This is a genomic window from Rhodoferax sp., from assembly GCF_018063565.1.
Classification (GTDB): Bacteria; Pseudomonadota; Gammaproteobacteria; order Burkholderiales; family Burkholderiaceae_C; genus Rhodoferax.
In genome coordinates, this window is record NZ_JAGPBB010000001.1 from 1 (window position 1) to 57671 (window position 57671).

At 61.2% G+C, this 57671-nt stretch carries 53 protein-coding genes (1 of these 53 running past the window's edge); 28 read left to right on the plus strand and 25 right to left on the minus strand.

Going from position 1 to position 57671, the window contains the following annotated elements:
- The 3 genes from KBF66_RS00005 to KBF66_RS00015 form a co-directional block, all read left to right on the plus strand.
- On the plus strand, positions 1-691 hold a 691-nt coding region (locus tag KBF66_RS00005), incomplete at its 5' end, for a DMT family transporter (RefSeq protein WP_296649825.1).
- Positions 692-707: 16 nt separating this feature from the next.
- Positions 708-1910 (plus strand): threonine ammonia-lyase, encoded by a 1203-nt coding sequence (locus tag KBF66_RS00010; protein ID WP_296649828.1) that lies wholly within the window; start codon positions 708-710, stop codon positions 1908-1910.
- Between the two features lie 73 nt (positions 1911-1983).
- Positions 1984-2403 (plus strand): universal stress protein, encoded by a 420-nt coding sequence (locus KBF66_RS00015; protein ID WP_296649831.1) that lies wholly within the window; start codon positions 1984-1986, stop codon positions 2401-2403.
- A 57-nt stretch (positions 2404-2460) separates the two neighbouring features.
- On the opposite strand, the gene KBF66_RS00020 is transcribed toward KBF66_RS00015, so the two are convergent.
- Positions 2461-3078 carry a TetR/AcrR family transcriptional regulator gene (locus KBF66_RS00020; RefSeq protein WP_296649836.1) on the minus strand — a complete coding sequence of 206 codons (618 nt, stop codon included), beginning with the start codon at positions 3076-3078 and terminating at the stop codon, positions 2461-2463.
- Positions 3079-3128: 50 nt separating this feature from the next.
- Positions 3129-4067, minus strand: a complete 939-nt coding sequence (locus tag KBF66_RS00025; protein ID WP_296649841.1) for a LysR family transcriptional regulator ArgP — start codon at positions 4065-4067, stop codon at positions 3129-3131.
- 210 nt (positions 4068-4277) lie between these two features.
- On the opposite strand from KBF66_RS00025, the gene KBF66_RS00030 reads away from it, so the two are divergent.
- On the plus strand, positions 4278-4670 hold the full coding sequence (locus KBF66_RS00030) for a hypothetical protein (protein WP_296649846.1): 393 nt from the start codon (positions 4278-4280) through the stop codon (positions 4668-4670).
- A 32-nt stretch (positions 4671-4702) separates the two neighbouring features.
- Here the strand turns inward: KBF66_RS00030 and KBF66_RS00035 are convergent, their stop codons facing one another.
- On the minus strand, positions 4703-5968 hold the full coding sequence (locus KBF66_RS00035; protein ID WP_296649849.1) for an anion transporter: 1266 nt from the start codon (positions 5966-5968) through the stop codon (positions 4703-4705).
- Positions 5965-6996 (minus strand): LysR family transcriptional regulator, encoded by a 1032-nt coding sequence (locus KBF66_RS00040; protein WP_296649852.1) that lies wholly within the window; start codon positions 6994-6996, stop codon positions 5965-5967. The genes KBF66_RS00035 and KBF66_RS00040 overlap by 4 nt, the downstream gene beginning before the upstream one ends.
- 90 nt (positions 6997-7086) lie before the next feature.
- Between KBF66_RS00040 and KBF66_RS00045 the strand changes: the two genes are divergently transcribed.
- Complete coding sequence (locus KBF66_RS00045) at positions 7087-8436, plus strand: aspartate aminotransferase family protein (RefSeq protein ID WP_296649855.1); 1350 nt, start codon at positions 7087-7089, stop codon at positions 8434-8436.
- A gap of 194 nt (positions 8437-8630) precedes the next feature.
- Entirely contained in the window at positions 8631-10130 is a 1500-nt protein-coding gene (locus KBF66_RS00050; RefSeq protein WP_296649858.1) for a CoA-acylating methylmalonate-semialdehyde dehydrogenase, read from the plus strand.
- 3 nt (positions 10131-10133) lie between these two features.
- On the opposite strand, the gene KBF66_RS00055 is transcribed toward KBF66_RS00050, so the two are convergent.
- The 7 genes from KBF66_RS00055 to KBF66_RS00085 all read right to left on the minus strand — a co-directional run bounded on the left by KBF66_RS00055 (position 10134) and on the right by KBF66_RS00085 (position 19561).
- On the minus strand, positions 10134-11600 hold the full coding sequence (locus tag KBF66_RS00055) for a hypothetical protein (protein WP_296649863.1): 1467 nt from the start codon (positions 11598-11600) through the stop codon (positions 10134-10136).
- Positions 11597-13672: an acyltransferase family protein gene (locus tag KBF66_RS00060; protein ID WP_296649866.1), complete on the minus strand. Its 2076-nt coding sequence runs from the start codon at positions 13670-13672 to the stop codon at positions 11597-11599. The genes KBF66_RS00055 and KBF66_RS00060 overlap by 4 nt, the downstream gene beginning before the upstream one ends.
- Positions 13673-13689: 17 nt before the next feature.
- Positions 13690-14910: a GDSL-type esterase/lipase family protein gene (locus KBF66_RS00065; protein WP_296649870.1), complete on the minus strand. Its 1221-nt coding sequence runs from the start codon at positions 14908-14910 to the stop codon at positions 13690-13692.
- Between the two features lie 180 nt (positions 14911-15090).
- Positions 15091-16158, minus strand: coding sequence for an ABC transporter ATP-binding protein (locus KBF66_RS00070; protein ID WP_296649876.1), 1068 nt, complete (start codon positions 16156-16158; stop codon positions 15091-15093).
- Entirely contained in the window at positions 16151-17815 is a 1665-nt protein-coding gene (locus KBF66_RS00075; protein WP_296649881.1) for an iron ABC transporter permease, read from the minus strand. Before KBF66_RS00075 ends, KBF66_RS00070 begins: the two co-directional genes overlap by 8 nt.
- 81 nt (positions 17816-17896) lie before the next feature.
- Positions 17897-18904, minus strand: coding sequence for an extracellular solute-binding protein (locus tag KBF66_RS00080; protein WP_296649885.1), 1008 nt, complete (start codon positions 18902-18904; stop codon positions 17897-17899).
- A 345-nt stretch (positions 18905-19249) separates the two neighbouring features.
- On the minus strand, positions 19250-19561 hold the full coding sequence (locus tag KBF66_RS00085) for a hypothetical protein (RefSeq protein WP_296649889.1): 312 nt from the start codon (positions 19559-19561) through the stop codon (positions 19250-19252).
- A 148-nt stretch (positions 19562-19709) separates the two neighbouring features.
- Here KBF66_RS00085 and KBF66_RS00090 point away from each other — a divergent pair, with 148 nt between their 5' ends.
- The 10 genes from KBF66_RS00090 to KBF66_RS00135 all read left to right on the plus strand — a co-directional run bounded on the left by KBF66_RS00090 (position 19710) and on the right by KBF66_RS00135 (position 32162).
- A complete protein-coding gene (locus KBF66_RS00090; RefSeq protein WP_296649892.1) occupies positions 19710-20423 on the plus strand; it encodes a class I SAM-dependent methyltransferase in 714 nt (237 codons plus the stop codon).
- Positions 20424-20538: 115 nt separating this feature from the next.
- Positions 20539-21654 (plus strand): alanine dehydrogenase, encoded by a 1116-nt coding sequence (gene ald, locus KBF66_RS00095; protein ID WP_296649895.1) that lies wholly within the window; start codon positions 20539-20541, stop codon positions 21652-21654.
- Between the two features lie 68 nt (positions 21655-21722).
- Positions 21723-22895, plus strand: coding sequence for a GGDEF domain-containing protein (locus KBF66_RS00100; protein WP_296649900.1), 1173 nt, complete (start codon positions 21723-21725; stop codon positions 22893-22895).
- A gap of 418 nt (positions 22896-23313) precedes the next feature.
- Positions 23314-24660 (plus strand): DUF1800 domain-containing protein, encoded by a 1347-nt coding sequence (locus KBF66_RS00105; RefSeq protein WP_296649903.1) that lies wholly within the window; start codon positions 23314-23316, stop codon positions 24658-24660.
- A 3-nt stretch (positions 24661-24663) separates the two neighbouring features.
- The gene (locus KBF66_RS00110) at positions 24664-25836 is read left to right on the plus strand and encodes a DUF1501 domain-containing protein (protein ID WP_296649906.1); all 1173 of its coding nucleotides are present in this window, start codon (positions 24664-24666) and stop codon (positions 25834-25836) included.
- 44 nt (positions 25837-25880) lie between these two features.
- Positions 25881-26315, plus strand: coding sequence for a DUF3106 domain-containing protein (locus KBF66_RS00115; protein WP_296649910.1), 435 nt, complete (start codon positions 25881-25883; stop codon positions 26313-26315).
- A gap of 4 nt (positions 26316-26319) precedes the next feature.
- A complete protein-coding gene (locus KBF66_RS00120; protein ID WP_296649914.1) occupies positions 26320-26964 on the plus strand; it encodes a sigma-70 family RNA polymerase sigma factor in 645 nt (214 codons plus the stop codon).
- The gene (locus tag KBF66_RS00125; RefSeq protein WP_296649917.1) at positions 26961-27311 is read left to right on the plus strand and encodes a hypothetical protein; all 351 of its coding nucleotides are present in this window, start codon (positions 26961-26963) and stop codon (positions 27309-27311) included. Before KBF66_RS00120 ends, KBF66_RS00125 begins: the two co-directional genes overlap by 4 nt.
- Positions 27312-27349: 38 nt before the next feature.
- Positions 27350-29329: an ATP-binding cassette domain-containing protein gene (locus KBF66_RS00130; protein ID WP_296649920.1), complete on the plus strand. Its 1980-nt coding sequence runs from the start codon at positions 27350-27352 to the stop codon at positions 29327-29329.
- A gap of 52 nt (positions 29330-29381) precedes the next feature.
- Positions 29382-32162 (plus strand): EAL domain-containing protein, encoded by a 2781-nt coding sequence (locus KBF66_RS00135; RefSeq protein WP_296649925.1) that lies wholly within the window; start codon positions 29382-29384, stop codon positions 32160-32162.
- A gap of 6 nt (positions 32163-32168) precedes the next feature.
- Here KBF66_RS00135 and KBF66_RS00140 read toward each other — a convergent pair whose 3' ends face one another.
- A complete protein-coding gene (locus tag KBF66_RS00140; protein ID WP_296649928.1) occupies positions 32169-32657 on the minus strand; it encodes a MarR family transcriptional regulator in 489 nt (162 codons plus the stop codon).
- Positions 32658-32791: 134 nt separating this feature from the next.
- Here KBF66_RS00140 and KBF66_RS00145 point away from each other — a divergent pair, with 134 nt between their 5' ends.
- The 4 genes from KBF66_RS00145 (at position 32792) to maiA (ending at position 36586) form a co-directional block, all read left to right on the plus strand.
- Complete coding sequence (locus tag KBF66_RS00145) at positions 32792-33994, plus strand: 3-hydroxybenzoate 6-monooxygenase (protein ID WP_296649930.1); 1203 nt, start codon at positions 32792-32794, stop codon at positions 33992-33994.
- 112 nt (positions 33995-34106) lie between these two features.
- On the plus strand, positions 34107-35141 hold the full coding sequence (locus KBF66_RS00150; protein WP_296649935.1) for a cupin domain-containing protein: 1035 nt from the start codon (positions 34107-34109) through the stop codon (positions 35139-35141).
- 52 nt (positions 35142-35193) lie between these two features.
- On the plus strand, positions 35194-35895 hold the full coding sequence (locus KBF66_RS00155) for a fumarylacetoacetate hydrolase family protein (protein ID WP_296649939.1): 702 nt from the start codon (positions 35194-35196) through the stop codon (positions 35893-35895).
- Positions 35896-35944: 49 nt separating this feature from the next.
- Positions 35945-36586 (plus strand): maleylacetoacetate isomerase, encoded by a 642-nt coding sequence (gene maiA / locus KBF66_RS00160; protein WP_296649942.1) that lies wholly within the window; start codon positions 35945-35947, stop codon positions 36584-36586.
- Between the two features lie 28 nt (positions 36587-36614).
- Here the strand turns inward: maiA and KBF66_RS00165 are convergent, their stop codons facing one another.
- On the minus strand, positions 36615-37298 hold the full coding sequence (locus KBF66_RS00165; protein WP_296649943.1) for a M14 family zinc carboxypeptidase: 684 nt from the start codon (positions 37296-37298) through the stop codon (positions 36615-36617).
- Positions 37299-37542: 244 nt separating this feature from the next.
- On the opposite strand from KBF66_RS00165, the gene KBF66_RS00170 reads away from it, so the two are divergent.
- Positions 37543-38061 (plus strand): flavin reductase family protein, encoded by a 519-nt coding sequence (locus tag KBF66_RS00170; RefSeq protein WP_296649946.1) that lies wholly within the window; start codon positions 37543-37545, stop codon positions 38059-38061.
- 30 nt (positions 38062-38091) lie between these two features.
- Here KBF66_RS00170 and KBF66_RS00175 read toward each other — a convergent pair whose 3' ends face one another.
- The 5 genes from KBF66_RS00175 to KBF66_RS00195 all read right to left on the minus strand — a co-directional run bounded on the left by KBF66_RS00175 (position 38092) and on the right by KBF66_RS00195 (position 41482).
- Positions 38092-39423, minus strand: coding sequence for an ATP-binding protein (locus tag KBF66_RS00175; RefSeq protein WP_296649951.1), 1332 nt, complete (start codon positions 39421-39423; stop codon positions 38092-38094).
- A complete protein-coding gene (locus tag KBF66_RS00180; protein ID WP_296649956.1) occupies positions 39420-40091 on the minus strand; it encodes a response regulator transcription factor in 672 nt (223 codons plus the stop codon). Before KBF66_RS00180 ends, KBF66_RS00175 begins: the two co-directional genes overlap by 4 nt.
- 17 nt (positions 40092-40108) lie before the next feature.
- Entirely contained in the window at positions 40109-40345 is a 237-nt protein-coding gene (locus tag KBF66_RS00185) for a PepSY domain-containing protein (RefSeq protein WP_296649960.1), read from the minus strand.
- A gap of 62 nt (positions 40346-40407) precedes the next feature.
- Positions 40408-40956, minus strand: a complete 549-nt coding sequence (locus tag KBF66_RS00190) for a glycine zipper 2TM domain-containing protein (protein ID WP_296649963.1) — start codon at positions 40954-40956, stop codon at positions 40408-40410.
- A 127-nt stretch (positions 40957-41083) separates the two neighbouring features.
- Positions 41084-41482, minus strand: a complete 399-nt coding sequence (locus KBF66_RS00195; protein ID WP_296649969.1) for a carboxymuconolactone decarboxylase family protein — start codon at positions 41480-41482, stop codon at positions 41084-41086.
- 124 nt (positions 41483-41606) lie between these two features.
- Between KBF66_RS00195 and KBF66_RS00200 the strand changes: the two genes are divergently transcribed.
- Positions 41607-42536, plus strand: coding sequence for a DMT family transporter (locus tag KBF66_RS00200; protein WP_296649973.1), 930 nt, complete (start codon positions 41607-41609; stop codon positions 42534-42536).
- A 46-nt stretch (positions 42537-42582) separates the two neighbouring features.
- On the opposite strand, the gene KBF66_RS00205 is transcribed toward KBF66_RS00200, so the two are convergent.
- Positions 42583-43347 (minus strand): TSUP family transporter, encoded by a 765-nt coding sequence (locus KBF66_RS00205; RefSeq protein WP_296649976.1) that lies wholly within the window; start codon positions 43345-43347, stop codon positions 42583-42585.
- 122 nt (positions 43348-43469) lie between these two features.
- Between KBF66_RS00205 and KBF66_RS00210 the strand changes: the two genes are divergently transcribed.
- A complete protein-coding gene (locus tag KBF66_RS00210; protein WP_296649981.1) occupies positions 43470-45599 on the plus strand; it encodes a transglutaminase family protein in 2130 nt (709 codons plus the stop codon).
- 293 nt (positions 45600-45892) lie between these two features.
- Entirely contained in the window at positions 45893-48583 is a 2691-nt protein-coding gene (locus tag KBF66_RS00215) for a methyl-accepting chemotaxis protein (RefSeq protein WP_296649984.1), read from the plus strand.
- Between the two features lie 75 nt (positions 48584-48658).
- Here KBF66_RS00215 and KBF66_RS00220 read toward each other — a convergent pair whose 3' ends face one another.
- Positions 48659-49957, minus strand: coding sequence for a sigma 54-interacting transcriptional regulator (locus tag KBF66_RS00220; protein WP_365732521.1), 1299 nt, complete (start codon positions 49955-49957; stop codon positions 48659-48661).
- A gap of 211 nt (positions 49958-50168) precedes the next feature.
- On the opposite strand from KBF66_RS00220, the gene KBF66_RS00225 reads away from it, so the two are divergent.
- The 3 genes from KBF66_RS00225 to hemG all read left to right on the plus strand — a co-directional run bounded on the left by KBF66_RS00225 (position 50169) and on the right by hemG (position 53279).
- On the plus strand, positions 50169-50378 hold the full coding sequence (locus KBF66_RS00225; RefSeq protein WP_296649992.1) for a hypothetical protein: 210 nt from the start codon (positions 50169-50171) through the stop codon (positions 50376-50378).
- Between the two features lie 228 nt (positions 50379-50606).
- Positions 50607-52661, plus strand: coding sequence for an elongation factor G (gene fusA, locus KBF66_RS00230; RefSeq protein WP_296649996.1), 2055 nt, complete (start codon positions 50607-50609; stop codon positions 52659-52661).
- A 54-nt stretch (positions 52662-52715) separates the two neighbouring features.
- Positions 52716-53279: a menaquinone-dependent protoporphyrinogen IX dehydrogenase gene (hemG, locus tag KBF66_RS00235; protein WP_296650001.1), complete on the plus strand. Its 564-nt coding sequence runs from the start codon at positions 52716-52718 to the stop codon at positions 53277-53279.
- Positions 53280-53395: 116 nt separating this feature from the next.
- On the opposite strand, the gene KBF66_RS00240 is transcribed toward hemG, so the two are convergent.
- Genes KBF66_RS00240 through KBF66_RS00250 form a run of 3 tightly spaced genes read right to left on the minus strand, consistent with a single transcriptional unit; the run spans position 53396 to position 55209 of the window.
- Positions 53396-53968 carry a YceI family protein gene (locus tag KBF66_RS00240; RefSeq protein WP_296650006.1) on the minus strand — a complete coding sequence of 191 codons (573 nt, stop codon included), beginning with the start codon at positions 53966-53968 and terminating at the stop codon, positions 53396-53398.
- A gap of 52 nt (positions 53969-54020) precedes the next feature.
- Complete coding sequence (locus tag KBF66_RS00245; RefSeq protein WP_296650011.1) at positions 54021-54593, minus strand: YceI family protein; 573 nt, start codon at positions 54591-54593, stop codon at positions 54021-54023.
- Between the two features lie 40 nt (positions 54594-54633).
- Positions 54634-55209, minus strand: a complete 576-nt coding sequence (locus tag KBF66_RS00250) for a cytochrome b (protein ID WP_296650068.1) — start codon at positions 55207-55209, stop codon at positions 54634-54636.
- A gap of 198 nt (positions 55210-55407) precedes the next feature.
- On the opposite strand from KBF66_RS00250, the gene KBF66_RS00255 reads away from it, so the two are divergent.
- Positions 55408-57144, plus strand: coding sequence for a diguanylate cyclase (locus KBF66_RS00255; RefSeq protein ID WP_296650073.1), 1737 nt, complete (start codon positions 55408-55410; stop codon positions 57142-57144).
- A 14-nt stretch (positions 57145-57158) separates the two neighbouring features.
- Here the strand turns inward: KBF66_RS00255 and KBF66_RS00260 are convergent, their stop codons facing one another.
- Together KBF66_RS00260 and glnE are read right to left on the minus strand one after the other, a co-directional pair.
- The gene (locus KBF66_RS00260) at positions 57159-57623 is read right to left on the minus strand and encodes a cytochrome c (protein ID WP_296650078.1); all 465 of its coding nucleotides are present in this window, start codon (positions 57621-57623) and stop codon (positions 57159-57161) included.
- Between the two features lie 7 nt (positions 57624-57630).
- Positions 57631-57671, minus strand: partial view of a bifunctional [glutamate--ammonia ligase]-adenylyl-L-tyrosine phosphorylase/[glutamate--ammonia-ligase] adenylyltransferase gene (gene glnE, locus KBF66_RS00265; protein WP_296650083.1) — the end only. The gene runs 2671 nt beyond the window's last position; only the last 41 of its 2712 coding nucleotides appear in the window; the start codon falls outside the window, past its right edge; the stop codon is at positions 57631-57633.

Here is a 57671-nt window from a genome sequence, read left to right on the forward strand (position 1 = left end):
CTGGCGCGTGCCGTGGACCACGTTGCTGATGGGCATCTATGGTTTGTTTTGTTACCACTTTCTGCTGTTCATGGCGTTGCGGCTGGCACCGCCGGTGTCGGCCAATCTGGTCAACTACCTGTGGCCGTTGCTGATGGTGGTGCTGGCACCGGTGATTCTGCCGGGTGTGCGCCTGCGCACCGTGCATGTGCTGGCCGCCTTGCTGGGTTTTGCTGGCGCAGCAGTGGTCATTCTGGGCAGCGGGCCGTCGGTGGGGGTTGGCCACACCGGGGGAAGCGCGTGGGGTTACCTGCTGGCCGTGGCGGCGGCATTGATCTGGTCGAGCTACTCGTTGTTGACCAAACGGGTGGCAGCATTTCCAACGGCAGCCATTGGCAGCTTTGCGCTGGCCTCAGGCGTGTTGTCTCTTCTGTGTCATGCGCTGCTGGAGCCCGCCATCACCTTAAACACGCGGGACTGGCTGCTTATCGGGGTCATCGGTTTGGGGCCGATGGGTGCTGCCTTCTTCTTGTGGGACAAGGCGCTCAAGACCGGTGACGCCAGCCAGATCGGTATCCTGAGCTACCTCACGCCTCTGTTGTCGACCGCCATGCTGGTGCTGACCGGCGGGCGGGCGCTGACCTGGAACGTGGTGGTGGCTGCGGTGATGATCGTCACGGCCGCCTGGCTGGGTAGCCGTGCCCGCGCCTGATTTGTAAAGGACTTTCATGCTGACTCTGTCTGACATTGAACACGCCGCGCAACGCCTGCAGGGCCAGGTGTTGCGCACCCCCTGTGTGGCATCGCGGACCTTGTCCGAGATCACCGGCGCGCAGGTGTTCCTGAAGTTTGAGAACCTTCAGTTCACCGCCTCGTTCAAGGAGCGCGGCGCTTGCAACAAGCTGGTGCAGCTTAAGCCCGAGGAGCGTGCCTGCGGTGTGATCGCCATGAGCGCCGGCAACCACGCCCAGGGCGTGGCCTACCATGCCCAGCGTCTGGGGGTGCGGGCAGTGATCGTCATGCCGGTGTTCACACCAGGGGTCAAAGTGGAGCGTACCCGGGGTTTTGGCGCCGAGGTGCTGCTGCATGGCAGCACCCTGGAGGAGGCGCGCGGTCATGCGATGGCGCTGGCGCAGCAACAGGGGCTGGTGTTTGTGCACCCCTACGACGACCCGGACATCGTGGCCGGCCAGGGTACGGTGGCGCTGGAGATGCTGGCCGATGTGCCCGAGCTCGATACGCTGGTGGTGGCCATTGGCGGCGGCGGGTTGATTGGCGGCATGGCGACGGCGGCCAAGGCGCTGCGCCCTGACATCGAGATCGTCGGGGTGCAGACCCAGCGTTTTCCGGCGATGTTCAACGCCATCAAGGGCACGCAGCACCCGCAAGGCACCAGCAGCATCGCCGAGGGCATTGCGGTGGGCACGCCGGGTCGGTTGACACAAGCCATCATTCGCGACAAGGTCAATGACCTGTTACTGGTGGACGAGGGAGATATCGAGCAGGCCATCGTGATGCTGCTGGAAGTCGAAAAAACTCTGGTCGAAGGCGCCGGGGCGGCGGGCCTGGCAGCGCTGCTGAAGCATCCGGCGCAGTTTCAGCGCAAGCGGGTCGGGCTGGTGTTGTGTGGCGGCAATATCGACCCGCTGCTGCTGGCCGCCATCATTGAGCGCGGCATGGTGCGCGCCGGACGACTGGCGCGCCTGCGGGTCAGCGCGCGGGATGTGCCGGGCACGCTGGCAGCCATCACCGCCACCGTGGCACAGGCGGGCGCCAACATCAACGAAGTCCACCACCAGCGCGCCTTCACCACATTGGCGGCACAGAATGTCGAGGTGGAGCTGGTGATCCAGACGCGCGGGCCGCAACATGTGGACGATGTGGTGCGTGCTTTGCTGAGTGCCGGGCTGTCGGCCGAACTGGTGCGCTGAAGGTCAGGATTTCATTGGGCTGACATTTGTGCAGGCGTTGGGTAAACTCAACTCACCTTAAAGGAGTTCTTCGATGAAAGTTCTGTTGGCCGTTGATGGCAGTTCGTATACCAAGAAGATGCTGGCTTATCTGGCAGCCCACGACATGTATTCAACCAAAAATGAATACACCGCGTTCACAGCCCAGTTGGTATTGCCGACACAGGCTCGCACCGCATTGGGCAAGGAACTGGTGGCCAAATATTACGAAGACGAAGGTCTGCGGGTGATGAATCCGGTGAAGAAGTACCTGGAACGCCACAAAATTGTGCCCCAATGTATCTGGAAGACCGGCAAGCCCGGTGAGCTGATCAGCAAAATCGCCACCGAAGGCAAGTATGACCTGATCGTGATGGGCTCCCATGGGCACGGTGCGCTGGTCAATCTGGTGGTGGGCTCGGTCGCGACGGAAGTGCTGGCGGGCTGCAAGACGCCCGTGTTGATCGTGCGCTGAGGTGAAGCTTGCCAGAGGATTTAACTTAAATAGCTTAAAACCGTTTGCCAGCATGCGCTAGCGGCAATTTAGACCATCAAAACAGGTGGTCAGAACCAGTTCGATGATCTGCTCGTCGCTGAATAGTCCGCCCATCTGCAGAAACTCGACCACCGAGTCGCAGGCGCGGGCAAAGAAGGTGTACAAGATCGCGATCGCTGGCAAGCCGGGGTTCAGGCTGCCATCGGCCTGCGCCGCTTCGATCCAGCCGCCCAGACGCTCGCTGATTTCCATCAGGCCATCCATGTAATCACGATTGGCAATCAGCGCGGCACGCAGGCTCGAATTCTGGCTTGGCAGGGTCGGCATGTCACCCGCGAGCTTGACCTTCAGCACCCAGTGCACCACCGCCCGCAAGTTGTCCAGCGGTGCTGCGTCTGGCGGCAAGGCGGCAATCATGTCTTGCGCCTGGCGCATCACCCGCACCATGGCGGCGGCAGCCAGGTCTTCCTTGCTGGGGAAGTGTTTATACAGGCTGGCCTTGGCAATGCCCACCTGCGCGGCCACCTCGTCCACGGTCATGGCATCGAAACCCTTTTCCGCCAACAACCGGTTGACCGTCTGGACAATCGTGTCTTCTCGCACTTGCAGCATCCGCTGTTTGAACGAAACTTTGGTAGGGGCTGCGGTATTCATGCTGTCATCTTAGCCCAGTCCTTCAAAATCTGGGCCATCCGTGCAAATAGCTACTGTCCGGTCTTGTGGCGAACTTCGCCGTGCGAAAGAGCCGTCAGTGCGGCGCTCTTGAGGGCGTGCGTGAGGGCGTCCAGAACCACTGAGTTGAGGTTCCAGCAATGCCAGAACAGCGCCACCGGCAGGGTGTGCCCCGGCATCAAATTGACCAATCTGCCCTGCGTCAACGGCGCGCTGACCATCAGCTCGGGCAGCACACTCACCCCCCAACCCGCCAGCACCGCCTGCAACTGGCCCTCGGAGCTGGGCACATACAGATGCCGCAGCGCCACATGTTTGAGCCCACAGGCATCGGCCACAAACTCCGCCTGCAAGTCGTCCTTGCGGTTGAAGGCGATAAAGGGCAAGCTGCTGAAGTTATGCGGGTTCAAGCCATTTGGGCAGTGTGCCTGCGCGAACGCGGCCTGCGCCACGGCGACATAACGCATGGAACCCAGTGGCTCGATCTTGCAGCTGCGCAATGCCGAGCGCAGGGTCGTCACACAGCCCAGCACCCGGCCCTCACGCAGCCACTCGAAGGTGAAGTCCTGATCGTCGGTGATGATTTCGAGTCCCAGGCCCTGATGCGCCAACGGGCTCAGTGCCGGCAGCGCCCAGGTGGCGATGCTGTCGGCATTGACGGCGATCGAGATGCGCTCGGCCTCACCGGCGGCACCGGCCACACCGGGAGCCAGTTCTCGCAGGTCACGATCCAGGTCGGCACGCAGCAAACGCATTTGCATCGCGTGTTTGAGCAGCAGGCGCCCCGCTGTGGTCGCTTTGAGTGGGCGACTGCGCACAATCAGCACTGTGCCCATCTGGACTTCCAGCGAGCGCAGGCGCAGTGACACCGCTGACTGGGTGATCGACAAGCGCACGGCGGCGCGTTCAAAACCGCCCTCTTCCACGATGGCGGCCAGGCATTCCAGAGCGTCGGGGTCAAAGGTGCTCATGTATTCACCATCAGAATCGCTAATCAAAGATGCGGCAGTTTAATCGTGCATCGTGTGCGCTGTCCGGCGTGGCAGCGGGAGTCGGCATTCTTGCGGCAAAAATGCATCCGGATTTACCCTGAAAATAGCGCAAAAGAGGGTTTATCCAGGTTTTTTTGGCTTTAGCCGGGGTGTCTGTCCTGCAAAATCGCCGCATCGTTAGGAGGCTCCATGACATTGCAATACCGGCTCAAAGAAGGTCACTACCATTTGTATGATATGAGCACACCGGCCAGCCGGGTCACCGGTGAGCATCGGCTGCGTCTGCGCACCGACACTGTCGCCATTGCCTTTGAGGCCAGTACCGGTGCCCTGCGCGAACATGGCAGCCCCTTGCGCATCCACTCATGGGCCAACAACACGCGCCGACGTCTGCGCGCCAGTGGGGCACTCGATCGCGCCAATGACATTGTGGTGGTGTCAGGGCCGCTACCGGTTGACGAGATCAACAAATGCCTGGAGATTGACGGCTATTGCCGCGACATGTTGACCCGGCTGGCCAGTCTGCCACACGGAAAGATGAGTGGTCAACGTGCCCAGTCGGGTGGGCGCACCACCCATTGAATCCAAACATGGGTCGGTGCGTGGCAGCGCCATCAGCCCAGCCACAAGCCGACAATGCCAAGTGTCATCAGGGTGACCGGTGCCCCGATGCGCAGATGGGCACGCCAGTCAATGGTGACACCGTTTTTTTGCGCCAGATCCACCACAATCAGGTTGGCGATGGAGCCCACCAGCAGCAAATTGCCGGCAAAAGTGCTGACCAGCGCCAGCGTCACACCGGCCTGCATTCCTTGTAGGTGGGGAGTCAGCAGCATGACGGCGGGCACGTTGGAGACCAGGTTGGACAACACCACCGTGGCGGTTAACAGCGGCAGTGTGTCGGCCAGATGAAAACCTTGCGCGGCCAGCCACCCTACCGCCTGCAGGGCCAGCCCGGTAGATGCGAAGGCGTGGTTCACCACAAACAGCCCCATGAACAGCACCAGCAGTTCCCAGTCGACGAAACCCATGACGTGGGACGAATGAAAACGCCGGCTCAGTAGCAATACCCCCGCACCCACCAGCGCTGCCACGTCACGCGGCCAGTCGGTCAGCAGGAACACCGCCATCAACGCCCCCGCCACCAGCAAACCCTTGCCTGTTTGCCAGCCGTCAAAGCGCGGGCTGGGCAAGGGTGCGTCGCCCTCGGTGCGGGGAGTCAAAGCGGCGCAATCGGCGTCGGTGGCTGGGCCAGTGTTCGCCATGTGGCGATGCGGCACCCACACCAGCCAAGCCCACAAGACCAGCAGACTCAGTGCTACCGGTGGCAAGGCAGCGCGGGCATAGCCCCCAAAAGGCAGTTGCATCATCGAACCAATCAGCATGTTTTGCGGGTTGCCGATCAGCGTGGCGGCCGAGCCGATGTTGGCCGCGCAGGCCAGCCCAACCAGGAAGGGCACCGGGTCCAGCCGGCGCCGCAGGCTCAGCTGCGCCACCACCGGCGTCATGGCCAGACAGATGATGTCATTGGAGAACACCGCCGAGAGCGTTGCGGCGGTCACGATCAGCGCTGCCAGCAAGCCTGCCCGCCCCAAGGGCAGGCTCGCCACCCGCTCGGTGACCGCCACATAAAACCCGCCCAGGCGCATTTGCGCCGAGACCACCATGAAGGAAAACAATAGCAGGATGGTGGGCAGGTCAATCGCCCGGGCGGCTTCGTCGGTGCTGCTGGCGCCGAGGCCGATCATCGCAATCGCGCCCAACAAGGCCACACCCGAACGATCCAGCTTGAGGCTGGGCAGGCCACCCAGGATCATGCCCACATACACCAAGGTGAACACCAGGGTGATTTCCAGGTGCTGGACGGCGGTGCCCGTCACGGTTGCACCCAGGCATCTGGTTGTTCATGGTATTCGTAGCTGTCAAGGCTTATGAGACATGCGCTGACGTGCATTTGATCAATAGATGAGGTGGCATTTTGCGGGTGTGCCTGACGCAGGCAATCCTGAAACGCCCGCGTCACCCGGGCACTTTGCGGTGATGCACGTACGATGCCAAAGAAGCTGCACCGATAACTGAAAACGCCAGGTTGCAGCGCCTGCATCCGGCCTTGACGAACAAACTCCTGCGCGTAATGGTCGGGCAGAAAACCCAGGAAGCGGCCCGACAGGATCAAGGTGGCAATCGACTCCTGGTCATAGCCGGTGGCGGCGCGGGTCAGGCGCACCTGCTGCGTCAGCGCCATGTTCGGCGAGTGGTAGCCCAGCCCGGCAAAGCGGTGCTGGCGCAGCGCGTCCCAGTCGGCAGGTTGCTGGGCGGCGTTGAGCTCAAACAGCGGATGACCGGGGGCGCAATACAAAAACATGGTTTCATCAAACAAGCGCTGGTAAACCAGGGTGTCGGTGCTGCGGTGACCGGGCACCACGCCAATCTGAAACTGCCCGCTGAGCACGCCACGTTCAATCACGTTGAGCGGCGCCACGTGCAAGTGAAGGCTCACATCTGGCGCCTGAACCTGAAACAGAGCAATCGCCTCGCCCATATGGGACGCCGGGTTGCTGGCGGTTTTATCAAACACCGCCACATGCAACTCGCCCCCCATGCGTTGATGGATCTCGTCCACCCGGGCGCGAAAGGCGTCCACTCCGGCCAGCAGTTGCAAGGTTTCGGCATAAATCTGTTCACCCTCGGGGGTCAGGGCAAAGCCGGCTCGCCCCCTGCGGCACAAAGTGAGTCCGATCCGGGTTTCCAGGTCTTTGATGTGGCGGCTCACTGTGCTGGTGCCAATGTTGAGCTCCAGCTCGGCGGCGCTCATGCCACCGCAATCGACCACACTTTTGAACACACGCAGCAGGCGGATGTCCATGTCGCTCAACTGGCCCAGGGCAGCGCGGGTTTTTACTTGCATTGATTCGCAACCAAAGAGTGATACTTCAACATTCATAAGAGTAACAGAGACCTGCACAATCGCGCTTTTGCCCCTACCCGAGACCACGCCATGAACCTGACCGATGCCACAATCCTGTCCCAGCCCCGCACCGATGCGGCCTGGCTGGAGCCGCACTGGATGCCGTTTACCGGTAACCGCAACTTCAAGGCCAAGCCGCGCCTGATTGTGCAGGCCGAGGGTTGCTACTACACAGATAGCGAGGGACGCAAGATTTTCGACGGCCTGTCGGGCCTTTGGACCTGTGGGCTGGGGCATGGTCGGCCGGAACTGGTAGAGGCCGTGCGCAAGCAGATGGCCACGCTTGACTATTCGCCCGCCTTCCAGTTTGGCCATCCGCAGTCGTTTGCGCTGGCCAACAAGCTCAAGCAGCTCACGCCTGAGGGGCTCGACTACACTTTCTTCACCGGCTCAGGGTCTGAATCTGCCGATACCTCGCTGAAAATGGCGCGAGCGTACTGGCGTGCCAAAGGGCAAGGCAGCAAAACCCTGCTGATCGGGCGCGAGAAGGGCTACCACGGTGTCAACTTCGGTGGCATCTCGGTGGGCGGCATTTTGGGCAACCGAAAGACCTATGGTCAGGGCATACAGGCCGACCATCTGCCGCACACCCAGCCACCGGCGGGCTCGTTCATCAAGGGCATGCCCGAGCACGGGGTCGAACTGGCCGACGACTTGTTGCGCCTGATCAACCTGCACGACGCCAGCAACATTGCGGCGGTGATTGTGGAGCCGATGGCAGGGTCGGCCGGTGTCATCATCCCGCCCAAAGGGTATTTGCAGCGGCTGCGTGACATTTGCACGGCGCACAACATCCTGCTGATTTTTGACGAGGTCATCACCGGCTTTGGCCGCATGGGCGCCTGGACTGGTGCCGAGGCGTTTGGCGTCAAGCCCGACATCCTCAACGCCGCCAAGCAGATCACCAATGGCGCACAGCCGCTGGGGGTGGTGATGGCCACCAAAGAGATTTATGACACCTTCATGGCCTGCGGCGGGCCTGACTACATGCTGGAATTTGCCCACGGTTACACCTACTCGGCGCACCCGGTGCCCTGCGCGGTGGGCCTGGCCACGCTGGAACTTCTGGAGCGTGAACACATGATTGAGCGTGTGCGAGAGCTCAGCCCGGTGCTGGAACGCGCCGTGCACAGCCTGCGTGGCACGCCTCACGTGGCCGACATCCGCAACTACGGTCTGGCCGCGGGTCTGACGATTGCGGCCATGCCCGGAGAGCCGGCCCGGCGCCCGTACGAGATCGCCATGGCGATGTGGGACAAGGGTTTTTATGTCCGTTATGGCGGCGATACGATCCAGATGGCACCGCCCTTTGTCAGCACACCGGAACAGATCGATGCCATGATCAACGCGCTGGGCGAGACGCTGCAGCGCCAGCCCTGAGGCAACGCGAGGCAGGGGCCATCGACTTCCAGCCGCGATGGCGCGTGCGGCAGCCGCAGGCTGGCATGATGTCGGCTTGAATCCGTCACCGCGAACTGCCCATGGTCTGGTTGCCCCACCCCATCATGGCAGTAATTGAAGCTTTTTAACCCTTCAGCCCATATCCAACGGGCATAACCAGCTATTGAATTGATATGAACAAGACTATTGCCCACCTCATCAACGGCCAGCTCGTTTCCGGCGGTAGCCGCACTGCAGCGGTTTTTGACCCAGCCACAGGCGAGGTCTCAGCCCAGGTGCTGCTGGCTGACAAGCTCACGGTGGAACAGGCCATCAGCAACGCCCAAGCCGCTTACCCGGCTTGGCGTGCCACACCGCCGCTCAAGCGCGCGCGCGTCATGAGCAACCTGAAAGTCTTGCTGGAACAACACGCCGACGAGTTGTGCGCGCTGGTTACCGCGGAGCATGGCAAGGTACTGGCTGACAGTCTGGGCGAGTTGCAGCGCGGCATCGAGAACGTGGAGTACGCGTCTTACGCCCCCGAACTGCTCAAAGGCGAGCACAGCAAGAATGTAGGCCCCGCAATTGACTCGTGGAGTGAGTTCCAGGCGTTGGGGGTGACCGCTGGCATCACCCCGTTCAACTTTCCCATCATGGTGCCGTTGTGGATGTGGCCCATGGCGGTGGCATGCGGCAACACCTTTATCCTGAAGCCCTCGGAGCGCGACCCCAGCAGCGCGCTGCGCGTGGCGGAACTGGCCCTGCAGGCCGGCTTGCCGCCGGGTGTGCTCAACGTGGTCAATGGCGACAAGGAGGCGGTCGACACCTTGCTGACCGATCCACGCGTCAAAGCCATCAGTTTTGTTGGTTCAACCCCCATCGCTGAGTATATTTATAGCACCGGATGCAGCCACGGCAAGCGTGTGCAGGCTTTGGGTGGCGCCAAGAATCATGCGGTGGTGATGCCCGATGCCGACATCCCCAACGCCGTCAGCGCCTTGATGGGCGCGGCCTATGGTTCCTGTGGCGAGCGCTGCATGGCGATCCCCTTGGTGGTGGCGGTCGGTGATGCCACGGCGGATGCGGTGGTGGCCGGTCTGAAGGTCGAGATTGCCAAGATGAAGGTTGGCCCCGGCACCCAGGCCAGTTGCGACATGGGGCCACTGGTGACCAAGGCGCATTTTGATAAGGTCAAAGGTTACGTCGATCAGGGTATAAAAGAAGGCGCCACGCTGGTGGTCGATGGCCGTGGCATCCAGATCGCGGGTTTTGAGGGCGGCTATTACCTGGGGCCGTGCCTGTTTGACAACGTCAAGCCCGGCATGGTGACCTACCAGGAAGAAATCTTTGGCCCGGTGCTGGGCGTCGTGCGCGTCAAGACACTGCAAGAAGCCATGGACATGATCGACGCGCATGAATATGGCAACGGCACCTGCATCTTCACCCGCGACGGCGAGGCGGCGCGTTATTTCAGCGACAACATTCTGGTCGGCATGGTGGGTGTGAACGTGCCGCTGCCGGTGCCCGTGGCATATCACAGCTTTGGCGGCTGGAAGCGCTCGCTGTTTGGCGACCTGCATGGCTACGGGCCAGACGCTGTGCGCTTCTACACCAAACGCAAGACCATCACCCAGCGCTGGCCGTCGGCTGGAGTGCGCGAAGGGGCGGTATTCAGCTTTCCCAGTAGTCGCTGAAGCTCAGGGCGCCAGCCACAGCGCCTGCGGCTTCCAGCCCATGTCCTCGGCGAAACTTTGAGCCAGGCGTTGGTAGCCGGGCACGGTGAAGTGGATCAGATCATTTGCCATCAGCTGCGGCCTCTGGCGTACCCAGGTGTAGGCGCTGGCCCTGCCACCCATCGCCTGCATCATGCTCCAGACCTGGCATCCCGTTTCTGCCCCCACGGTTTGCTGGATGCGCGTGATCTGCGCGTGGACCGTTGAGTACTTCAGCAGGTTGACAACCTCTTTTGGCTTTCTTGCAGTTGTCGCAAGCGTGCTTGACTTCTTGGTCGACCCTTTGGCCTGACGCGATCGCGGCACGAGAATGCCACGGTCGCCTGGTCCAATCAGCATACAGGCGGCTTGCGGAAACATCTGTCGCAGTTGGGTCACACTTTGGCGCAGGGTCTGGGCATACGCTTCAGCCTCAAAAGGTTTTTCATTGCCCTCGTTGGTACCATAGGCCAGCGCTACCAGCTGGTAGGTTGGCATGTCGGCAAACCAGCTGCGCAGGTAGTTCAGATTCGCATGCTGCCAGCCCCTGACGGTGGCGCCCGGCAGGGCGAACAAATCCAGTTGCAACCGTGTTGCCGCGGGTACAGGCAATGCCAGGCCATGGCTGCGCAGACTGCCAGCAAGCAGTCTCAGCTGCAGGGTTGAGAGGGGGGCTTCACCCAGCAACTCGAGTGCTGCCGGGCCAGACGCGCCTTCCAGCAGCAACTCCTGTTCTGCACCCCCGTCAACCCGGATGGCAACCCGGATGGGCGCTTCGGTCTGTTGAAACAACAGCCGAAGGCTGCGGTGCACGGGCATGCGCTGAGCATTGCGCAGATCCCACGCCAAGCTGGCGTCTGGTTTGGCAGTGAACTGGTTGACCAGTGCCGGGCCGGGTGCCTGCGCGGCGGCGGGCACGGCATGGGCTGATTCATGGCGCCAGTCGGCCGATGCGCAGGCTTTGCGCACGGGCAAACGCACGCCAGGTCGGGTCAAGGTGGCCGCAATGAAGGCGCTATGCACCTGTTCAGTCTCCAAGCCGGCGCGGCGGACCAGCTCTTGGGTAAAAAAGCCGGCCGCCAGATGGCTGTCACCCCAAAATGCCACCCGAAAGGTCTGGCTTGCACCCACTGCAGACCAGGCGGAACCCGCCTGACCGGATGTGGACGCAGGTTTGAGAGGCGCAATCTCTGGTGAATCAGGGTCGGCCAGAGCGGCCTGCACCTCCTGAGGTTCAGGGATTTCGAGCGGAAGTTCTGGCGTGTCTGTTGGCGGCGACGGTGTCGGTTTTTTTCGTTTGCCGGGTGGTGCCGGGCAAACCAGATCGGGGGCGTTGGCAAGCGTCTGGACGCTGATCTGACGGATGCCGGGTTCGGCGGCCTGCACCAGCATCGCTGCGCTACAGGTCAGCGCCAGCAGACCGCGGACGCTGTAGGTTTGCGTGGATCTCATGGGGTGTCCTTGGGTGGTTGTAGCTCGACTTCTGGCGCAGCGCCGGCGGGGGATGGCTCTTGCAACGGTGCGGCGGTGTCTGGGCCGACTGACGGCAATACCGGGGCAGGATCGGGCTGGGATGGCATTGCGGCAGGCGGCAAGGTTGATGTTAGGGTAGCAGCGCCGGCGGGCGCCGGGACAGGCGCGAGGACTGTGGAGGTTTTGACCGGATCTGGTGCCGCACGGGACAGCAAGGGACGATTCGGCGGCAGTTCGACTGGTTCCATGCCCAGACTGCTGGCGATGCCACGTATGAATGCGGTGATGCCCTCGCTGGAGAGGTGGACACCGTCCTGTACGAAGTAGTGCCGATTGCCTTGCGCCAGTTTGTGCCAGTCCATGATCCGCACGTTGCTGAACTCGGGGGCGATCTGTGCCAAGGTCTGGTTATTGGCGTCACTCCAGCGTCGATCGGCAAAGTTGTTGATCAGCACCACCTGCTGCGCCTCCTGAAGCGCTGTAAGCAGGCGCCGCAAGTCAGATTTCAGGATGTAGCCATTGGTGCCAACATGAACTACGGCGTGTTTGAGTTCAGGCTTTTGTTCGAGATAGCGCTGAACCAGGGTCACACTCTGGCGGGGCTGGCGGCCAACCTCTGCATCAACCGTGATGCCGGGCAGGGTACGCAGCATACGGTGGCGCGCGCCCAGCATCACCGAGTCGCCGATGGCCAGAATGTGGGAATCCGGTGCCATCACCGCCTTGGCAATCTCTGGCGCGCTGGCTCCGGTTTGTGCTGGATCTGGCGGCCCTGATGGATCCGTCTGAATGGGTGGCGTTGCGCCCTTTGTCACGGCAACCGGCGCAGTGGTGCTCTGGCAGGGGAAAATACTCACGGCAGAAAACCCGCCAAGCAACAGCGCACCGAACATGGCGTACCCGGCCCGGCGCTGGATCACAGCAGACCAGCGCCGGGTGGTGAATGCCAGCGAACTCTCCACCCAGCGGTAAGAGATCTCGGAGGCCAACGCGGTCCAGATCAGGCACTTAGCCACCGTCGCCAAGTCTGGCGTGTTGTCACCTTTGAGGTAAATGAAAATTGGCCAATGCCAAAGGTATATCGAATAGGAACGTGTGCCCACCCATTGCACCAGCGGCCCGGTCAGCCGCCATAACCAGGGTGAACGATTGCTTAGCCCCAAGTCAGCGCAACAGACCAGCAGAAATATACTGGCCAGTGATGTCGCCAGAAATCCTCCATGGTAGAGCAGCGGCTGGGCTTCGTTGCTGAACCACATCAAGGCACCCAGCGAGATCAGGGCTGCGCTGCCCAGCGCCAGTCGCAGCCATCCAGCCATTGACCGTCGGATCAGCGCAGCCGGGTGCAGGGGGCTCCACAGGCAGGCCATCGCTGAACCCAGGAACAGTCCAACGCTGTGGCTGTCGGCACCCAGGTAGGCACGGCTGGGGTTATCGGGGTACAGCGCAAACAGGCTACCCATCCAGCCAGTGCTGGCCAGTGCCAGCAGCAGGCTGGTCCAGCCTACTGCGGCGACACCGCGTAACCGTAGCAGCCCAAGCAGCAGCCAGGGCCACAGCAGGTAAAACTGCATCTCAACGCCCAGCGACCACAAGTGACGCAACAACGGCGGGTGGCCAAAGTTCTCAAAGTATGATTGCGCAGAGCAAATTTGCCACCAATTGGCCAGGTAGGCCGCTGCCCAGGGCAGGTCGGATATCAGGCGTCGCACCGCGCCTGGCAGCAGCAGCGGCACCAGCGCATAAGTCACCAGCAGCAGCGCCACCACGGCAGGCATCAGCCGTACAAAACGACGCCAGAAATAGCGTCCGACATCCACCTGGCCGTGGCTGAAATACTCGCGCAGCAAGAGCGAGGTAATCAAGAATCCCGACAGGTTGAAAAACACGTCCACACCCAGAAATCCGGCGTTGAATAGGCCGGGTACATTGAGGTGGTAAGCCAGCACGGCCGCAATGGCCAGCGCACGCACGGCGTCCAAGCCGAGCAGGCGCATGGCATCGGCGCCGGGTGCTGGCGTTTGGGCGACAGGTGTGGTTGGGGCAGTCACTTTTCTGGCAAGAAGCGTCAGGGTTTTCTGGGTGCCGGCCAGGGCATGGCTGCCGCAAACAAGCGCGCACTTTGTGCGTAGCCAGTACCCGTCAGGTGTGTCAGATCCGCTTGCGCCAGCGCCGGGTTGGCGCTGGCCCAGCGCTGGATGTTGTTGCCCATGGCGGTCTGCCAGTTCCAGAACTGGCATTTGAACTCGCGACTCAGGCTGTCCTGAATGCGGTTGATGACCAGGTGGCGTAAACCGTAAGGTGGAATCACGGCGGGTTGGCTGACCCGGTCGGGTGGGCCGATGAGGATACAACGGGTGTGGCCCAGCACCGCGCGAAAACGCGTCAGACTTTGTCGCAGACTTTGGGTGTAAGCCTCGGGGTCAAACACGGTGCCCATGGCGTCGTTGGTGCCATACTGAAAAATCACCAGGTCATACCGTGCACCTGGCAGGGCGTGAATGCCCGGTTGGTTCCAGCCGCTGGTAAGTGCCCCCGGCGTGCTGAACACATCGACCAGCACATCGGGCGGATTCTGGTAGACCAGATCGAGCGCGTGCAAAGTGACTTGCCCGGTTACCAGACGCAGGCGCACGCTGGTCAGTGGCCCGGTGGGTGGGCGAACCTGCAGCATGCTGTGCGCCGGGTCGGTCAGGCTGACCAGGGTCTCGGGGGCGTGATTGACCGACAGGCCCAGCACCAGAGCACGGCGTGAGTCGGCCTTGCCAAAGCGCAGCGTCAGCGCCTGCAGGCGATGCGGCGCAGCCCAATCGCCAAAGTCCAGCCACAGCGCCTCACCGGGCGCGCTGGCCGACAGGTGCATCAGGCTGGTGCTAAAGCCGCCCTGGTTGGGACTGGCGCGGTGCGCGGTTTGCTGTTTCCAGCCGGCGCTTTGACAATGGTCGCGCAAGGGCAGTCGCAGGCCGGCAATGCCAAAGGCTGGCGCCATTGTGGCGGGCAGCGCCCTGGCACTGGCAAAACCCCAGGCCGACAACAGGGCATCGACAAAATGGCCCGAAGCGGTATGGCTGTCGCCCCAAACGCCGATGCGTGGTGTCCCTGGATTCGGGGCGGGTACGACCGTGGCGGGCAAGGGCGAAGATGCGACCGACGCATAAACCTGGCTTTGTGGGCAACTGGCCAGAAAGGCGTCAAACCCGTCAGCCGGTGGCTCGTTCTGGGTGTGGCCAAGTGGCGCGCCGACGACGCTGCTTGCGATGCACAGCCACAGGACGCGAACCAAAGCCAAAGTCTGTCCTGCCAAGATCACACGCAGGATAGGTTGGAGTGTCGCGGGAATTGCTTCAGGACTGCTTGCTCGCTTGAATGGGGGTGCAAAGCTGGACGAGGGTGCAAAATCATGGGCTCAAGTATCGCAGCCCGAAAGAGGAAAACCGCCGCTGAGCGATCAGGTCGCCAAGCTCAACCGCTAGCCGCGTCGAAACGCCACGACATGGTCCGCTGCCAGCTTGATGCCGATCTTTTCGCCAATGGCATGGTTGTGGTGCGAGGGCACCAGGGAGAGCGCGCGCTGGCCGCTGGCAAGCTTGAGGGTGTAGAGAAAGTCGGCGCCGCGAAAGGCTTTGTTTTCCACTTCGGCCTGCAGCGCGCTGTGGTCGTCGTGCACGATGTCATCCGGGCGCAGCAGTACATCGACATGGCAGTTGCGTGCGCAGCCCTGGCAACCCCCAGAATTGCAGTCCAGCGGAATCTGGCCATCGAGCACGCCGAGCTCGGTACGCACCTGTTGGCTGCTGAGCACGTCGCCGGTCAGCATCGCGCCCTGGCCAACAAAATCCGCCACAAAGCGGTTGGCGGGCTGGTGATACAGGTTGTAAGGCGTGTCCCACTGCTGAATGCGGCCCTGGTGCATCACACCCACCCAGTCCGCCAGCGAAAACGCTTCGTTCTGGTCGTGCGTGACGATCAGCGCGGTGGTGGCTTCGCGTTTGAGGATGTCGCGCACCTCGATCGACAGGCGCTCGCGCAGTTCCACGTCCAGGTTGGAAAACGGCTCGTCCATCAGGATCAGCCGTGGGCGCGGGGCCAAAGCGCGGGCCAGCGCCACCCGTTGCTGTTGCCCGCCCGAGAGCTGGTGCGGGTACTTGTGCGCGTGCAGCGCCAGCCCCACCAGTGCCAGCAGTTCATCAACGCGCGCTTTGCCCGCGGGCTGGTTGCGGTCGGCCAGGCCAAAACCCACGTTGCCGGCCACCGTCAGGTGTGCAAACAGGGCGTAATCCTGAAACACCATGCCAATGCGCCGCTTTTCCGCGGCCAGCAGGGTGCCAGGGCGGCTGACCACGTCGTCGGCGATGCTGATCTCGCCGCTTTGCACCGGCTCAAAACCGGCAATGCATCGCAGCGCGGTGGTTTTGCCGCAACCAGAGGGCCCAAGGAGGCAGCCAATGTCGCCCTTTGCCAGCCGAAAACTCAAGTCGCTGATGATCTGACGTGCACCATACGCCTGTGAAACCGCATCCAGAACCAGTTCATCCATTTGGGTGTGCCTCAGATCGCGCCGGGCGATGGCCCCAGGTCAACAAAAGGATGGGGATGATACCGGTCAGCACAATTGCCAGTGCCGGCAGCGCGGCGCGTTCCCACTCGCCCTCAGAGGTCATCTCAAACACCCGTACCGCCAACGTGTCCCAACCAAAGGGGCGCGTCATCAGGGTGATGGGCATTTCTTTCATGATGTCAACAAAGGTCAATGCGGCGGCGGTTTGCAGGCTGGCGCGCAGCAGGGGCAGGTGCACACGGGCCAGCAACTGGCCACCGGCCGAACCCAGGCTGCGCGCGGCCTCATCCACATTGCGGGTGATGCGCTGCAGGCCACTGTCGATCGGACCGAACCCCACCGCCAAAAAGCGCACCAGATAGGCCAGCAGCATCACCAGCAACGTGCCTTTGAAGACCTCGGTGCCGGCAAAGCCAAACCAGCGCTGTCCCAGGTCAAGCAGCAGGTTGTCCAGCGCGGCCACGGGAATGAACAGCCCAACGGCCAGCACCGCGCCCGGAAATGCATAACCCAGCGTGGCCAAGCGCTGCGTCCACAACATGCCGCTGCCCGGCTGCTTGCGCCCGGCGTAGGCCAACAACAGCGCCAACGCTACAATCAAGATAGCTCCCAGCGCAGACAACATCAGCGAGTGAAGGGTAAAAGACCAATAACGCGCATCCAGATCACGCGCTGCGGTGTCCCAGGTCCACAACAGCAGTTGCGTTACCGGAATCGCAAAGGCCAGCAGCAACACGCCTGCCGCGTAGCCAAACGCGATCCAGCGCTGCGGGCCAAACAGCCGGATGCGTCGCGACGCTGCACCGCGTCCGACCGCGCCGAACCGCATCTGCGCGCGCGAACGCTGCTCGATTACCACCGCGATCAGCACAAACACGATCAACACGCTGGCCAGCTGCGCAGCGGCTGGCAGCGAAAACAGGCTGTACCAGGCTTTGTAAATGGCGGTGGTGAAAGTGTCGTAGTTAAAAACCGCCACCGTGCCAAAGTCAGCCAGCGTTTCCATCAGCGCCAGCATCAGCCCGGCGGCAATCCATGGGCGCGCCATGGGCAGCGCCACCCGCAAAAACCCAAGCGAGCGCGACAAACCCAGCGACTGTGCCGCTTCAAGCGCCATTGCGCCCTGGGTGGCAAAGGCGTTTTTGGTGATCAGATACACATAGGGGTAAAGTGCCAGCGACATGACCCCAATCACCCCGGCGCGGGAGCGGATTTCGGGCAGGCCGGTGATGCCCCAGCCGTTGCGCAGCCAGTTTTGCAACGGGCCACTGAAGTCCAGCAGGTCAATGGCCACAAAGGCGGTCACATAGGCCGGCAAGGCCAGCGGCAGCAGCAAGGCCCATTCCAGCACCTTTCTACCCGGAAACTCGCACATCGCCACCAGCCAGGCCAGGGACACACCCAGCAGCGTGACGCCCAGGCCCACGCCCAGCAGGAGCCAGAAGGTGTTGGCCAGCAGCTCGGGCAGAACAAACTCGCCCAGATGCGCCAGCGTGCCGCGGTCGATTTGTCCAAAGGATGAGAAGCTGACGACCACCGGCACCAGCACCAGTGCGGCGATAGCCCAGGCAAACAACCGCCAGCCATCAGGTTGCCACCAGCGGGTGCGGTCCAGGCCGGGTTGGGAGCGATTCAAAGCGAGTGCGCTGTTGGGTTTCACGCCATCGCCCCCTGAAAGAGTGTGGAGGTGAGGGCGTGCAAGATGTTGCCGTTCAACTTATTTGTAGCCTGCGCGGTCCATCAGCTTGACAGCTTGGGCTTGCAGGCTACCCGCGTCTTTCACGTTGATCTGGTTGGGTTTGAAAGTGCCCCAGGCCGCCACCGTGGCATCGGGTTTGACGCGCGGATTGACCGGGTACTCCAGGTTGCTGTCGGCATACAGGTTTTGCGCTTTTTCTGAGGACAGCCACTCGATCAGCCTCTGCGCGCCGGCGGCATTCTTGGCGTGGTGTGTGACACCCGCCCCCGACACATTCACATGCACGCCGGCGTCTTTGCCACTGAGGTTCTGGTTGGGCCAGTAGATGGCCAAGGGCAGTTTGGGGTTTTTTTCCATCAGTCGGCCAAAGTAATAGGTGTTGACCACTGTCACGTCACACTGGCGATTGGCCACGGCTTCCATCGCCTTGGTGTCGTCGGGGAACGGCGCGGTGGCCAGATTATTGACCCAGCCTTTGACGATGGCCTCGGTCTTGGGCTCGCCATGCTCGGTGATCATCATCGCAACCAGACTCTGGTTATAGACCTTCTTGGAGGTGCGCAGGCACAGGCGGCCCTTCCATTTGGGGTCGGCCAGGTCTTCGTAAGTGCTCAGGTCGGTGGATTTGACTTTGGTGGTGTTGTAGACCAGGGTGCGTGCCCGCACCGACAGGCCAAACCAGCTGTTGCCGGGGTCGCGCAAGTGAACCGGCACGTTGTCGCTCAGGGTTTTGGAGCTGATCGGGCGCAACAACTCCTGCTGGCCGGCCTGCCACAGGTTGCCGGCATCGACGGTCAGAAGAATATCCGCTGGCGTGTTCCGGCCCTCGGCCTTGAGACGCTCCATCAGCGGGCCTTCGCCGCCGGTGATGAACTTGACCTGCACACCGGTTTCTTGGGTGTAGGCGTCAAACAATGGTTTGATCAGTTGCTCGTTGCGGGCGGAATACACCACCACTTCTTCGGCCATCGCCGTCAGGCCGCACGCCAGCAGCGCGGCACAGGTCAACAGTTGGATTGGTTTCATTGGATTGAGGTCTTTCAAGGTAACGGGGTTCAACACGACACGATTTCCGGTCTCGGCTTAGGCAGTTTGCGTCTGCTTCGGTTGACTGGGATCAGATTGTATCAAATGCGAATAAGTCGCATAACAAAATTTAGATAACTGATGCAAGTTATAGGAACTTATTGGAGAAAACAAGAAAAATCGGACGAAGCCATATGTTTTGTTGAGAGTAGTTATCACTGATGTCAATCCAGATGCTAAAACTCTTGCCAGAAAAACGGCCGTGGTGTCCTTTGCAAACTGCTACACGACCGCATTGGCCGCCAAGACGTTGGCAAAGGTCACGCCGCACGGCCACGCCAGCCATCACCACCAGCGCACCCAGTGCAGTCGTGGCGAAACCAGCCACGCACTCTGCACCAACAACAAGGCAAAAGCCACCACGCCAACGGCCAAGCTGGTGAACGCAAGCGTGTGCGTCTGGGCGTGCAAACGCGCAGTGGCCTGCCATGACGGATTGCACAAAGAGCGTTGCCCACGAATCATGACCTCAGGCGCGGCTGGCACCGCTTCGGACGCTGGGGCCAGGCTGGTAGTGCAGGGTAAATCTCCTGACTGCGAGTAAAGTGGCAGATCAGCCGCAACTTTGGTGTTGTCCTGACGGTTTGGACAGCTCATCACTCGTATGCCGCTGATAGCAAATAGCAATGCATCGAGTAAACAAGTGAGCGCGTCGCCATCAGAATGCCATCGTGCACTTGATTGCATGCGCGCACCTCCGGGCCTGTAGGATGGGTTCCTTTTATTCGACTACTTGCAGACTTTGATGACCAATATTTCTCCACCATCATTGCCGTTGATTGACGATGAACTCGACCTTCTTGCCGGTATGGTTCCTTTGCCTGGGGCGCACTTGATCGAGTTGGGCTGCGGTGCCGCCCGCCTGGCCACCGCGCTGGTGGAGCGGTTTCCTGGCACCCGCGTGACGGGTCTGGAGGTCGATGAGCGCCAGATGGCCAAGAACCTGGCTGCACCCGCTGCACCAGGGTTGGACTTTGTCAAAGCCGGCGCGCAGTCCATTCCCTTTGCCAGTGCCCGCTTTGACGGCGCGCTGATGCTCAAATCGCTGCATCATGTGCCGATGGCGCTCATGGCGCAGGCACTCGTTGATGTAGCGAGGGTGCTCAAGCCCGGCGGCTGGCTGTATGTGTCCGAGCCGGTGTATGCCGGCCCGCTCAACGACATCATGCGTTTGTTCAATGACGAGGGTGTGGTGCGTGCCGCCGCCCAGCAGGCGCTCGATACCGCCCTGCAAACTGGCCAGTGGCAGACAGCGGATGAACGCCGCTTTGAGATGCCAGTGCACTTTGCCGACTTCGAAACCTTCGAGCAGCGCATGATGCGTCCTACCTATGCCGATCATCAAATCGACGATACGCTGCACGCAGCCATTCGCCAACGCTTCGAATCCCATCTCGGACCACAAGGGGTGTCGCTGACACGACCCATGCATGTACGCCTGCTGCACAAAGCACCCTGAGGGTACCGGACAGGTTCATTAGCGCGCCGAATGACGCGCTGTAAACACTGATCTTTGTTTCTTTGGCAATCGACTTGTCTCACACTTCGCGCTTTCCCAACCCACGGAGCGCAACATGCTGATCGGACTACCCAAGGAAATCAAGAACCATGAATACCGCGTCGGCCTGACGCCTGCCAGCGTACGCGAACTCACACACCACGGCCATGCGGTGCTGGTGCAGCGCGGCGCAGGTGCATCCATCGGTCTGCTGGATGAGCACTACGTTGCTGCCGGCGCCACCCTTGCCAACGATGCGGCCAGCGTGTTTGCCCAGGCGGAGATGATCGTCAAGGTCAAGGAGCCACAGCCGCAGGAATGTCTCATGTTGCGGCCGGGTCAGATTCTCTACACTTATTTGCACCTGGCGCCGGACCCAGAGCAAACCGCTGCCCTGGTCAAGTCGGGTGCGGTGTGTATTGCGTATGAAACCATCACCGGCCCGGGTGGCGGGCTGCCGCTATTGGCTCCCATGAGCGAGGTGGCGGGGCGCATGGCGATACAAGCCGGTGCGGCACACCTCGAAAAATCCAAAGGTGGCATGGGCATCCTGCTGGGAGGTGTACCCGGTGTGCCTGCCGCCCATGTGGCGATTCTGGGTGCTGGTGTGGTGGGTACCCATGCCTTGCAAATGGCAGTAGGCATGGGTGCACGTGTCAGTGTGCTGGACAAGAATGTCGATCGCCTGCGCCAGCTCGACCTGATCTTTGGCAACCGTATCCACACCGTGTTCTCCAATGCGCAAACGGTTGAAGACGCGGTGCTTGACGCCGATCTGGTGGTGGGTGGCGTGCTGATTCCCGGCGCTGCGGCGCCCAAGCTGGTGACCCGCGCCATGATCAAGCGCATGAAACAGGGTGCCGTGGTGGTTGACGTGGCGATCGACCAAGGCGGTTGTTTTGAGACCAGCCATGCCACCACCCATGCTGAACCCACCTACCTGGTGGACGGTGTGGTGCACTATTGCGTGGCCAACATGCCCGGTGCAGTAGCGCGGACCAGCACCTTTGCGCTCAATAACGCCACCATTGGTCACGCAGTAGCCTTGGCGGACAAGGGCTGGAAGCAGGCGCTCAAAGACAATGTGCATTTGAAGAATGGTCTGAACGTCTGCCAGGGTCAGGTCACCTACGAGGCGGTGGCGCAAGATCTGGGATACAGTTACGTCAGCGCCGACAGCCTGCTGAGCTGATGCCCCGGGCCAGCTGAGGCCCGCTGCACCTCGGTCTGTCAAACGCGGTGATACAGTGCCGGGCAGTCATGCACGCATTGATCACCGACATCCGCCGCCGCGCCGCACTGTGGCGTCTTGAGCACACCCAGGTGGCGCTGAGTGCCCAACGGGCGAATTTGCAGCGCGCAAGCCTGGTTGCTCCGCTGATTGCTTCTTTTAACCTGGTGTTTGTCATCTGGTTGGGCGCTGAGTTGTTGCTGCAGCAAGACAGCGAGATCGTCACCCAATGGAAGCTGGGATTGTTCTTGACCCATCTGACGATGGGTCTGAGTTTTGCCCTGCTGGGTTGGCTGGCACGCGGGGTGGGTGATGCAGTGAACAGTCTTTGGGCGCGCAGCTTGCCGGTGCTCGTGGCGGCGCTGGCGTTGTTCTTCGTGATTGGTTTTTGTACCTTCGACCAGTGGGTCACGCCCAACATGACGCCGTTTGTCATCGGTGCCATGTCCATCGGGCTGGTGGTGTACTTGCGGCCGGTAACGGCGGCGTGGCTGTTTGTTCTTGCCTACGTGCTGTTTTTTGTCGCTATCGGCAGCACGCAGGCCAATGCACAACAACTTCTCTCGAATCGCATCAACGGTTTCGCCGCTGCGGGTTTGGGGTGGGCGCTATCGCTGATTCTTTGGCGCAAGTTCACCACCATTGTTTTGCAGCAGGCGCAACTGGAAAATGCCAATGCCGAATTGCAATTGAAACAGCGTGAGCTTCAGCGTATGACCCGCCTGGACGGTTTGACTGGCCTGTACAACCGAAGCACGTTTGCCGAGTTGGCACGCCAGGAGCTTGCCCGCGCACAGCGCCAAAGTTCATCCACCACCATCCTTCTGCTGGATCTGGATTATTTCAAGCGGGTCAATGACACCTGGGGCCACCCGGCGGGTGACGCCGTCCTGAAAAATGTCGCCGTCGTGGCCAACAACACGGTTCGGGCAACCGATCTGGTGGGGCGCTTGGGGGGTGAAGAGTTCATCATCCTGTTGCCCAACACGTCACTGGAGGCAGCCCGGCGTTTGGCAGAGAAGCTGCGGGCCAATTTGGAGCACAGTTCTGTCGTATGGGAAAAATCGGCCATTCATACCACTGTCAGCATTGGCGTAGCCAGCACCAGCGCCGCTGAAAATCTCGATTTCGACCATCTTTACACCGTCGCCGACAAGGCACTCTACATCGCCAAAGAGAAAGGTCGAAACCGGGTGATCTAAGCCTGCGCCTTACTGCGGCCGCCTCTGCCGATCATGTTTGGGCGTGCGCAATGGGCCGACTGGCTTTCGTTTGGCACGCGGAGCTTGGTTTTCTCGCGCCGTGTCAACACGCCATCGGAAGCGGCGTGGGTCTCGGCGATGGCGATGTGCGTCTGCTGCACGTCAGGCGGTTTTGGTCGGCCCGGGTCAATTCGCCAGAACTGACACCTGCCACGATGCGCTGGTGTGGGGCAAACCTTGCCGAGACGCAGCGGTCTGGATCAATGAAAAACCCTATTCTTTTGGTCGGGTAGCGTAAGAGTTCCAACAATCTCGGGTTTAACGGTGATCCAAGGGAGAAATCCATGCAAGCGCCCCTCGATTCATTCGATGATTGCAGCAGCCCCTGGCCGCCACGAATCACACCCCGGAGCCTTTGATGAACGTCGCCACGATCGCCTCGCACCGCTTTGGCTACTCTGAAACCAGTCTGCGCGCCATTCAATCCGACCCGCGCGGTTGGGTGTTGGCGCAGTTTGCGCGCCCCGCACCCTTCGATGCCAGCGGCTTGATTGACAGCGCCGAAGCGCTCAGGCTGACGCGCGAAGTGCTCAAGGCCGCGCGGCAGACGCCGCCCGTCAGGGCCAACCCGGCGCCAATGGACGAACTCGGCGCCATGACACCCAGCCGTCAGACCCTGCGCCAAACCAATCTGCGCGGGTTGCAGCGGCGCTGGCAACATGTGGTGAGCACCGACACCCCGGTGGCCGAGCGCTGGCTACAGTTCTGGGCCAACCATTTTTGTGTCGCAGCCACCAAGGGCACCACGCTGGCGCTGGTCTGGCCCCATGAATATGAAGCGATCCGCCCGCACGCGTTTGGACACTTCAAGGATCTGCTGCGCGCGGCCATCCTGCACCCTGCCATGCTGCTGTATCTGGACAATGCCCAATCCATCGGACCGGAATCGCCCGCGGGGCGCCGACGCGACAAAGGGCTCAATGAAAACCTGGCGCGCGAGTTGCTCGAACTGCATACGCTGGGCGTCAATGCGGGTTACACCCAGCAAGATGTGACGCAAACCGCACGGCTGCTCACCGGCTGGACCCTGCCGCCGCAAACGGGTGGGCAGGCGGGCTTTGTGGCGCGACTGCATCAGCCCGGCAGCAAAGTGATTCTGGGCAAGACCTACCCTGAGGGGCCGCATGCACTCGACACTCTGCTGCTTGATTTGAGCCAGCACCCGGCTTGTGCCAAGCACCTGGCCACCAAGCTGGTGCGGCACTTTGTTGCCGATGACCCGCCCGCCGATCTGGTTGCGGCGCTGGCACGGCGCTTTCTTGAGAGCAACGGCCACTTGCCTGCGCTGGCCCAGGCGCTGTTCACGCACCCGTTGGCCTGGTCGGACGCCACCCCCGCGAAGTTCAAACGCCCCGAAGAGCTGTTGCTATCGGCCCACCGACTGCTCAAACTGCCCGTTGGCGGTGTCGGCGGCGCGGTGCAGGCGCTGGCAACGATGGGGCAAGCCGTAGGGCGCGCGCCGTCGCCACAAGGCTGGCCCGACCGCAGTGAAGACTGGTTGTCGCCCGACGCGCTGCTCAAGCGGGTGCAGTGGGCTGAGCAGTTTGCGCAAGCCCACCCGGGTGCAGCCGATGCGCGGGCGCTGGCACCTCTGGCCTGGGGTGAAAACTTAAGCGCCAATACGGCCCAGCAGATCGAGCGCGCCGAGAGCGGCGCACAGGCCCTGGCCCTGCTGCTGGCCAGTCCCGAATTTCAAAGGAGATAAGTCATGCCTTTGCATCTGAACCGGCGCGCGGCACTCGGTTGGCTGAGCGCTGCTGCGACCGTGGGCACCCTTTTGCCGGCGCATCTGAGCCTGGCCGCGCCTGACACCGGGCTTAACCCCAACGCACACCGGTTGGTGGTCGTGATGCTGCGCGGTGCGCTCGATGGACTGGCGGCGGTGCCGGCGTTGCACGACCCGGCCTGGGACAGTTTGCGCCGCGAGTCGACCTTGGTGCAAGGACCCTATCTGCCGCTGGATGGCCTGTTTGCGCTGCACCCGTCCCTGCCGCAGTTGCACCGCTGGTACCAGCAAAAAGAGCTGCTGCTGGTGCACGCCACGGCCAGCCCGTACCGCGAACGTTCGCACTTTGACGCCCAGCAGTTGCTGGAGAGCGGCGGTCAACGCCCCTTTGAGCTGAGCACCGGCTGGTTGGGCCGGGCATTGCAAGCGCTGGGCCAGCCCGCGCTGGCGTTGACCGCCAGCATGCCTCTGGCATTGCGTGGGGCCAAGACGGCCAGCACCTGGACACCCGAGCGTCAACACAGCGCCGACGCCGACCTGCTGGAGCGGGTGCGCCAACTCTATGCCGGCGACCCGGCGTTGCACGCGGCGCTGGATCAGGCCATCGGCCAGCAGGCAATGGCGATGGATGGGCCAGCAGCGGGTGGCGCAAGTGCCGCCAGCCTGGCGCGACAGGCTGGCCGGTTTCTGGCAGAGCCCAAGGGGCCTCGCGTAGCCTGGCTCGAATTGGCCGGGTGGGACACCCACACTAATCAGAGCGCCCGGCTGGCGCGTCAGCTCAAAGTCCTCGACGACAGCCTGACGGCGCTGCGCGAAGGTCTGGGCGCGCACTGGCAACAGACCACGGTGCTGGTGATGACCGAGTTTGGCCGATCCGCCGCCATGAACGGGTCGGGCGGCACTGACCACGGCACCGGCGGTGTGGCCTTGGTTGCTGGAGGCGCAGTGGCGGGCGGGCGGGTGCTGGCCGACTGGCCGGGCCTGAGAAGCAGCGACCTGCTCGATGGGCGTGACCTGCGGCCGACACAGGATGTACGCGCGCTGCTGGCTGCGCTGGTGCAGCACCAGTTTGGGCTGGGTTCAAGCCAGTTGCAAACCCATATCCTGCCGGGGTTTGTCGGCAAGCCGCTGCCGGTTTGGCAGGGCAGCGCTTAGGGGTTCGCCAAGCCTTGTCGCCACTCACGTTGAAAATGCACACCATGAACTTCAAATCCTGGCTGGTCATCGCCATCCTGAGCGCGGCGGGCGCCAGCCTGGCCGCCCCTATCGTCGTGCCCGACCCCAAAGCCTGGGCGGCGCTGAGCCCGGCGCAGCAGCAGCAAAAGCGCGAGGAAATCCGTCGTCAGTTGCAAACCGCCAGCCCGCAGGAACGCGAAGCCTTCCGCCGTGACCTGCGTATCACGTTGCAGGGCATGAGCCCACAGGACCGCCGCGCCCTGATCGACCGCGCCAAAGACCGCTGGGCCACCATGACCCCCCAGGAGCGTGAGGCGTTCAAGCGTGAGCGTGCGCAAAAACTGCAGCAGTTGCCCGCCGATGAACGGGCGCGTCTGTTGGAACAACGCCGCGCCATGCTCGACAAACTCAGCCCCGAAGAGCGCGCCGCCCTGCGCGAGAAACTTCCCGAACGCTAAGCGCATGCCAGACACCCCGCAAACCCGCTCACCCCTTGCCAGTTTTGGTCAATGGGGTGGCCTGTTCGCCCGCGTCTGGCGAGTGGGCGATGCCATGCGCCCATCCGGCACGGACTGGGACTTGTGGAAACAGGCGGGCGCCGGCCACCAGGCCAGCGCCAGCCTGTTGGTGCATCGTCTCACCACGGGCGCGTACCGGCTGGCTTTGCAGATGCTGGGTACGCCCGAAGACGCGCAGGACATGGTGCAGGAGTCATTTCTGCGGCTGTGGCGCAGCCTGCCCAGCGATGTCCATGGTGCGCAACTGTCCACTTACTTCAACACCATCGTCATCAACCGCTGCAAGTCGCACCTGGTCAGGCAGCGCGAGCTCAGTCTGGACGGCGACGACCTCACCGCGCTGGCCGATGACCTGCAGCAATGCCAAGCCAGCGACCCCAGCGTCGGCGCTGTCAGCAGCGCGCAATTGCAGCAAGCCCTGGCCAGCTTGCCTGCCCGGCAACGCCTGGCGCTGGCGATGTGGGCGTACGGTGACGCCGAGGTGGCCGAGATTGCCCACACGCTGCGGATCGACACCAATGCCGCGCACCAGTTGTTGCACCGCGCCAAACGTACGCTGCGCAGCAAGTTTTCCGGAGCCGTGCCATGAAGAACGAAGTACACGAGGCGGTGCGGCCGCCTGCTGCATCTGACGCCGCCCTGCGCGAGCGCCTGCGCGCCAGTCTGTCTGAACCGCCGGAGACAGAACTTCAAGCGCTTGAAGAGCGGGTGATGGCCCAGTGGCAACTACGCGTTGGTGCCGCAGGACCGGTGCCGCAGGGGCGCGGCGGCGTTTTGGCGCTCGGTGAGCGCGCCCGTGCGGTGCTGGTCGGCTTGATCATCTTGGCCGTGGTGGCAGCGCTGGGCTTGCAGCAGATGCAGAAAAATAGCAGGGCGGCCATCGATGACCTGGCCGAGCCCGACGTGCTGTCGCTGATTTCTCTGGGGGAACTGTAGGGAAGCACGGCACTCCGGCCGGGGATAATCGCGCCCCTATGGCACTTATCACCCTTCTTGACGCCCAGCTGGCATTCGGGCACGTCGCCCTGCTCGACCATGCTGATTTTTCCCTTGAGACGCAAGAGCGTGTGGGGCTGATCGGACGCAATGGCGCGGGCAAATCGTCGATGCTCAGAATCCTCGGCGGATTGGAAAAACCCGACGACGGCGCGCTGCAAGTGCAGAGCCATACCCGCATCGCTTACGTGGCCCAAGAGCCGCAGCTTGATGCTGATGCAACTGTTTTTGTAGCTGTAAGTGCAGGTATGGCAAGGGCTAGGGCGTTAATAGACGAGTATTCCCAGGGTCATGGCGACCTTGATGCGATGCAAAGCGAGATCGAGGCACTGGACGGCTGGAACTGGGAACAGCGGGTGGCTGAAACCCTGCACCGTTTGCACCTGAACCCGGATGCGGTGCTGAGCACCCTGTCGGGCGGCACTAAAAAACGGGTTGCCCTGGCACAGGCGCTGGTGGCGCAGCCCGACGTCCTGCTGCTCGATGAACCCACCAACCACCTCGATCTTGACAGCATCGAGTGGCTGGAAGGCCTGCTGGTTGACTTCAGGGGCAGCATCATCACGGTCACCCATGACCGCACGTTTCTGGACAACGTGGCCACCCGGATCGTGGAGCTTGATCGTGGCAAGCTGCTCAGTTATCCCGGCAACTTCGGCGCCTATGTCTTGCAAAAGGAGGAGCAGATGGCGCAGGAGGCGGTGATCAACGCGCGCGCCGATAAACTGCTGGCGCAGGAAGAGGTGTGGATTCGCAAAGGCGTGGAGGCCCGGCGCACCCGTGCGCAGGGGCGCATCACCCGGCTGGAACGTCTGCGTGCCAGTCGGGCGGCACGACGCGACGCGGTGGGCAGTGTCAACATGGACGTGGTGACTGGCGCCCTGAGCGGCAAACTGGTGGCGGAGCTGACCCACGTGTCCAAGAGTTTCGCTGACAAGAAAATTGTGCATGACTTCTCAGCCACCATCTTGCGTGGCGACAAGATCGGTCTGCTCGGTGCCAATGGTGCGGGCAAAACCACCTTGCTCAAGTTGATCCTGGGTGAATTGCAGGCCGACCCGGCCCCGGCCCATGCACCGGCACCCGAGCCAGGGCACAGCCCCTGGGGCACGGTGCGCCAAGGCGCCAACATCACCGTGGCGTATTTCGACCAGATGCGCAATGCCCTGGATCTGGACGCCACGCTGGAAGACTTCATCAGCCCGGGCAGTGAGTGGATCGAGATCGGTAACCAGAAAAAACACGTCAAGAGTTATCTGGGCGATTTTTTGTTTTCACCGGCGCGCGCCAATTCGCCGGTGCGCTCCCTCAGTGGTGGTGAGCGCAATCGCCTGCTGTTGGCGCGCCTGTTTGCCCGGCCGGCCAACGTGCTGGTACTCGACGAGCCGACCAACGATCTCGACATCGACACGCTGGAATTGCTGGAGGATTTGCTGCAGAACTTTGAGGGCACGGTGTTTCTGGTCAGCCACGACCGCACCTTTCTCGACAATGTCGTGACCAGCACCATCGCCTTTGAGGGCGACGCACAGTGGCGCGAATACGAAGGCGGTGTGACCGACTGGTTGCTACAGAGCCGGCGCAGCGCCGAGTTGCGCAAAAATAGTGGCCAAAAAGGCTCTCAACCCAATAAAGACAGTCGCATACAGCTATTAAAAGCAGTGGATTCAACACTCCCTGTGACGGCCGAAGGTGCCGCGCCGGTGGCGGCAGCGCCAGCCGCCGTGACCCGTGCGCGCAAGCTCAGCTTCAAGGAGCAGCGCGAGCTCGATGGCCTGCCCGAGCTGATTGCGCGGCTGGAGTCCGAACAGGCCGACATCAATGCCTTGCTCGCCGATGGCAGCCTGTATGCCATTGATAACGCACGCGCGCTCAAACTGGCCACACGCAGCGCGCAAATCGACGACGAGTTGCTGGCGGCTCTTGAGCGCTGGGAACTGCTGGGCAGCCCTGCCTAGACGGCACCGGGTTCTCCTGACATCAGGATTTGCCCATGGTTTAATGCCGATCATGTTGCGCGTCATTCGGCTTCTTGTTGCCTGCTGCTGCCTGTTGGCGGCTGGCTCGGCGCTGGCTGCCTCAAGCGTGCGTATCGGGGTTCTGGCGTTCCAGGCCAAATCCGAGACCCTGGCGCAATGGACGTCTACGGCCCAATGGCTGAGTCAGCAGTTGCCGCAATACCGGTTTGAAGTGATTCCCTTGGGTTATGAGGAGCTGGATGCGGCGGTTGATGCGGGCAGCATTGATTTTGTATTCACCAACCCGGAGCATTACATCGTCCTGCGCAACCGACACCAGTTGCGCCCGATGGTGACGCTCAACATGCTCTTGGACGGGCGTGTTGTGGATCAGTTTGGCAGTGTCATCTTCACCCGCGCCGACAGTGGCATCAGCACATTGGAGGCGGTTCGTGGCAAGCGGGTGGCTGCCGTCAGTGTGAATTCGTTGGGTGGTTTTCTGATGGCAGCGGATATTTTTCTGCACGCCGGGTTGAAGCTGCTGGACAGTGCTGAGGTGGAGATGCTCTACCTCGGTCTGCCGCAAACGCAGATCGTCCAAGCGGTTATCGAGGGCAAAGCCGACGTTGGCATTGTGCGCACCGGCGTCGTCGAGAGTCTGCGAGCGCAGGGAAAAATCGACTTGAACCAGTTGCGTGTGCTCAACGCGCAGACGACTGCAGACTTTCCGCAACTGTTGTCCACCGATCTGTATCCCGAGTGGCCGTGGACCGCCTTGCGCCATACCTCCAAGGCGCTGGTGAAGGCCACCACGCTGGCGTTGTTGCAGATTCCGGTGGATTCCGAAGCGGCGCGAAGCGGACGTTATCAGGGCTTCTCGACACCGTCCAACTACACCGTCATTGAAGATCTGATGCGCCGTGTGAACGTCTATCCTGGTATGCGGGAGCGACCGGTGTGGCAGGCGCTGTGGCAGGACCACCCAACCAAAATCCTGCTGTTGACCAGTGCCTTGTTGCTGATAGGGGTGACCATGGCGGTTTATTTCTGGCGCAGCAACCGCCGCTTGCGTGAATTGACCCGTGCCACCCATGAAGCGCAGGCGTCACTGGAGGTGGCTGCAGCGGCGTTTGACAGCCAGGTCGGGCTGGTGGTGACCGATGAGATGGCGCGTATCAAGCTCGCCAACAAGGCGATGTCGGCATTGTTGGGCTTTCTCCCTCATGATCTGACCGGACAGCTGACCCAGCTGTTGCGCAGCGATGCCTTGCCCGAGTTCACCATGCGCAAAGTCTGGCAGGAACTGCAGCAGCACGGACGCTGGCAAGGCGAGTTGATTTGCCGGCATCGCAATGGGCGTGATGTACCCTGCATGGTCACCATCAGTGCAATCCGAAATCCTGGCACCGGCCTGAGCGGGTACGTGGGTTCGTTCACCGATATCACCGATCGCAAACGGGCCGAATCACACATCCGCGAGCTGGCGTACTTTGATCCATTGACGCAACTGCCCAACCGACGCATGTTCCTGGAGGCGCTGCAGACCGCCATGAACAACGCCTTGCTTGAAGGTACGCTGGCGGGTGTGATGTTCATTGATCTGGATTTCTTCAAGAATCTGAACGACTCACACGGTCATTCGGTGGGGGATCAGCTGCTCAGCCGTATCGCCCAACGGCTCACACTGATCATTGGTGAGCACGATATGGCGGCACGCTTGGGCGGTGATGAATTTGTGGTGATGCTGACCGGATTGGATACCAGCGAATCGGTCGCCATGGAGCAGACGCTGGCGATGGCACAGGCGGTGCACCAGGCATTGCTGTCACCGTTTGAACTCGACACTGCCAGTGATTTTGGCGACCACGCCCAAACGCTGCGCTACACCTGTAGCGGCAGCATCGGGGTCGCCTTGTTCGGTCTGCTGGAAGAGCCACTGACCGAGGTGCTCAAGCGTGCGGACGTGGCCATGTACAAGGCCAAGCACGACGGACGCAACCTGATCCGCCAATACGATCCGCTGGCGCAAAAAGCCGTCAATGAGCGCATGGCGCTGAGCAATGATCTGAATCTTGCGTTGCGTGACGGCCAGCTCAGCCTGCTTTATCAGCTGCAGGTGGATGCCGCAAGCCACCCGGTCGGTGCCGAATGTCTGATGCGCTGGGAACACCCGGTGCGCGGCAAGGTGTCACCGGTCGAGTTCATCCCGCTGGCTGAAGATTCGGGTGCCATCATCGCCATGGGTGACTGGGTGGTGCGCAGTGCCTGCGAAACCCTCACCCGCTGGGCCGCCATGCCCGCCATGGCGGGTTTGACCTTGAGTGTCAACGTCAGCCCGCGCCAGTTTTCTGAGGCTGATTTTGTCGAGCGTGTGGCCCGGATCATCGCTGACACCGGGGCCAGGGCGCAATTGCTTCGCCTGGAGGTCACCGAGGGCATCGTGATGCAGGACACCCGCCTGGTGATCGACCGCATGCAGCAGCTTTGCACCATGGGGCTGAGCTTTTCGATCGATGATTTCGGCACCGGCTATTCATCGCTGTCGTATATGCAGATGCTGCCTCTGGCGGAGATCAAGATTGACAAGACTTTTGTCAACGATCTCACCACCAATGAGCGCTCGGCGGCAATCGTCAAGGCGGTGATCGCACTGGGCAACAGCATGAACATCACGATTGTGTCGGAAGGCGTGGAAACCCATGCCCAGAAAGACCAGTTGCTGGCGCTGGGTTGTCCCCTGCTACAAGGCTACCTGATCAGCCGACCCATTGAGCGTGCCGCATTGGAACAGTTGGTCGCGTCGAAGTTTCAGGCGACCCCACTGGGGGGCTGAGCCGCCTCAGCGGCTGCTGCCAGCCCTGTGCTGGCCCGACGCTCGGCTGCACTCGTTGTTCTCAGTGGCCAGCAAAGTGGCCAGGCGCATGAACTCACATTGCTCCTGCGCTGACAAGGGCGCGAGAATTCGCTTTTGAGCATCTTCCATGTGCGGGATGGTCCGGCTCAGCAACTGTTCGCCGGATGGCGTCAAGGTCAACAGGCGCAGACGACGGTCGTCGGGCGAGGCATGGCGTTGTAACAGCGCGCGGGCTTCGAGCCGGTCGATCACTGCGGCGGTGGTGGAGGTGTCGAGTGCAATGCTGCGTGCAATGGTGCGCTGGTCTGCCTTGGGCTGGTTGTGGACCAGTTGCAAAACAGCGTATTGCACCGGTGTGATGTCAAGCTCCTGCGTCTCCTGATGGAAGATGCCCACCGCAATTTGCTGGAGCCGCCGAATCACATGACCGGGCTGCAGGGTGATGTCCACAGCGTCTGGGGTGTTGTTGTCCATGCCGTGAATTTTAGGATTGATGACCCACAAGGGTTTTCCCCAATTTGCGATTTGTCATTCATAAGTACACTGACGATATGTGTACTGATTTGTTTGGCCATTTCGAATTCTGAAATCAACGATGGAGACAAGCCATGAGTGAACAACAAGCAGTTCTGCCCGTTTTGGTTGCGGGTGGTGGTATTGGCGGCCTGGCCGCCGCCCTGGCCCTGGTGCGCCAGGGTTTCAAAGTGCAAGTGCTGGAGCAGGCCGAGCACATTGGCGAAATTGGCGCTGGCATTCAGCTCGGCCCCAACGCGTTTCATGCGTTTGATGCGCTGGGCGTGGGGGACAAGGCGCGCAGCCGCTCGGTGTTCACCGATTACATGGTGATGCACGACGCGCTCGACGAGTACCAGGTCGGCAAAATTCCGACGGGCGAGGCGTTTCGGGCGCGTTTCGGCAACCCCTATGCGGTGATTCACCGGGTTGACATTCACACCTCCCTGCTCGAAGGCGCGCAGGAAACCGGCCAGGTCGAGTTTCACACCAGCACCCGTATCGAGCGTGTCGAGCAGAGCGACACCCGTGTGACCGTATTCGATCAGAACGGCAAAGCCTGGACCGGGGTGGCGCTGATCGGCGCCGACGGCGGCAAGTCAGTGGTGCGCAAGCAGTATGTGAACGACCCGCCGCGCGTCACCGGTCATGTGGTGTACCGCTCTGTCATCGACCGCGCCGAGTTCCCCGAGAACCTGCAGTGGAATGCGGCCAGTATCTGGGTTGGCCCCATGTGCCATCTGGTGCACTACCCGCTGCGCGGCGGCGAGCAGTACAACGTGGTGGTGACCTTTCACAGCCGCAACACCGAGGAGTGGGGTGTCACTGAAGGCAGCAAGGAAGAGGTGCAAAGCTATTTCAAGGACATAAGCCCGAAAGCACGCCAGCTGATCGACCTGCCCAAACAGTGGAAACGCTGGGCCACTGCCGACCGCGAACCCATTGGCACCTGGGTGTTCGGCCGCGCCACCATTTTGGGTGATGCTGCGCACCCCACCACCCAGTACATGGCACAAGGTGCCTGCATGGCACTTGAAGATGCGGTGACACTGGGTGAAGCGCTGCGCGTGAATGGCAACGACTGGCCCAAGGCGCTCGATCTGTACCAGCGCTCGCGTGTGGCCCGCACGGCCCGCATCGTGCTCTCGGGCCGAGAAATGGGCCGCCTGTACCACGCCGCAGGTGTGGAGCGCCTGGTGCGCAACAGTCTCTGGAAAGGTCGTACCCCGGAGCGGTTTTATGACGCGATGGAGTGGCTGTACGGTTGGAATGTCAACAACTGTCTCGAACGCAATTGACCCCCCTATGCCGGCTTGCGCCGTCGTCCCCCCAAGGGGGACAGCACCTGCGGCCTGGCGGAGTCAGTTCCGCGGTGCTCCCGCTGAAGATACTCACTCATTAGGATCGAACATGAACGAACTTGGCCGACTGGAAGACTTGCCGCAAGACTACCGCGACGATCTGACCCAACTCAACCTGGTGCCGCTGTGGCCCAGCCTGCGCGCGGTGCTGCCGCCCAAAGTGCCGGCCCGCAAAACCCAGCCCGCGTTCTGGTCTTACCAGGCGCTGCGCCCGCTGCTGATGCGCGCAGGCGAACTCACTCCCATGGAGAAAGCCGAGCGCCGTGTGCTGGTGCTGGCCAACCCGGGCCACGGACTGGAAAAGATGCAGGCCAGTGCCGCCATGTACCTGGGGATGCAATTGCTGTTGCCCGGTGAATGGGCGCCATCGCACAAACACACACCCAATGCGGTGCGCATGATCGTCGAAGGCGAAGGTGCCTGGACCACAGTAGACGGCGAAAAGTGTCCAATGAGCCGGGGCGATCTGATCCTGACCCCTACCGGTCTGTGGCACGAGCACGGCCATGATGGCACTGAGCCGGTGGTCTGGCTGGATGTGCTGGACCTGCCCATCGTCTACTTTCTGGAAACCTCGTACGTCATCGAAGGTCAACGTCAGGTGCAAAAGACCAGCCGTGGCGACCGTGCCTGGACACGTGCCGGGGTGGTGCCCAGCCCGGTGTTTACCCGCAACGACAAGCGCAACCCGGTGTTGCGCTACCCCTGGGCCGATGCCCGCGCCGCGCTGCTGTCGCTGGCTGAAGACCAGCCTGAGCGAGAGGCGGTGCAAGTCACCTATATCAACCCGGAAACTGGTGGTGATGCCGAAAACATCCTGGGTTTTTACAGTCTGCTGCTGCGCCCGGGCCAGTCGCTCACGCTGCCGGCGCGCTCTCCCGCGCAGGTTTTCCATGTGATCGAAGGCGCGGTGAGCGCGCAGATCGTCGACAAGACCTTCACCCTGGCCGAGGCCGACACCTGCTGTGCCCCAGGCTACGAGGCGGTGACCTTGCGCAACCTGAACGCCGAGCAACCCGCGTTTGTATTCATCGCTGACGAAGCCCCGCTACACCGCAAGCTCGGTGTGTACGAGGTTCGCTGAAAGAAACACCTTGGCCACTGCGTCTTGACATCCCCACTTTGGACTGCCCACCATGACCGCCTACCTCTGGAATCCACCCGCCGTTCAATCGCTGCCGGTTCGCGGCAAGGCTGAACGTTTCCCGATCAACCGCCTGTTCTTTGTCGGCCGCAACTACCATGCCCACGCGGTGGAAATGGGCCGCCCCGTGGACAAGTCGGCCGAGCGACCGTTCTACTTCACCAAAGCACCGCAAACCCTGGTGCAAAGCGGTGCCACCATTGCCTACCCGCCTGGCACATCCAACTACCATTTCGAGATGGAGCTGGTGGTAGCGATTGGCACGCCGGGCTTTCGCGTGGCAGCTGATGAGGCCCACACGCTGATCTACGGTTACGCTGCCGGGCTGGACATGACCCGGCGCGACCTGCAACTGGTGGCGCGCGACAAGGGTCGCCCCTGGGACCTGGGCAAAGACGTCGAAGAGTCGTCGGTTTGTACAGAAATTGTGCCTCAAGCCCAAGTGGTGATATCGCAAGGCGCTATTTCTTTGGAAGTCAATGGGGTGACCCAACAGTCCTCCAATGTGGACAAACTGATCTGGAACATCCGCGAACTGATCGCTGATTTGTCTCAGTTCTATCATCTGCGACCGGGCGACCTGATCTATACCGGCACGCCCGAAGGCGTTGGGGCGGTGGTGGCAGGCGACCGCATCACTGGACGGGTCGAAGGCGTGGCCGAGGTGGCGCTGACCATCGGTGAGCCAGAATGAAGGCGATGCTTGCATCGTCATCGTTGAACTTCCCTGATCACCCAAGCCCATGAAACTCTACAACTTCTTTCGCAGCGGAACCTCGCACCGACTGCGCATTGCACTCAATCTCAAAGGTCTTGCACCCGAGTATGTGGCGGTGGACTTGCGCACCGAGCAGCACCTGAAAGATGCATTCAAGGCCATCAACCCGCAACAGCTGGTGCCGGCGCTGGCCCTGGATGATGGCCAGGTGCTGATCCAGTCGCCTGCCATCATCGAATGGCTGGAAGAAAGCTACCCAACCCCCGCGCTGCTACCAGTCGATACGCTGGCCCGTGCAAAGGTACGGGCGCTGGCTGCCATCGTGGGTTGCGATGTCCATCCCATCAACAACCGCCGAATTCTGGAGACGCTGCGCCATCAGTTCAAAGCCGACGAGGCGACCATCCATGCCTGGTGCAGCCATTGGATTGGGGCCGGATTTGACGCTTATGAAGCCTTGCTGGCCGCAGACACTCAGCGCGGTGCCTACAGTTTCGGCAAAACCCCGACTCTGGCCGATGTGTACCTGATCCCGCAGGTGGAAAGCGCGCGGCGCTTCAAGGTCGATCTGAGCCGTTGGCCGCTGATCAGCGCCATTGATCGCACTTGTGCCAGCCTGGCGGCGTTTCAGAATGCGGCGCCGGCCGTGCAGGCGGACGCGTCCTGAGTGGTGCTGGCCCAGCGGGCGTGATGGATCAGGGTCTGGCTGGAGTTGGCGCTGCGGCATCGGCCAGCAAAAGTGTCTTGTCCATCCAGGCGCGCAGGTCCTGCCACATCTTGAGCATTTCGGCATCGGTCGGGGTGCGTAGCGCGCTGGGCAGTTCCACCGTCACGACGGGCGTACCACGGTGCACACCGCCGTAGTTGCCCAGCGAACCCGGAAACACCCCAACCTGGTCCAGGTACAGCCGTCCAAGCTGGGTGGGCGGCATGACCGGGCCGTCAAAGTCCAGCACACCATAGGGTGCGTGGATGCTGACGATCACCTGCGGCTTGAAGTGGGCCATTTCGTCAAACAGGTACCTCGACTCAGGCTCACTCAGGGGTTTGCGCCCGGGCCAGCGACGTGGGTCTTTGCCGGTGCGCTTCTCCCAGTAGATCTTGGTCTCGCGCTGCCAGTTCGGGGTTGGAAAATTGCGGTTCAGGTCAACCCCGTTGGCGTTCATGCGCCAGGGCTTGGCTCGCAGCAAACCGTCGGGGTTGAGCACCGGGATGAAGCGCCAGTGGATTCGTTGTGGGTCCGTCTGAGCCAGTCTGAGCCAATGCAGCGCCACTGATGCAGACGACAGCTCGTCGCCGTGCATGGCGGCCACCAGCAAAACCCGCAGGCGTGGCGTTTGGGCTGCGATGTCGCGCACCAGAATGGGTCGCTTCTGCACACTGTGAGCACCGCTGGGTTGTAGTCGCGCGTCAGCACACAAGGTCTGAGAGACGTTGGGTAATTTTGTATAAAAATCGGCACAAGCCCATATAGGAGTATGGTTTATAGATATAAATAGAATAGCTGCAAGGGTTTGAATTGGGTGGCGCAAGAACATGGCTGGATTGTAAAAGGCCGGTGCCAGGTGGCGCTTTGGGCGATGGCTTGGCCATGCTCTGGTGAATTCGGTTAAATTCACCGCAATGTCGCCCAATTGCCCGCACCCGGCCGCGCAGTCGCCCGGATTTTCCAGCGCCGAGTTCCGTACCGCCTTGGGCATGTTCGCCACGGGTGTCACGATTGTCACGGCGCGCGCATCCGATGGCCAATTGGTCGGCCTGACCGCCAACTCCTTTAACTCGGTTTCCTTGTCGCCGCCGCTGGTGCTGTGGAGCCTGTCGCAGGCGGCACGTTCCATGGATGCCTTTCGCACTGGCTCGCACTATGCCATCAACATTCTGGCGGCCGACCAGCAGGCGCTGGCGTTGCGCTTTGCCAGCCGTGACCAGGACCGCTTTGAAGACCTGGCTTTTGCCCAGGGGCGATGTGGTGCCCCGCTGATTGCCGGTTGCGTTGCCAGTTTTGAGTGTTTCAACAGAAGCCGCTATGTGGAAGGGGACCATGTCATCTTTGTGGGCGAAGTCGAGCATTGCAGCCATCACGCGGGGGTGGCGCCACTGCTCTACCATGGCGGTCGGTTTTATACCGAGCATCCGCTTTGAGGTCCGATCGTTTGCGCGACCCGCAGGCGCTTACCGCCCTGGCAACACGACGTCCAGTTGTGCACCGCCCAGCGGGCTGCGTGTGATGTTGAGCTGACCCTGATGGCTGGCTACCAGGTCTTGCACCACCGCCAGACCAATGCCGTGACCCGGCACCTGTTCGTCAAGCCGCAGGCGTCTTTGTGGCGCGTTCTCCAGCGTGGCAAAACCCGGCCCGTCATCGGCAATGCGCAGGTGCAGCGCCCGGTTGTTCTGCCAGATGGCCACGGTCACCTGGGTCTTGGCCCATTTGGCCGCGTTGTCCATCAGGTTGCCCAGCAGCTCGAACGCATCACCTTCGTCGATTCGCCAGCCGAGTTCGGCTGAAATCTCCAGCGTCCAGCGCAAGGTCTTTTCGGCATGGACTTTGGTCAGCGTGTCGCGGATGCGTTGCACGATTGGCATCAAGGTCAGCGAGGGCGCAAACTTTGCTGCACCACCGGCGCTGGCACGTCCAAGCTGGTGCACCACAATGTCATGCATGCGGTCCACCTGCTGCGCCACCCGAGCCGGCAGTTCGGCGGGCTGGTCCAGGCTGGCACGCAGTGCGGCCAACGGGGTTTTGAGGCTGTGCGCCAGATCGTCCAGGGCGTTGCGATAGCGGGTTTGCCGCGCACGCTCCTGGTCAATCAGCAAGTTGAGGCTGTCGCCCAGCCCGGCCAGTTCGCGGGGGTAAGGCCCGCGGAGCCGGTCCTGCTGCCCGTGTTCGATCTGCTCGATCTCCCGCGCCATGCGCGTCAGCGGCACCAGACCCCAGCGCAACAGCAGTGTCTGAGCCAGCAACAACAGCAGCCCGCTGCCGCCCAGCCAGCGCCACAACGTGGCTTCAAAGGTGTGCAGCTCGCGGTCAAATCCAGCCTTGTCTTCGAGTACGTTGAAGCTCAACGTGGCTTGGCGCTCACTGGCCGACCATTTGACGCCATAGCGGGCGCCCAGGTAGCGGATGCCCGCCAGTGGCACGATGTCGAACTGCCAGTCACCAATGCGGGGCGGGCCGGAGTCTGGCAGTGGATGACCCACAGCCGAGGCCGAGCGCCACACCTGCCCACTGTCGACGCTGGTGATGCTGGCCAGCAGGCCAGACCCGGGCAGCTCCAGCCGGGGCTCGGCCAGCGCTGCGGGCATGATCAATAGACCTTGGCCATCCAGCTCGGCTCCGGCCATCAGCAGATAGACCGTGGCTTGCAGGCGCGAAAAGTGCTGCGTGCGCAGGCTGTCGGCGTAAGCCTGGCGCACCGCCCAGCCGGCAGCCGCCAAGAAAGCCAGCAACACGAGTGCGGCGCCCCAGACCAGACGGGTGCGGATCGACGTGGGTGACTTCACTGCAGCACGAAGCGGTAGCCGCGCCCACGCAGGGTTTCGATCGGCAGGTGTTGTCCGTGCGGGTCCAGCTTGCGGCGCAACCGACCAATCAGTACCTCCAGCACGTTACTGTCGCGGTCCTCATCGTGGGGGTAGAGGTAGTCAGACAGCTCCTGCTTGCTCACCACACGGGCACGCTCACGCACCAGATAGGCCAGCAGGCGGTATTCGAAGGTCGTGAGTTCCAGCGGCGCATTGTCCAAACTGGCCGTCTGCGCGGAAAAATCGATGCACAAGGGACCGAGTTGCAGTGCGTCGGAAGTGGCGTTGAGCGCGCGGCGCAGCAAAGCCTTCACACGTGCTGCCAACTCTGCAAACTCAAACGGCTTGCCCAGGTAGTCGTCGGCACCCGCTTCGAGCCCCTGTACCTTGTCCTGCCAGCTGGTGCGCGCGGTCAGCACAAGAATGGGCAGCGTACGCCCCTCCTGGCGTAAGGTTTGCACCACCTGCAGGCCGTTGAGTTTGGGCAAGCCCAAGTCGACGATGGCCAGATCCAGCGGGTACTCACGCGCCTGAAACAGGCCGTCTTCACCATCTGCGGCCAGGTCGACCCGATAACCCTGGGCTTCCAGCTGGCGCTTCAAGCCCAGCCGCAACACGGCGTCGTCTTCGATCACCAGCAAACGCATCGCACAAACCCGATCGGCTACTGGCTGCGGCCGCTGGTGGCATCGACCAGCACCACCCTCACCTCACCTTGCGGGGTGAGCAGCTTGACACGCCAAGCGGCGCGGCCATTGCGATCGGTTTTTTCAACCGACAACACTCGCGCACCGCTGGAACCCTGGGCCATCGACGCCGCCTCATTGCGGCTGACCTGCGCGTAACCCGACACGGGCGACGCCAGCAACAACACACTGAGCAAACAGGCAAGGGTTTTCATGATCGCGGCGGGTCAGACAAGTGGATGGGCAATGTTACCTGTGCTGGCCCGCGCCGGCTCACTCAACGCTCGATGGGGTCCACCGACACACGCACCCGCAGGAACTCGCCCGGGTGTTCGCGGGTGGTGGTGGTGAAGGTCTGACCCCGGTACTCGTAGGCGACCTGGTAGCCCGTGATGCGGGTTTGCGGTTCATAGACGGTACGGCAACGCGTTTCGGGGCGGCGTGCCAATTCCTGTGGGCGCTCATCGAGCGAAATAGTGTTGTCACGATTGGCGATCTTGTCGCCGGCAACAGCACCGATCATCACCCCCAGCGCGGTTGCGGCCGTGCGGCCACTACCGCGCCCAATCTGGTGGCCAATCACACCACCGGCAATGCCACCCAGGATAGCACCACCAATCTGGTGCTGTGAATTGGGCGAGGCTTGTTCGTAACTCACGCGGGCCGGGTGTGCATCGCGCCAATGTTGGGTGCATTCGTTGCGTGGCACGCTGATGTTTTCAACCAGGGGCTGGGCGCTGCGCACCCGTGCCTGGTCGGTGTAGGTTTGGGCGTTCAGGTTAAACAGGCTGGCACCCAGCAGGCTGGCGAGGATGATGCGTTTCATGAAGGACTCCTTGGTTTGCGGGTTGGTATGGCAGTCAGTGTGCGTGCACCTGCCTGAACCAAGGCTGAACGAAACTGAAATAGTTGTCGCCGGCCGAACGATTTTCACAGCCAACGCAAACCCCCTGTCAAACGGGCTTGAACCGTTCGTCAACCGGCACACGGTAGGCCACGGCCAGACGGTTGGTCTCGTGGGCCAGGCCCACCACGGCCAGCAGCTCGGCATATTGCGCTTCGGTCATACCCTTGGCACGGGCACCAGCCGTATGGGACGCCATGCAGTAGTCGCAGTTGTTGCTGATACTTACTGATACGTAAATCAGCTCTTTGGTCAATGGGTCAAGCGCACCATGGGCCATCACCTGCTTGATGTTGCTCCACAGGCGGCGCAAGGTATCGGGATGATGTGCCAGCACTTTCCAGAAGTTGTTGACCCAGTCAGTGTTGCGCGTGGCCATGATGTCGTCATAGACAGCGCGCACCTCGGGTGTGGCCTGGTCGTATTCAATCGGGGTTTGCAGTGACATAGAGATCCTTGTTGCACGGGTTGGGATGCGGTAGTGCCTGATTTTGATCCGGCCGGTGCGATACTTTGCGCTCCCTGCATTGATTTATCTGGCTGCCCTGATCGGCGCGCCGACCCCCACCCCAATGACTCGCACTCAAAACAAAACCGCAGCGACGGTGCAACGCAAACTGCACCTGGACGGCCTGGCTGTGGGCCTGCTGATCGTCTGCAGTGCGTTCTGGGGCTTTCAGCAGGTGCTGGTCAAAGCCACGATTGTTGAGATCGCCCCCGTTTTTCAGGCCGCGATGCGTTTTGGTGCGGCGACCGTGCTGCTGGCACTGTGGTGTCGCTGGCGCGGCATCGCGCTGCTGGGTCGTGACCAGTCGCTGTGGCCCGGTTTGCTGGCCGGTAGCCTGTTTGCGTTCGAGTTTGCCTGCCTCTACATTGGACTGCAGTATTCGGCGGCCTCACGTTTGACGGTGTTTCTCTACACCGCGCCGTTTTGGGTTGCGGCGTTGCTACCGTTTTGGGTGCATTCGGAGCGTCTGAGGCCACTTCAGTGGGTGGGTCTGGCATTGGCTTTTGTGGCGGTGCTGTATGCGCTGCGCGACGGGCTGGTGCAGGCGGCCAACCCGCACCAATGGCTGGGCGATGTGATGGCGCTGGCCGCGGGCCTGGCCTGGGGTCTGACCACGGTGACCATCCGCACCACCCGGCTGGCGGTGATTTCACCCGAGAAACTGCTGTTTTATCAAATTGGCGTCAGCGCCTTGCTGATGCCCGCTTTGTCGCTACTGCTTGGGGAGCATTGGCACACCGGTTTCAGCGGCTTTGCCATCACCTCGCTGCTGCTGCAAACCGTGGTGGGCGCATTTGCCAGTTACCTGGCCTGGATGTGGATGCTGGGGCGTTACCCGGCCACCAAAATTTCGGTCTTTGCCTTTCTGACACCGGTGTTTGCGCTGTTGTTTGGCGCGCTATGGCTGGGTGAGCCGGTCACCGTCACATTGATGGCAAGCCTGGCGCTGGTGGCCGTGGGCATCGTGCTGGTTAACCGCAAACCGACTGTTTAGTGGCCGGTGCACCCTGAAACCTTGGGGCCGTTCACGCCGAACGCGCTCAACTGTGCAAAATATCGCTGATCAGTTTGCCCAGAAGACTCAACACCAGCACCAGAAACAGCCGACGCAACCAGAGATTGCCGCCACGCATGGCCAGATGGCTGCCCGCATACGATCCAGCCATCATGGCGGCCATCATCGGTATCGCCAGTTCAAAACGCACAAACCCGGCCGGAATGAAGTAGGCCAGGGCACCCAGATTGGTGGCCATGTTGACCACCTTGGCGCAAGCGGTGGCGCGCATGAAATCAAAGTGAAACACCCGCACAAAAAGAAAGATCAGGAAGCTGCCCGCGCCAGGGCCAAAAAAACCTTCGTAAAAGCCGATCACCGAGCCCAATGCCAGTCCACGCGCCAAGTCGCGCTGACTGACCGGTCTCTGTGTGTCCTGTGCACCAAAGTCAGGGCGGAACCAGGTGTAGAGCAGCATCAGCACCAGCAAAACCACCACAAACGGCTTGATCCATTGGCCTGGCAACACCGCGATGGCGCGGGCACCCAGGTGGGCGCCACAAAACGCCAGGGCCGCCGTTGGCAGCACCAGACGCCAGGGCAGTGTCATGCGTTTGGCGTACTGACGTGCCGCAGTGGCCTGTCCCACCACCGAGGCGAGTTTTTCGGTTGCGAGAAGGCTTGCCGGCGTCACACTCGGGTAAAGGGTGAGCAGCCCGGGGATCAACACCAGGCCGCCACCGCCCACTGACGCGTTGAGCATGGCCGCCACAAAAGTCAGTGGCAGCAAGATGAAGAGCTCAGGGGTCATGGGCAGGGCGTGGGCAGGTCGGCAGGCTTGCATTGTCGCTGCGCTGGCGCCCAGCGTTAGGCGATGATGCCCATGGTTTCAAGGCACGGTTGTTGCTTGTTGCATCACCAAAACCCCTTGTCATGAACATCTCCGAGACCTTTGAAGCTGCTGTGCGCCGGCATGACCGGGGGGTGGCTGCGCTTGGCTTGTCGTTGTGGGTAGGGTCAGAGCCCACCTTCACCGACCGTCTTTCTCACGCGGCGCATTGGCTGTCCGCTGCACTGGGCGGCGACAAGTTGTTGCGTGCCCAGGCACTGCTGCGTGAGATGTGTGGGGGCAATCCGGCGGCCTTGACCCTGCGCAGCACCGGCCGCCAGTATCCGGGCGAGAAACATCCGCGCTGGAATCTCGGCCTTTTGCACAACCGCGATGGCAGCGTGTTGTGGCGCGGCCCGCCTGACCCGATGTTGTTGCGCGACCCGGTCGCGGCAGCGTTCGATCTGCCGCAGTGGGCCAAGGTGCTGGCTCAGACCTTCGCCGCGCAAGGATGGGCCACCCGCGTCAGCGAGCCAAGCCATGCGGATTCGGTCTGGCAGGTGCATACCACGGTGCAGGCTGGTACTGACTGGCAATTTGAGCTGTTTGCCGATGCCAACGGGCAGTACTTCGCACAGGAGGCACCCGAGAGCGAAGAGGTAACGACCTCCGAGGCGGTCGCCGGCCTGGTTAAGGGTACCCCGCGCACACCGGCTCTGACGCTGCCACCCATCCTTGAGGTGGCGCAATTGCGTCAAGTGCTGGCGTGCATTGAACGTGCGGCAGTCCTGTGTACCCTGCCGGCGTTGGCATGGTACGGCGCAATGCCGCCGGTGGACGACACCCTGGCGCTGACCACTGTCACACCAGACCCGGCAGTGATTGAGATCAATTGCGCGCCCAGTGCCAATGCGTTCGAGTTCTTGCAGCGCAGCCAGCTGGTGTATGACTGTGCCCAAAGGCAGGGTCTGTCGCCCTACCGCCTGTATTACAACGGTATGGTTGCTGACTCGGGCGGTGCCGGGCAGATCACGCTGGGTGGCCCGTCGCCTCTGCAAAGCCCTTTTTTGCAATACCCGACGCTGCTGCCACGGCTGGTGCGTTATCTGAATCAACACCCTGCACTGTCCTACCTGTTTGCGCACGACCACCTTGGCAGCAGCGGGCAGTCGGTGCGCGCCGATGAGCGCGGCCAGGATGCCATTGACGATCTCCAACTCGAACTGGCCTTGCTGGCGCAACAAACCGAGGTCGAGCCTGAGCGCTTGTGGCGCAGCATGGCACCTTTTTTGTGCGACGCCAGTGGCAACAGTCACCGCGCCGAGATCAATATTGAAAAGCTGTGGAACCCGTATCTGCCTTGGCGCGGCTGTCTGGGCCTAGTTGAGTTTCGTGCGTTGCGGATGCAACACAGCCCGGAGCGCGCGACCGCCCTGGCATGTCTGTTGCGTGCGGTGGTGGCGATGGCACTGCGCCAAAGCGAGCCTGCGGCGCTGATCGACTGGGGGCGTGAGTTGCATGACCGGTTTGCGCTGCCGTTTTACCTGGCGCAGGACATGCAGGCGGTGTTGGCGCAGCTCGACCAAAGTGGGCTGGGGCTGGGACTGCCGATTGAACGGGTGCTGCGCCAAGATGAATTCAGGTTCTTGGGACAACTGGAGATTGCCGATGGCACCCTTGAGTTGCGTCGGGCGATCGAGTTTTGGCCGTTGTTGGGTGATAGCGCCAGCCCCGAGCAGTCTGGCACCTCGCGGTTGGTGGACGCCAGCACCGCGCGCGTCGAGCTGCGCTGGCGACCCAAGCGCCAAGCTGACGCAGCGGCCGCATCGCAAGCCTGGGATTGGTACGCGGGCGACATCCGTTTGCCGATGCGCGCCGAGTGCGACGACGACGGGCCGCTGCAGGTGCTGGGGCTGCGCTATCGCAGCTTTGTGCCTAAAGCGGGGCTGCACCCCTCATTGGGCGTCCAGGCGCCACTGACGCTGCAATTGTGCCCACGTGCCGGACCGTTGAAGTATGTGGTGCAGTGGCACGAATGGCATCCCCTCGGTACCGGTTATGACGGACTGCCATCAGATTTGCAGCAAGCGCAGGCGCGCCGTCTGGAGCGGCTTACGCTGTGCTGCGAAACCCTGCCCACTGATCAGCCGGCTGCGCCGGGCGCACCGGCATCGGCGGGCATACGACCCTACTGCGTGGACTTGCGTTACCCAGGAGCAGGCGGCAAGGCTTAGGCCAGGCGACACCTTGGGAAGTGGAGAGGCAGAATCATTGCCTTTTGAATGTCACTATCTTTATAGCTATAAACGCGCGATATAAATGGCCTGATGTCGTTTTTCATTCACAAACAGGTTCCATGTGCCCATCCGTCAATTTGGAACTCGTGATACGCGCCTACCCGTGAAAAGACCCTATGAGCATGTAAACTTTACACGCACCGAAAAGAAGTTGAGTTGAGCGACGGGCGACCTCGCTGACTCTATTTCGCCAGTATCTGGTTTTGGTTGCGAGTATGGAGTTCTTCGAAATGAATAAGTTGTTCCGCGTTTGGGACAGATTCGGCCTGCAGTTCAAGCTACAACTGCTGATCCTCGGATTTTTGACCCTGATCCTGTTTGCCGCCCAACATTGGGTGATTAACCGGTTTGAACAGCAGATCATGAGCGCGGCGCGCCACCGCACGGTCACCGTGGCAGACGGTGCCATCAATGGTCTCAATACGTTGATGGACACCAAACTGGGTGACAAGGATGTCATCAGCGACCCCAAAGCCAGGGCGCTGTTCATCAAGCAGATCGGCGTTTCTGACAATATTGTTGAGTTGCGCGTGATTCGGGCCAAAGGCACCGATGATGAATATGGTGAAGGATTGCCACAGGAAAAACCAGTGGACGCGCTTGATCACAGTGTGATCAGCAGTGGCAAGACCGAGTTCCAGCTCAGTCGCACCGCTGACGGAGGGGCCACGCTGCGGGTGGTTATGCCCTTCGTGGCTGAGAAAGAGTTCCGCACCAGCAAATGCCTGGAATGCCACGCCGTCGAACCCAAGACTGTGCTCGGGGCGGCCAGCGTCACGATGGACATCAAAGAAGATGTGCTGGCCATCGAAAGCATCCGCCAGTGGGTATGGATGGGTATGGTGGTGCTGTTGGTGGTGCTGTTTCTGGTGATTGGCCTGATCGTTCAGCGTCTGCTGCGGCAACTTGGCGGTGAGCCGATGTATGTGATTGACATCCTCAAGGGAATCTCGCGCGGTGATCTCACACACGACATTGCAACCCGCAAACACGATGACCACAGCTTGCTGGCAGCCATGAAGGTGATGCAGCAGGGACTGCGTGAGGTGGTGAGTGAGATGCAGTCGGTGGTTTCCAAAGCTGCTCAGGGCGACTTGTCGCAACGCATTGATCTGGAACAAAAGCAGGGTTTTGCGCGTGATTTGGGTGACCGGGTCAACGCATTGACCGACGCCACGACCCGCATCAAGATGGCTTTGGATAACGCCTCGACCAGCGTGATGATTGCCGATGCACAAGGCAGAATCATCTACATGAATCAGGCCGTGACAACCCTGATGCGGGCGGCGCAGGACGACATCGCCGAGGTGTTGCCGCTGTTTCGCGCCGACCAGATTGTGGGTGATAGTCTGGAGCCCGTGATGGACGCAGGAGCATGGCCGCATGGCCCGCTGTCTGCGCTGTCCAACGCACACAGTGCAGATGTGCGCCTGGGTGAGCGAATTTTTGGCGTCATTGCCGCCCCGGTGCGTGATGATCGGGGCCACCACCTGGGTGCCATCATCGAGTGGCGTGACCGCGCGCTGGAGATAGCCGAGCAGGCGCAAGCGCGTGCCAATGCCCGCATCCGTCAGGCGCTCGACAAGTGCACCACCAACGTGATGATTGCGAACGCCAATCACGACATCGTGTACATGAATGAGACCGCCACCGCCATGATGCAGCGCAACCAGGTCGAGTTGCGCAAATCATTGCCGCATTTCGATGCAAACCAGCTGATTGGGCAAAACATCGATGTGTTCCACCGGCAACCCGACCACCAGCGCCGGCTGCTGGAAACGCTTGCTGGCAGCCATCGGGCGCAAATCAGCATTGGCACGTTACATTTCGGCTTCATTGCCAACCCGATCCTGGACGGGCAGGGCCAGCGCGTAGGCACCGTGGTGGAGTGGCTGGACCGCACGGCCGAGGTCAATGTCGAGAACGAAATTGCCAGCATCGTCGAAGGCGCATCGCATGGCGACTTTCGCCAGCGACTGCAACCGGCTGGCAAGAGCGGCTTTTTCCTGACCCTGACGCACAGCATGAACAAGCTGCTCGACACCAGCGAGTTGGGGCTAAGCGACGTCGCCGAACTGCTGGCCGCTTTGGCTGAGGGGGATCTCACGCAACGCATGGAACGTGATTACGCGGGACTTTTTGGCCGCGTGAAAGACAGCGCCAACGCAACGGTCGAGAACCTGACCCGGGTGATCGACGAGGTTAGCGCCGCATCCCGGGCTCTGACCGGTGCCGCCAATCAAGTGAGCGCCACGGCACAATCATTGTCGCAGGCGGCCAGCGAGCAGGCAGGGTCGGTCGAGCAGACCCGTGGCAACGTGGATGCCATCTCGGCCTCAATCAATCAAAACAGTGATAACGCCCGAATGACCGATGGCATTGCTACCCAAAGCAGCCGCGAGGCGGTGGAGGGTGGTCGCGCGGTGAACCAGACCGTGGCGGCGATGAAGCAAATAGCGGCCAAAATTGGCATCGTGGACGACATTGCCTACCAGACCAACCTGCTGGCTCTCAATGCTGCCATTGAAGCGGCTCGGGCCGGCGAGCATGGCAAGGGGTTTGCGGTGGTGGCCGCAGAAGTGCGCAAACTGGCCGAACGCAGCCAGGAGGCGGCTCACGAGATCGGCGAGCTGGCCAACACCAGTGTTTCGACCGCTGAGCATGCCGGCCAATTACTCGATCAGATTGTGCCCAATGTGCAAAAGACGAGTGCGCTGGTGCAAGAGATCGCCACCGCCAGCGTTGAGCAGAGTAAATCTGTCACCCAAATTGGTGGCGCCATGGGTCAGTTGTCGCGTGCCACCCAGCAAAACGCCTCGGCGGCCGAAGAACTCGCCGCCACCAGTGACGAACTGTCGGCACAGGCGGAACAATTGCAGCACAGCATCGCGTTTTTCAACACCGGCGTCGGCGGGCGCTGAAGCGCCTGGTTTTTTAATGCTCGAGGCACAACCCGCTGGGCAGACGCGCCAGCCGGGCATGAAACGGTGGTTGGGCTAGAGGTTACCGAGTTTGCGAAACAGCGTGCGTTCGCTGACACCTAGACGGCGCGCGAGCGTCGGACGATCGCCCTGGTGTGCGGCCAACGCCCAGCGCAGATATCGGTGCTCATTCTCCTTGAGCGTCAGCCAGGTGCCGCTGCTGTTGGCTGTCTGCGTGGCAGGACTGGCTTCCGCCTCGACATCCAGGTCCAGGATATGCCTGGGCTCGATTTCATCACCGTCGGCCAGCAGGCTGGCCCGTTCGAGCAGGTTACGTAACTCGCGGATGTTGCCTGCGAAAGGCATCTCTGCCAGCAGCAGCGAAGCCTCCGAACTCAAATGCAATGCACGACCCGCCGCCACGCGTGAAAGCAGCGATTGCGCCAGCAATGTCAGGTCGGACGCGCGTTCACGCAACGATGGCGTGTGGATCGGAAAGGTGTTGATGCGAAAGTACAGATCATGGCGAAAGGTTTCCGCCTTCACCATCGCCTCCAGGTCATGGTGCGTTGCCGAGATCAGACGAAAGTCGGCTGCCAGCACCTCGACACCACCAACCCGCCGAAAGGTACCGGTTTCAAGCAGGCGCAGCAGCTTGACTTGCAGCGTTAGTGGCAGGTCGCCAATCTCATCGAGAAACAAGGTGCCACCACTGGCGGCCTCGATCAGGCCCTGTTTGCGGTGCGTTGCACCGGTAAACGCGCCCTTTTCGTAACCAAACAGTTCACTCTCAAAGAGGGTTTCCGTCAGCCCCGAGCAATCCACAGCCACAAAGGGCTGGGCCGCCCTGGAACTGCCTTCGTGGATCGCCCGTGCGACGAGTTCCTTGCCAGTGCCGGTTTCGCCAAGCAGCATCACCGCGGCCATGGATGGCGCAACACGCATTACCCGTGCCAGCATGCGTGTAAAGGTCGGCGAGCGTCCGACCAGCCCTTGCGCAGCGGGTCGGCTGCTGGCCTGGCGCACCACGCGCATGGTCTCAACATACAGCGCTCGTTCGCCGTTGTCGTCGCGGATGGGCGTGGTTTCAACATCGACATGCTCTTCGCCATGGGCGGTGTAGTGAAGATGGAGCACGCGTTTCTTTTGTCCGCTGCTGCGGCTTTCCTGCAAAGGGCACGATTCACCCGCCTGGTCGCAGGGCACGCTAAAGCGGTGCGACACCTCATAGCAGCGCCGACCAACCACCGGAGCGTCATTGCTGAAATCGCGCAAATAGGCCGGGTTGGCGGACAGGATGCGGTACTCGCCATCCATGACGATGCTTGGCTCGTCAAACGAATCCAGAAACGAGCTGATCTTGTTCAGGTTCACACCCAACTCCCAAGGCCATTGAATGCCAATTATGGCACTTTAAATGAACTGGTGCCGCCAATATTGACACACTCCTCGACCCCTTGACGCTGACAAAGAAAAATAATCAATGTTTTCAATGGGTTAAACAGTTTCTACAGTGGCCCGGTATTTGCAATCATTTTGGCGAGAGTAGCCATCGATTTCATAACCCCTGAACGGGAGTACCACCATGAGCCTGATCCACCTGCAACATGTCGCCGCACAAACCGCAGAAACTACCGCAACCTTGTTGGTTTACCTGCCAATTTTGGTGTTGCTGGTTCCGCTGTTGCTGCTCTACATTCCGCTGCACTCGCTCGGCGTGTCGTTCAACTGGTTTTCCAAGCTTCTGTTCGGATCCCACAAAGCCAAAGCAGCAACGGCGCTCATGGCCCGCTGAGGCCTGAGTCAAACCTTTGCTGCTGATGGACTCGCCACGCGAGTTCTGAGGGGTCACGGTGGGGGCACAAAGCGCCACTTGCGGTGCGGACGTCATGGCAAGACTTGGCTGACCCCACCGAGTCAAGCCTGGTGACTTCTGGCTGATCAATCGTAACCGGTGCACGCCGGAACTCCACTGGCGCAGGCGTAAACTTAGGTCCCATTTCAACATCAAATAGAGACCTGTATGAGCCTGAATCTGTCGACAAAAATCCGTGCGGTGGCCCTCGTGGGGCATGGCGCCGTGGGAAAAACAACTCTGGTTGAGAGCCTGCTGGCAGCCACCGGCGCCATCGCCAGCCGTGGTGCAGTGGAAAAAGGCAACACCGTGTGTGACTTTGACCCGGTTGAGAAACAACTGGGCTTCTCGCTTCAGTCCTCGCTGGTTAGCCTCAACACCGCCGACACGCTGATCCACCTGATCGACACCCCCGGTTACCCTGACTTTGCCGGCCAGACCATTGGCGCACTGGCGGCGGTCGACACAGCACTGATTGTCATCAGTGCCCAGACGGGCATTGAGTTGACTGCCGAGCGCATGTTCGACCTGGCAGGCGAGCGTGGTCTGTGCCGCATGATCGTCATCAACAAGATCGACGCCGAGAACATTGACCTGAACGCCCTGGTCGATCAGGTGCGCGAGCGTTTTGGCAAGCAGTGCCTGCTGCTGGATTTGCCCACACAGCACGGGCAGGACGTGGTCGAGCTGCTGGGGCATGACGACGGCGAGAGTGACTTTGCCTCGGTCGCCGCCGCGCACCGCGCGTTGATCGACCAACTGGTCGAAGAAGACGACGACCTGATGGCGCGCTACCTCGAAGATGGCACGGACCCCAGCCCGCAAGAACTGCACGCGCCGTTCGAAAAAGCGCTGCGCGAAGGCCATCTGATTCCGATCCTGTTTGTCTCGGCCAAGACCGGTGCCGGCGTGCCGCAACTGCTCGACGCCCTGGCCAAGCTGGCACCCAACCCCGCTGAGGGCAACCCACCACCGTTTTACAAAGGCGAACCCGGCGCTGAACCCCAGGCGTTTGCCGCGCAGCCCGACGACGCACTGCATGTGCTGGCCCATGTATTCAAGATTGTGGTGGACCCGTTCATTGGAAAGGTCGGTGTGTTTCGCGTGCATCAGGGCACCATCCGCAAAGAGGGGCAGCTGTTTGCCGGCTCGGCCAAACGACCGTTCAAGGTGGCGCACCTGTACCGCTTGCAAGGCAAAGAGTACGTCGAAGTGCCAGCATTGGTGCCGGGCGACATTGGCGCTGTGGCCAAGGTGGATGAGATCGACTTTGACTGTGTGCTGCACGACTCACACGACGAAGACGACATCCATTTGAAACCGCTGGTGTTTCCCCAGCCCATGCAGGGCCTGGCGGTGCAGACCAAGCGCAAAGGCGACGAGCAACGGTTATTTGAAATCTTGCATAAACTTGAACTGGAGGATCCGTGTTTCACAGTGGAGCGCCACCCTGGCACCAACGAAACCATCATCCGCGGTTTGGGCGACATGCACCTGCGCTCCAAGATGCTGCGCATGCAGCAACAGTTCAAGCTGGAGCTCGACACCAGCGTGCCCCAGATTGCCTACCGCGAGACGATTTTGGGCAAGGCCGAAGGCCACTGCCGACACAAGAAACAAAGTGGTGGTGCGGGTCAATTCGGCGAAGTGATGTTGCGGGTAGAGCCTTTGGCGCGCGGGGCTGGCTTTGAGTTTGTTGACATCGTGAAAGGCGGTGCCATTCCCGGCGTATTCATGGCAGCGGTTGAAAAGGGTGTGCAGCAGGCGCTGGCCGAAGGCGCCGTGGGCGGTTTTCCGTTGCATGACTTGCGTGTCATCGTGCACGACGGCAAGACCCACGCGGTGGACGGCAAAGAAGTGGCGTTTGTGGCAGCAGCGCGCAAGGCCACACTCGAAGCGGTACGGGCGGCCAACCCGATCGTGCTGGAGCCGTTGGTGAACATCGAGGTGGTGGCGCCCGAGTCAGCCATCGGTGACCTCACCGGTGACCTGGCCAGCAAACGCGGCCACATCACCGGCACGCAACCGCGCCCGGCGGGCACGGTGGCCATCAGCGGTCAGATGCCGCTGGCCGAGTTGGGTGACTACCAAAGCCGCCTCAAGTCGCTCACCGGCGGGCAGGGTTCGTACAGCCTGGCGTTTTCGCATTACGCGCAGGTCAGTGCGGACACGCAAGCCAAGCTGGCGGCGGCCTTCAAGCCCGCCAATCTCGGCGACGATTAAGCCAGCGCAGGGTTGCGCTGGCCCGATTGGGTTGGCGCGGCCCAGGGTTGCACCATGGCACACCACCTGCTGTTGGCCTATTCGACCACCGACGGACACACCCTGCATATTTGTGAGCGTTTGCAGTTTGTCATGACGGCGCTGGGCCAGCGCGTCACGCTGGTGCCACTGAATCAGGCGAGTGAGCTCAATCTCAACAAGTTTGAGCGCATTGTGATTGGGGCCAGCATCCGTTATGGTCGTCATCAAGCCGAGGTCGCACAGTTCATCGAGCAGAACCGGGGCTTTCTGGAAAGCAGGCCCAGCGCGTTTTTCAGCGTCAACATCGTGGCGCGCAAACCCAACAAGAACCGGCCCGAGACCAACCCGTATTTCAAGAAATTCATGCGCCACATCCGCTGGACGCCGCAGTTGGCGGCAGTGTTTGCCGGCAAGCTCAACTACCCGATCTACCATTGGTTTGACCGCCAGATGATTCGGCTGATCATGCTGATCACCCATGGCCCGACCGACCCGACCGCCGTGGTTGAGTTCACCGACTGGGCGCAAGTGGAAGCCTTTGCCCACGCAGTTTGTGAGTTGCCCGTGCCAGTCGATCCCTTGCCGGTAGCGCCCTGATGCGCCATTGACAGCTTTCCAGCATTCGATGCAGCCATCAATATGCTATATCGAATGCAGCATCCAAATACCACCAGGTATGCGCTAGAGGCTGTTTTTTATAATTTTTCCAGAACTTACTGCTTCACCGCTTCCACCTGCACGACCAGGCGCACATTTTTCGGGAAACCCCAGTCAATGCCGTAGTTCATGCCGTACTGCGTGCGATCCAGTGTGGCTTCAAAATCGCCACCGCACACCTCTCGTTTGAGCATCGGACTGTCGTAGCAGTTGAAGTTGAGTGCTTTGAGTGTCAATGGATGGGTCTTGCCCAGCAGCGTCAAGTTGCCACTCACCTCAGCGACTTTGTCGCCACTGAAGCTGAACTGATCCGCGACAAACTTCATGGTCGGAAACTTCTCGGCATCAAACAGGTCGGCGCTTTGCAGATGTTTGTTGAAGGCGGGTGTGCCGGTATTGATGGAGGTGGTGTCCACCGTCAGGGCCACCTTGCCCGATTTGGCAGCGCGGTCAAATTCCACCGTGCCTTCCTTTTTGTCAAAACGGCCGCGGTTGGTGCTGGTGCCGAAGTGACTGATCTCAAAGCTCACAAAGGTGTGGGTTGGGTCAATCGCATAACTGGCGGCTTGAACCGTCGGGGTGCCGGCAAGCAGGGCCACAGCGGCAAGGGGCAATAGGGTTGAACGCATCAAATACTCCTGAAGGGTTGAAAAAACAAGGGGGGAAATGGCTGACGTGCCGTCACAGTTTGGCGACGCCTGAGAGAGCGAACTTGAAACTCACCTGCACATCGTCGGCCACCATGGAGGTGTCAGCCCAGTCGCCGTCACCAACTTTGAAAGCCAGTCGCTTGATCGGCAGTACGCCGGTGGCGACTGAAATCGCGCCGGACTGGGTCATGGTCACGGGTACCTGGATGGCGTGTGACTGCCCCTTGATGCTGAGCTGGCCGGTCATCTCGAACTTGCCGCCTCCAAGGGCGCGGATGTTACTGGAGCTGAACCTGGCTTGCGGGAACTTCGGCACGTTGAACCAGGGGGCTTTGGGTAACTCGCTGTCCATTTCGGCACTGCCCAGGGTAGCGCTGCCCATGTCCACCGTCAGATCGACCCGGCTGGTCGCCAGTTTGCTGGCGTCAAAGTTGACCTGGGCGTCAAATTTGCGGAAATGACCGCTGACCGGTACACCCATCTGCCGGGCGGTAAAGGCCAGTTCGCTTTGGGCGGGCAGCAACTTTTGCTGGGCGGCGGCGTCCAGACTGGTGGCTGCCACCAGGGCGGCAAGGACGGTGGCTAGAAGGGCTCGGTGTTTCATGGCGGAGTCGGGATAGGTTGAAGAAATGAAAGGGCTGTTTTTAAGGACGCACCGGCAATATCCGCTGCATCAGGCCGTCTCGGTCAACCCAGTGATGTTTCAGCGCGGCGGCGACATGCAGTGCCACCAGACCCATCAATGCGAATGCAGTCCATTGGTGCCAGGGCCTGATCAGTTCGGCCAAAGCCTTGTCAGCTGACAGCAAATCTGGCAGGGGCAGCAGGCCCAACCAGACAATCGGGAACCCGGCCGCCGAGCTGTAGGTCCAGCCAAGCAAAGGTACCGCAAAAAACAGCAGGTACATCAGGTGGTGGGTGGCGTGGTAGGCCTGCGCTTGCCACACCGGCATGGCACCGATCATGGTGGCGGGCAGCGCCGGCGGGCGGTGCGTCAAGCGCCAGAACAGCCTGACCGCCGACAACAGCAGAACCGCCATGCCCGCCCACTTGTGCCAGTTGTAGAGCTTCAATCGCCACGGGGAAAAAGGCAACTCGTGCATATAAATGCCCAGCGCAAACAGGCCGATGATGCCCCCGGCGAGCAGCCAGTGCAAAGCAATGGCCGGTGCGCTGTAGCGCAGCAGCGGGGTGTGTGGGGTGATCAGCGATGCAGACAAAACGGCGCTCCGGTTGGCAGTGAATCAGGACCAGGCCTGATGTGAATGGCGCAAGTTTAGAAAGTGGCAGGTACAAACAGAATCAAGTGAATTGACGGCAAGATTCAAAGTTTTTCAATGCAAAAAGATGGTCAAGGCATCAAGGACAATCGTGCAGAACCCCGCAACCATGCGGGATGCCAGAGAGAGAGGTGGAACTTGAAACTGAGAACACGAATCTTGTTGCTGAGTGCTTTGCTGACCATTGCCACCGGCGTGTTGGCCTGGTGGGTGGCACGCGAGCAGGCGGTCGGTATCGTGTCGCAGTGGGCCATGCGTTACGCAGAAAAGCAGGTGCTTTACGACAAGTTGCGCATGATGCAGCCGATCCTGCGCGAAATCGCGCTGTCGCGTCAGCTTGCCAATTCACCGTTGATCAGGGCCTGGGCACGCCAGCCCGATGATGTCGATTTGACCCGCCGTGCCTTGGTTGAGTTGGAGTCTTTTCGGGCCAACTTTGCCGATCAGAGCTATTTTGTCGGGCTGCACCCGAGCGGCCGCTACTACCACAACAACGCCAAGAACGAGTACATCGACGCCCCATTGCGCTATACGCTGGACGCCAACAAGGCGGCTGACCGTTGGTTTTACGACATCATCACGCAAAACCGCGACATGCACATCAATGTCAACCCCGATCTGCCTTTGGGGGTGACCAAACTGTGGATTGATGTGCTGATCCGTGATGGCAATGACATTCTGGGTGTGGCGGGCACCGGGCTGGACCTGACCAGTTTTATCCGCGAAGTGGTTGAAAACAGCCAACCCGGCATCACCAGCCTGTTTGTGGATCATGTGGGCGCTATCCAGGTGTATCGGGATGAGAAGCTCATCGACTTTGCCAGCATCACCAAGGCGGCCGGTAACCACAAGACGCTGGACATGCTGTTTGAAAGTGATCAGGACCGTCAGGCCGTGCTGGCGGCGATGAAAGAGATCGAGCAGCAACCGACCAAGACGGTCAATCGCGCCGTGCAGATGCATGGTCGACCATTTTTGGTCGGACTGGCTTATCTGCCCGAGATTGACTGGTACGAGGTCACGCTGCTGGATGTCAACACCTTGCTGCCGATGCAGCATTTTGTGGGCATGCTGCTGGTGTTTGCGCTGTCGCTGCTCGCCACTCTGATTGCCTTCAATGTGCTGTTGGGGCGTGTCGTCCTGAAGCCCATTCACCGGCTGGCGCGAGCCATCGAGCAGGTGAAGAGCGACAACTTTTCTCCCCAAGACCTGCCCAGCGGCGGGCAGGACGAGATCGGGCATCTAATGCAATTGTTTTCCGACATGGCGCGACGCGTTTGGACATCGCGTAGCGAGCTTGAAGCGCGCGTGGCCGAGCGCACCGCCGAGCTGCAACAAAGCCAAGCCAGGCTGCAGCACATGGCCCAACACGACAGCTTGACCGGTCTGGCCAACCGCGCCTTGTTTTCCGACCGCTTGCATCAGGCGCTGGCGGCAGCGCGTCGCGACCAGACGCATCTGGCACTGCTGTTTCTGGATCTGGACCATTTCAAACCGGTGAACGACGACTACGGCCATGCCGTTGGTGATGAGTTGCTCAAGGTGGTGGCACAACGCATGCTGGCCTGTGTGCGCGAGTCCGACACCGTGGCCCGTATTGGGGGTGACGAGTTTGTGCTGCTGCTGCGCAGCGTGAGCGACGACCCAGGCCAGACGGCGTTGACGGTGGCGGAAAAGATCCGCGAAGCGCTGGCAAGGGCATTCGACATTGACGGCAAGGCGTTGCACATCTCATGTTCGATTGGTGTTGCCATTTATCCCGAGCACGGGACGGACGACATCACACTGGCCGGTCATGCCGACCAAGCCATGTATCTGGCCAAGCAGGCCGGGCGTAACCGGGTGACGCTATTTCAAAGTGTGACCACCCGATGAGGCTGTGCAGGCGGTCAACGTTCGTTGCGGAAGGTGGTGTGACAGCTTTTGCAGCTCTTTTCCACGGCGTCAACGGCGTTGCGGATGGCAGGTAAATCCGCGCTTGCGGATACTTTGACCAGCTGATTCACGGTTGCCAGGTAGTCGTCCTGGGCCGACTTGAACTCGGCCGGCGACTGCCAGACCGATGCCTTGGCGCGTGTTGGTGGGTAATTGCCGTCCGCCGCAAAGAGTACCCAGGGCTGGCGCGACAACTCTTCAAGTGCCACGGCATTGGCCTGGAATTCTGATTTCACATAGTCCTGACGCTCGCGTGCCACCAGACCCATCGGCTCCAGGGTTTTGGTCATTTGTTTGAAGAGGGCCTGGCGCTTGCTGACCAGTTGTTGCGGGTGAGTGTCTTTGACTTTCTCGGAGCAGGCACCCAGCAGCAGGGCGACCGAGACCAGCGTAAAAGCAAATTTAAAGGTTGGCAGCATGTTGAGATCAAGTGTTGAGGTGCGGGGTGAAGACGCTGTTCCAGAGCT

Coding starts and splice junctions, on each gene's coding strand:
- KBF66_RS00010 (WP_296649828.1), top strand. CDS start 708: ATGCTGACTCTGTCTGACATTGAACACGCCGCGCAACGCCTGCAGGGC.
- KBF66_RS00015 (WP_296649831.1), top strand. CDS start 1,984: ATGAAAGTTCTGTTGGCCGTTGATGGCAGTTCGTATACCAAGAAGATG.
- KBF66_RS00020 (WP_296649836.1), bottom strand. CDS start 3,078: ATGAATACCGCAGCCCCTACCAAAGTTTCGTTCAAACAGCGGATGCTG.
- KBF66_RS00025 (WP_296649841.1), bottom strand. CDS start 4,067: ATGAGCACCTTTGACCCCGACGCTCTGGAATGCCTGGCCGCCATCGTG.
- KBF66_RS00030 (WP_296649846.1), top strand. CDS start 4,278: ATGACATTGCAATACCGGCTCAAAGAAGGTCACTACCATTTGTATGAT.
- KBF66_RS00040 (WP_296649852.1), bottom strand. CDS start 6,996: ATGCAAGTAAAAACCCGCGCTGCCCTGGGCCAGTTGAGCGACATGGAC.
- KBF66_RS00045 (WP_296649855.1), top strand. CDS start 7,087: ATGAACCTGACCGATGCCACAATCCTGTCCCAGCCCCGCACCGATGCG.
- KBF66_RS00050 (WP_296649858.1), top strand. CDS start 8,631: ATGAACAAGACTATTGCCCACCTCATCAACGGCCAGCTCGTTTCCGGC.
- KBF66_RS00055 (WP_296649863.1), bottom strand. CDS start 11,600: ATGAGATCCACGCAAACCTACAGCGTCCGCGGTCTGCTGGCGCTGACC.
- KBF66_RS00070 (WP_296649876.1), bottom strand. CDS start 16,158: ATGGATGAACTGGTTCTGGATGCGGTTTCACAGGCGTATGGTGCACGT.
- KBF66_RS00080 (WP_296649885.1), bottom strand. CDS start 18,904: ATGAAACCAATCCAACTGTTGACCTGTGCCGCGCTGCTGGCGTGCGGC.
- KBF66_RS00085 (WP_296649889.1), bottom strand. CDS start 19,561: ATGAGCTGTCCAAACCGTCAGGACAACACCAAAGTTGCGGCTGATCTG.
- KBF66_RS00090 (WP_296649892.1), top strand. CDS start 19,710: ATGACCAATATTTCTCCACCATCATTGCCGTTGATTGACGATGAACTC.
- ald (WP_296649895.1), top strand. CDS start 20,539: ATGCTGATCGGACTACCCAAGGAAATCAAGAACCATGAATACCGCGTC.
- KBF66_RS00100 (WP_296649900.1), top strand. CDS start 21,723: ATGCACGCATTGATCACCGACATCCGCCGCCGCGCCGCACTGTGGCGT.
- KBF66_RS00105 (WP_296649903.1), top strand. CDS start 23,314: ATGAACGTCGCCACGATCGCCTCGCACCGCTTTGGCTACTCTGAAACC.
- KBF66_RS00110 (WP_296649906.1), top strand. CDS start 24,664: ATGCCTTTGCATCTGAACCGGCGCGCGGCACTCGGTTGGCTGAGCGCT.
- KBF66_RS00115 (WP_296649910.1), top strand. CDS start 25,881: ATGAACTTCAAATCCTGGCTGGTCATCGCCATCCTGAGCGCGGCGGGC.
- KBF66_RS00120 (WP_296649914.1), top strand. CDS start 26,320: ATGCCAGACACCCCGCAAACCCGCTCACCCCTTGCCAGTTTTGGTCAA.
- KBF66_RS00125 (WP_296649917.1), top strand. CDS start 26,961: ATGAAGAACGAAGTACACGAGGCGGTGCGGCCGCCTGCTGCATCTGAC.
- KBF66_RS00130 (WP_296649920.1), top strand. CDS start 27,350: ATGGCACTTATCACCCTTCTTGACGCCCAGCTGGCATTCGGGCACGTC.
- KBF66_RS00135 (WP_296649925.1), top strand. CDS start 29,382: ATGTTGCGCGTCATTCGGCTTCTTGTTGCCTGCTGCTGCCTGTTGGCG.
- KBF66_RS00140 (WP_296649928.1), bottom strand. CDS start 32,657: ATGGACAACAACACCCCAGACGCTGTGGACATCACCCTGCAGCCCGGT.
- KBF66_RS00145 (WP_296649930.1), top strand. CDS start 32,792: ATGAGTGAACAACAAGCAGTTCTGCCCGTTTTGGTTGCGGGTGGTGGT.
- KBF66_RS00150 (WP_296649935.1), top strand. CDS start 34,107: ATGAACGAACTTGGCCGACTGGAAGACTTGCCGCAAGACTACCGCGAC.
- KBF66_RS00155 (WP_296649939.1), top strand. CDS start 35,194: ATGACCGCCTACCTCTGGAATCCACCCGCCGTTCAATCGCTGCCGGTT.
- maiA (WP_296649942.1), top strand. CDS start 35,945: ATGAAACTCTACAACTTCTTTCGCAGCGGAACCTCGCACCGACTGCGC.
- KBF66_RS00170 (WP_296649946.1), top strand. CDS start 37,543: ATGTCGCCCAATTGCCCGCACCCGGCCGCGCAGTCGCCCGGATTTTCC.
- KBF66_RS00180 (WP_296649956.1), bottom strand. CDS start 40,091: ATGCGTTTGCTGGTGATCGAAGACGACGCCGTGTTGCGGCTGGGCTTG.
- KBF66_RS00185 (WP_296649960.1), bottom strand. CDS start 40,345: ATGAAAACCCTTGCCTGTTTGCTCAGTGTGTTGTTGCTGGCGTCGCCC.
- KBF66_RS00190 (WP_296649963.1), bottom strand. CDS start 40,956: ATGAAACGCATCATCCTCGCCAGCCTGCTGGGTGCCAGCCTGTTTAAC.
- KBF66_RS00195 (WP_296649969.1), bottom strand. CDS start 41,482: ATGTCACTGCAAACCCCGATTGAATACGACCAGGCCACACCCGAGGTG.
- KBF66_RS00200 (WP_296649973.1), top strand. CDS start 41,607: ATGACTCGCACTCAAAACAAAACCGCAGCGACGGTGCAACGCAAACTG.
- KBF66_RS00205 (WP_296649976.1), bottom strand. CDS start 43,347: ATGACCCCTGAGCTCTTCATCTTGCTGCCACTGACTTTTGTGGCGGCC.
- KBF66_RS00210 (WP_296649981.1), top strand. CDS start 43,470: ATGAACATCTCCGAGACCTTTGAAGCTGCTGTGCGCCGGCATGACCGG.
- KBF66_RS00215 (WP_296649984.1), top strand. CDS start 45,893: ATGAATAAGTTGTTCCGCGTTTGGGACAGATTCGGCCTGCAGTTCAAG.
- KBF66_RS00225 (WP_296649992.1), top strand. CDS start 50,169: ATGAGCCTGATCCACCTGCAACATGTCGCCGCACAAACCGCAGAAACT.
- fusA (WP_296649996.1), top strand. CDS start 50,607: ATGAGCCTGAATCTGTCGACAAAAATCCGTGCGGTGGCCCTCGTGGGG.
- hemG (WP_296650001.1), top strand. CDS start 52,716: ATGGCACACCACCTGCTGTTGGCCTATTCGACCACCGACGGACACACC.
- KBF66_RS00240 (WP_296650006.1), bottom strand. CDS start 53,968: ATGCGTTCAACCCTATTGCCCCTTGCCGCTGTGGCCCTGCTTGCCGGC.
- KBF66_RS00245 (WP_296650011.1), bottom strand. CDS start 54,593: ATGAAACACCGAGCCCTTCTAGCCACCGTCCTTGCCGCCCTGGTGGCA.
- KBF66_RS00260 (WP_296650078.1), bottom strand. CDS start 57,623: ATGCTGCCAACCTTTAAATTTGCTTTTACGCTGGTCTCGGTCGCCCTG.